This is a genomic window from Robiginitalea sp. SC105 (assembly GCF_014243345.1).
Lineage (GTDB): Bacteria > Bacteroidota > Bacteroidia > Flavobacteriales > Flavobacteriaceae > Robiginitalea.
Window position 1 is genome coordinate 458,667 of the sequence record NZ_JACLZF010000001.1, and the last position, 56,669, is coordinate 515,335.

At 57.2% G+C, this 56,669-nt stretch carries 56 protein-coding genes (1 of these 56 only partly in view); 21 read left to right on the top strand and 35 right to left on the bottom strand.

Going from position 1 to position 56,669, the window contains the following annotated elements:
- The 9 genes from H7F20_RS02005 to pdxA form a co-directional block, all read right to left on the bottom strand.
- A protein-coding gene (locus H7F20_RS02005; protein ID WP_185784474.1) for a GntP family permease crosses the window boundary here: on the bottom strand, positions 1–384 show its beginning. The gene continues 975 nt to the left of window position 1, outside the view; 384 of the gene's 1,359 nt are visible here — the first part of the coding sequence; its start codon is at positions 382–384; the stop codon falls past the left edge of the window.
- Between the two features lie 86 nt (positions 385–470).
- Positions 471–926, bottom strand: coding sequence for a 3-oxoacyl-ACP synthase (locus H7F20_RS02010; RefSeq protein ID WP_185784475.1), 456 nt, complete (start codon positions 924–926; stop codon positions 471–473).
- A gap of 4 nt (positions 927–930) precedes the next feature.
- Positions 931–2,049 carry an FAD-binding oxidoreductase gene (locus tag H7F20_RS02015; protein ID WP_185784476.1) on the bottom strand — a complete coding sequence of 373 codons (1,119 nt, stop codon included), beginning with the start codon at positions 2,047–2,049 and terminating at the stop codon, positions 931–933.
- Between the two features lie 43 nt (positions 2,050–2,092).
- On the bottom strand, positions 2,093–3,448 hold the full coding sequence (gene accC, locus H7F20_RS02020; RefSeq protein ID WP_185784477.1) for an acetyl-CoA carboxylase biotin carboxylase subunit: 1,356 nt from the start codon (positions 3,446–3,448) through the stop codon (positions 2,093–2,095).
- Between the two features lie 42 nt (positions 3,449–3,490).
- Positions 3,491–3,985 carry an acetyl-CoA carboxylase biotin carboxyl carrier protein gene (accB, locus tag H7F20_RS02025; protein ID WP_185784478.1) on the bottom strand — a complete coding sequence of 165 codons (495 nt, stop codon included), beginning with the start codon at positions 3,983–3,985 and terminating at the stop codon, positions 3,491–3,493.
- A 26-nt stretch (positions 3,986–4,011) separates the two neighbouring features.
- Positions 4,012–5,007, bottom strand: coding sequence for a beta-ketoacyl-ACP synthase III (locus H7F20_RS02030; RefSeq protein WP_185784479.1), 996 nt, complete (start codon positions 5,005–5,007; stop codon positions 4,012–4,014).
- A gap of 165 nt (positions 5,008–5,172) precedes the next feature.
- Positions 5,173–5,370, bottom strand: a complete 198-nt coding sequence (rpmF, locus tag H7F20_RS02035; protein ID WP_015753456.1) for a 50S ribosomal protein L32 — start codon at positions 5,368–5,370, stop codon at positions 5,173–5,175.
- A gap of 4 nt (positions 5,371–5,374) precedes the next feature.
- Positions 5,375–5,908 carry a DUF177 domain-containing protein gene (locus tag H7F20_RS02040; protein WP_185785793.1) on the bottom strand — a complete coding sequence of 178 codons (534 nt, stop codon included), beginning with the start codon at positions 5,906–5,908 and terminating at the stop codon, positions 5,375–5,377.
- Between the two features lie 74 nt (positions 5,909–5,982).
- Complete coding sequence (gene pdxA, locus H7F20_RS02045; protein WP_185785794.1) at positions 5,983–7,053, bottom strand: 4-hydroxythreonine-4-phosphate dehydrogenase PdxA; 1,071 nt, start codon at positions 7,051–7,053, stop codon at positions 5,983–5,985.
- A 58-nt stretch (positions 7,054–7,111) separates the two neighbouring features.
- On the opposite strand from pdxA, the gene H7F20_RS02050 reads away from it, so the two are divergent.
- On the top strand, positions 7,112–7,711 hold the full coding sequence (locus H7F20_RS02050; RefSeq protein ID WP_185784480.1) for a riboflavin synthase: 600 nt from the start codon (positions 7,112–7,114) through the stop codon (positions 7,709–7,711).
- A gap of 38 nt (positions 7,712–7,749) precedes the next feature.
- Here the strand turns inward: H7F20_RS02050 and H7F20_RS02055 are convergent, their stop codons facing one another.
- Positions 7,750–8,838, bottom strand: coding sequence for an acyltransferase family protein (locus H7F20_RS02055; RefSeq protein WP_185784481.1), 1,089 nt, complete (start codon positions 8,836–8,838; stop codon positions 7,750–7,752).
- A 3-nt stretch (positions 8,839–8,841) separates the two neighbouring features.
- A complete protein-coding gene (locus H7F20_RS02060) occupies positions 8,842–10,674 on the bottom strand; it encodes a sodium:solute symporter family protein (protein WP_185784482.1) in 1,833 nt (610 codons plus the stop codon).
- Positions 10,675–10,741: 67 nt separating this feature from the next.
- On the opposite strand from H7F20_RS02060, the gene H7F20_RS02065 reads away from it, so the two are divergent.
- The gene (locus H7F20_RS02065) at positions 10,742–11,500 is read left to right on the top strand and encodes a sulfite exporter TauE/SafE family protein (RefSeq protein ID WP_185784483.1); all 759 of its coding nucleotides are present in this window, start codon (positions 10,742–10,744) and stop codon (positions 11,498–11,500) included.
- Between the two features lie 104 nt (positions 11,501–11,604).
- Here the strand turns inward: H7F20_RS02065 and H7F20_RS02070 are convergent, their stop codons facing one another.
- The 5 genes from H7F20_RS02070 to H7F20_RS02090 all read right to left on the bottom strand — a co-directional run bounded on the left by H7F20_RS02070 (position 11,605) and on the right by H7F20_RS02090 (position 15,731).
- Positions 11,605–12,450 (bottom strand): endonuclease/exonuclease/phosphatase family protein, encoded by an 846-nt coding sequence (locus H7F20_RS02070; protein ID WP_255443949.1) that lies wholly within the window; start codon positions 12,448–12,450, stop codon positions 11,605–11,607.
- A 73-nt stretch (positions 12,451–12,523) separates the two neighbouring features.
- Positions 12,524–13,318: a dienelactone hydrolase family protein gene (locus tag H7F20_RS02075; RefSeq protein ID WP_255443950.1), complete on the bottom strand. Its 795-nt coding sequence runs from the start codon at positions 13,316–13,318 to the stop codon at positions 12,524–12,526.
- An 82-nt stretch (positions 13,319–13,400) separates the two neighbouring features.
- On the bottom strand, positions 13,401–13,814 hold the full coding sequence (locus H7F20_RS02080) for a DUF6691 family protein (protein ID WP_185784484.1): 414 nt from the start codon (positions 13,812–13,814) through the stop codon (positions 13,401–13,403).
- Positions 13,815–13,816: 2 nt separating this feature from the next.
- The gene (locus tag H7F20_RS02085; protein ID WP_185784485.1) at positions 13,817–14,374 is read right to left on the bottom strand and encodes a YeeE/YedE family protein; all 558 of its coding nucleotides are present in this window, start codon (positions 14,372–14,374) and stop codon (positions 13,817–13,819) included.
- A gap of 109 nt (positions 14,375–14,483) precedes the next feature.
- On the bottom strand, positions 14,484–15,731 hold the full coding sequence (locus H7F20_RS02090) for an FAD/NAD(P)-binding oxidoreductase (protein ID WP_185784486.1): 1,248 nt from the start codon (positions 15,729–15,731) through the stop codon (positions 14,484–14,486).
- A 177-nt stretch (positions 15,732–15,908) separates the two neighbouring features.
- On the opposite strand from H7F20_RS02090, the gene H7F20_RS02095 reads away from it, so the two are divergent.
- Genes H7F20_RS02095 through H7F20_RS02105 form a run of 3 tightly spaced genes read left to right on the top strand, consistent with a single transcriptional unit; the run spans position 15,909 to position 18,496 of the window.
- Positions 15,909–17,129, top strand: coding sequence for a sulfite oxidase (locus H7F20_RS02095; protein WP_185784487.1), 1,221 nt, complete (start codon positions 15,909–15,911; stop codon positions 17,127–17,129).
- Positions 17,129–17,590 carry a cytochrome C gene (locus H7F20_RS02100; protein WP_185784488.1) on the top strand — a complete coding sequence of 154 codons (462 nt, stop codon included), beginning with the start codon at positions 17,129–17,131 and terminating at the stop codon, positions 17,588–17,590. Before H7F20_RS02095 ends, H7F20_RS02100 begins: the two co-directional genes overlap by 1 nt.
- 3 nt (positions 17,591–17,593) lie before the next feature.
- A complete protein-coding gene (locus H7F20_RS02105) occupies positions 17,594–18,496 on the top strand; it encodes a sterol desaturase family protein (protein WP_185784489.1) in 903 nt (300 codons plus the stop codon).
- Between the two features lie 4 nt (positions 18,497–18,500).
- Here the strand turns inward: H7F20_RS02105 and H7F20_RS02110 are convergent, their stop codons facing one another.
- From H7F20_RS02110 to H7F20_RS02130, 5 genes are all read right to left on the bottom strand, one after another.
- A complete protein-coding gene (locus tag H7F20_RS02110; RefSeq protein ID WP_255443951.1) occupies positions 18,501–19,025 on the bottom strand; it encodes a rhodanese-like domain-containing protein in 525 nt (174 codons plus the stop codon).
- A 142-nt stretch (positions 19,026–19,167) separates the two neighbouring features.
- A complete protein-coding gene (locus tag H7F20_RS02115) occupies positions 19,168–20,586 on the bottom strand; it encodes a rhodanese-like domain-containing protein (RefSeq protein ID WP_185784490.1) in 1,419 nt (472 codons plus the stop codon).
- Positions 20,587–20,653: 67 nt separating this feature from the next.
- Positions 20,654–22,384: a SulP family inorganic anion transporter gene (locus H7F20_RS02120; RefSeq protein WP_255444026.1), complete on the bottom strand. Its 1,731-nt coding sequence runs from the start codon at positions 22,382–22,384 to the stop codon at positions 20,654–20,656.
- The gene (locus tag H7F20_RS02125; RefSeq protein WP_185784491.1) at positions 22,381–23,013 is read right to left on the bottom strand and encodes a Crp/Fnr family transcriptional regulator; all 633 of its coding nucleotides are present in this window, start codon (positions 23,011–23,013) and stop codon (positions 22,381–22,383) included. Before H7F20_RS02125 ends, H7F20_RS02120 begins: the two co-directional genes overlap by 4 nt.
- A 5-nt stretch (positions 23,014–23,018) precedes the next feature.
- Positions 23,019–23,408, bottom strand: a complete 390-nt coding sequence (locus H7F20_RS02130) for a DUF983 domain-containing protein (protein WP_185784492.1) — start codon at positions 23,406–23,408, stop codon at positions 23,019–23,021.
- 193 nt (positions 23,409–23,601) lie between these two features.
- On the opposite strand from H7F20_RS02130, the gene H7F20_RS02135 reads away from it, so the two are divergent.
- The 3 genes from H7F20_RS02135 (at position 23,602) to H7F20_RS02145 (ending at position 27,094) form a co-directional block, all read left to right on the top strand.
- Entirely contained in the window at positions 23,602–25,248 is a 1,647-nt protein-coding gene (locus H7F20_RS02135) for a hypothetical protein (RefSeq protein ID WP_185784493.1), read from the top strand.
- A 121-nt stretch (positions 25,249–25,369) separates the two neighbouring features.
- Positions 25,370–25,546, top strand: a complete 177-nt coding sequence (locus H7F20_RS02140) for a hypothetical protein (RefSeq protein WP_185784494.1) — start codon at positions 25,370–25,372, stop codon at positions 25,544–25,546.
- A gap of 81 nt (positions 25,547–25,627) precedes the next feature.
- Positions 25,628–27,094 (top strand): transporter substrate-binding domain-containing protein, encoded by a 1,467-nt coding sequence (locus H7F20_RS02145; protein WP_185784495.1) that lies wholly within the window; start codon positions 25,628–25,630, stop codon positions 27,092–27,094.
- Between the two features lie 59 nt (positions 27,095–27,153).
- Here H7F20_RS02145 and H7F20_RS02150 read toward each other — a convergent pair whose 3' ends face one another.
- On the bottom strand, positions 27,154–27,933 hold the full coding sequence (locus H7F20_RS02150) for a membrane metalloprotease (RefSeq protein WP_185784496.1): 780 nt from the start codon (positions 27,931–27,933) through the stop codon (positions 27,154–27,156).
- Positions 27,934–28,139: 206 nt separating this feature from the next.
- Between H7F20_RS02150 and H7F20_RS02155 the strand changes: the two genes are divergently transcribed.
- The gene (locus H7F20_RS02155) at positions 28,140–30,287 is read left to right on the top strand and encodes a S9 family peptidase (RefSeq protein ID WP_185784497.1); all 2,148 of its coding nucleotides are present in this window, start codon (positions 28,140–28,142) and stop codon (positions 30,285–30,287) included.
- A 30-nt stretch (positions 30,288–30,317) separates the two neighbouring features.
- Here H7F20_RS02155 and H7F20_RS02160 read toward each other — a convergent pair whose 3' ends face one another.
- Positions 30,318–31,946 (bottom strand): carboxypeptidase-like regulatory domain-containing protein, encoded by a 1,629-nt coding sequence (locus H7F20_RS02160; RefSeq protein WP_185784498.1) that lies wholly within the window; start codon positions 31,944–31,946, stop codon positions 30,318–30,320.
- A gap of 154 nt (positions 31,947–32,100) precedes the next feature.
- On the opposite strand from H7F20_RS02160, the gene H7F20_RS02165 reads away from it, so the two are divergent.
- The 12 genes from H7F20_RS02165 (at position 32,101) to H7F20_RS02220 (ending at position 44,968) form a co-directional block, all read left to right on the top strand.
- A complete protein-coding gene (locus H7F20_RS02165) occupies positions 32,101–32,643 on the top strand; it encodes a TlpA disulfide reductase family protein (RefSeq protein WP_185784499.1) in 543 nt (180 codons plus the stop codon).
- A complete protein-coding gene (locus H7F20_RS02170; RefSeq protein WP_185784500.1) occupies positions 32,621–33,106 on the top strand; it encodes a protein-disulfide reductase DsbD domain-containing protein in 486 nt (161 codons plus the stop codon). Before H7F20_RS02165 ends, H7F20_RS02170 begins: the two co-directional genes overlap by 23 nt.
- Before the next feature lie 124 nt (positions 33,107–33,230).
- A complete protein-coding gene (locus H7F20_RS02175; protein WP_185784501.1) occupies positions 33,231–35,042 on the top strand; it encodes an acyl-CoA dehydrogenase in 1,812 nt (603 codons plus the stop codon).
- Between the two features lie 32 nt (positions 35,043–35,074).
- The gene (locus H7F20_RS02180) at positions 35,075–35,860 is read left to right on the top strand and encodes an SDR family NAD(P)-dependent oxidoreductase (RefSeq protein WP_185784502.1); all 786 of its coding nucleotides are present in this window, start codon (positions 35,075–35,077) and stop codon (positions 35,858–35,860) included.
- 26 nt (positions 35,861–35,886) lie between these two features.
- Positions 35,887–36,891 (top strand): NADP-dependent oxidoreductase, encoded by a 1,005-nt coding sequence (locus tag H7F20_RS02185; RefSeq protein ID WP_185784503.1) that lies wholly within the window; start codon positions 35,887–35,889, stop codon positions 36,889–36,891.
- A 73-nt stretch (positions 36,892–36,964) separates the two neighbouring features.
- Complete coding sequence (fabG, locus tag H7F20_RS02190) at positions 36,965–37,702, top strand: 3-oxoacyl-ACP reductase FabG (protein ID WP_185784504.1); 738 nt, start codon at positions 36,965–36,967, stop codon at positions 37,700–37,702.
- 27 nt (positions 37,703–37,729) lie between these two features.
- The gene (locus H7F20_RS02195) at positions 37,730–38,194 is read left to right on the top strand and encodes a MaoC family dehydratase (protein WP_185784505.1); all 465 of its coding nucleotides are present in this window, start codon (positions 37,730–37,732) and stop codon (positions 38,192–38,194) included.
- Positions 38,195–38,262: 68 nt separating this feature from the next.
- Complete coding sequence (locus H7F20_RS02200; protein ID WP_185784506.1) at positions 38,263–40,080, top strand: long-chain fatty acid--CoA ligase; 1,818 nt, start codon at positions 38,263–38,265, stop codon at positions 40,078–40,080.
- Positions 40,081–40,218: 138 nt separating this feature from the next.
- Positions 40,219–40,650, top strand: coding sequence for a hypothetical protein (locus tag H7F20_RS02205; RefSeq protein WP_185784507.1), 432 nt, complete (start codon positions 40,219–40,221; stop codon positions 40,648–40,650).
- Between the two features lie 3 nt (positions 40,651–40,653).
- Positions 40,654–42,363: an amidohydrolase family protein gene (locus tag H7F20_RS02210; protein ID WP_255443953.1), complete on the top strand. Its 1,710-nt coding sequence runs from the start codon at positions 40,654–40,656 to the stop codon at positions 42,361–42,363.
- 41 nt (positions 42,364–42,404) lie between these two features.
- Positions 42,405–44,033, top strand: a complete 1,629-nt coding sequence (locus H7F20_RS02215; protein WP_185784508.1) for a hypothetical protein — start codon at positions 42,405–42,407, stop codon at positions 44,031–44,033.
- Positions 44,034–44,161: 128 nt separating this feature from the next.
- A complete protein-coding gene (locus H7F20_RS02220) occupies positions 44,162–44,968 on the top strand; it encodes a DUF6090 family protein (protein WP_185784509.1) in 807 nt (268 codons plus the stop codon).
- A 48-nt stretch (positions 44,969–45,016) separates the two neighbouring features.
- On the opposite strand, the gene H7F20_RS02225 is transcribed toward H7F20_RS02220, so the two are convergent.
- The 12 genes from H7F20_RS02225 to H7F20_RS02280 all read right to left on the bottom strand — a co-directional run bounded on the left by H7F20_RS02225 (position 45,017) and on the right by H7F20_RS02280 (position 56,660).
- Positions 45,017–46,804, bottom strand: a complete 1,788-nt coding sequence (locus H7F20_RS02225) for an adenylate/guanylate cyclase domain-containing protein (RefSeq protein ID WP_185785800.1) — start codon at positions 46,802–46,804, stop codon at positions 45,017–45,019.
- A 19-nt stretch (positions 46,805–46,823) separates the two neighbouring features.
- The gene (locus H7F20_RS02230; RefSeq protein ID WP_185784510.1) at positions 46,824–47,717 is read right to left on the bottom strand and encodes an RICIN domain-containing protein; all 894 of its coding nucleotides are present in this window, start codon (positions 47,715–47,717) and stop codon (positions 46,824–46,826) included.
- Between the two features lie 181 nt (positions 47,718–47,898).
- The gene (locus H7F20_RS02235; RefSeq protein WP_185784511.1) at positions 47,899–48,450 is read right to left on the bottom strand and encodes a gluconate 2-dehydrogenase subunit 3 family protein; all 552 of its coding nucleotides are present in this window, start codon (positions 48,448–48,450) and stop codon (positions 47,899–47,901) included.
- A 3-nt stretch (positions 48,451–48,453) separates the two neighbouring features.
- Positions 48,454–49,542: a Gfo/Idh/MocA family protein gene (locus tag H7F20_RS02240; protein ID WP_185784512.1), complete on the bottom strand. Its 1,089-nt coding sequence runs from the start codon at positions 49,540–49,542 to the stop codon at positions 48,454–48,456.
- 2 nt (positions 49,543–49,544) lie between these two features.
- Positions 49,545–51,236, bottom strand: coding sequence for a GMC oxidoreductase (locus H7F20_RS02245; RefSeq protein WP_185784513.1), 1,692 nt, complete (start codon positions 51,234–51,236; stop codon positions 49,545–49,547).
- A gap of 91 nt (positions 51,237–51,327) precedes the next feature.
- Complete coding sequence (locus H7F20_RS02250) at positions 51,328–52,236, bottom strand: SDR family NAD(P)-dependent oxidoreductase (protein WP_185784514.1); 909 nt, start codon at positions 52,234–52,236, stop codon at positions 51,328–51,330.
- A 140-nt stretch (positions 52,237–52,376) separates the two neighbouring features.
- A complete protein-coding gene (locus tag H7F20_RS02255; protein ID WP_185784515.1) occupies positions 52,377–53,837 on the bottom strand; it encodes an NAD(P)/FAD-dependent oxidoreductase in 1,461 nt (486 codons plus the stop codon).
- A 47-nt stretch (positions 53,838–53,884) separates the two neighbouring features.
- On the bottom strand, positions 53,885–54,286 hold the full coding sequence (locus H7F20_RS02260; protein WP_185784516.1) for a VOC family protein: 402 nt from the start codon (positions 54,284–54,286) through the stop codon (positions 53,885–53,887).
- A gap of 128 nt (positions 54,287–54,414) precedes the next feature.
- The gene (locus H7F20_RS02265; RefSeq protein ID WP_185784517.1) at positions 54,415–54,576 is read right to left on the bottom strand and encodes a hypothetical protein; all 162 of its coding nucleotides are present in this window, start codon (positions 54,574–54,576) and stop codon (positions 54,415–54,417) included.
- A gap of 163 nt (positions 54,577–54,739) precedes the next feature.
- On the bottom strand, positions 54,740–55,276 hold the full coding sequence (locus H7F20_RS02270; protein ID WP_185784518.1) for a GNAT family N-acetyltransferase: 537 nt from the start codon (positions 55,274–55,276) through the stop codon (positions 54,740–54,742).
- A 17-nt stretch (positions 55,277–55,293) separates the two neighbouring features.
- Positions 55,294–55,776 (bottom strand): hypothetical protein, encoded by a 483-nt coding sequence (locus tag H7F20_RS02275; RefSeq protein WP_185784519.1) that lies wholly within the window; start codon positions 55,774–55,776, stop codon positions 55,294–55,296.
- 143 nt (positions 55,777–55,919) lie between these two features.
- Complete coding sequence (locus H7F20_RS02280; RefSeq protein ID WP_185784520.1) at positions 55,920–56,660, bottom strand: hypothetical protein; 741 nt, start codon at positions 56,658–56,660, stop codon at positions 55,920–55,922.
- Between the last annotated feature and the right edge of the window lie 9 nt (positions 56,661–56,669).

The following is a 56,669-nucleotide window of genomic DNA, read 5'->3' on the forward strand; positions in this document are numbered from 1 at the left end:
CAGACTTTTGGCGAGGGGGTCCAGCAGCATAAAGCCACTGTCGCAAAACACGGGGATGGATACCACGTACCCCAACAAGCCCATGGCCAGGGGGATCCGCCGGCGGCCAATCCAGCCAAGCACCTTTTCTGCGAGGGTCTGGGCGCCGCCGCTGTGTTCCAGGAAGGCCCCGATCATAATCCCCAACACGATGATCAGGCCGATTTTACCCAGGGTATTCCCAAACCCGTCATTGACCGCAGTGATCAGTTCATCCCCGGTCATGCCGGCAGCCAGTCCATAGACCAGGGAAACCAGTAGGAGGGCGAGGAAAGGGTGCCATTTGAGGCGGGCCGTCATCAGGATAATGGCCAGCACGGCCAGGAGGAGGTACGCTAATTCCATATCGCGGGGGACCGGGCGGTTTGTTGGCCGGTCGGTTATTCCCCCTTAATATCCGTTAAAATCGCGAACTATGGAAATCCGGGGCCTCAGTGATGGGCTTCGATCCGGAATGTCCCCGAGGGCAGGGTCACCGAATCCCCGGGTTGTTTGCCCATAAATTGCATCCCGGCAGGGCTGGCAGGGGAGATACAGAAATAGCGCGTCCCGTCCACCTCGGTGGCGCCTGCCCCGATCCCGATATAATACCATTGGCCTGCACAGCGGACCAGGCTGCCAGGCCCCAGGGGGCCGGTGGCGATGGCCGGCCTGGGCAGCCGCTGCGCATCGCTCTCGAGCCGCTCCGCTTCCCGGAGGGCCTGTGCCAGGCGTTCCTGTTCGAGTTGGATCATGGCCCGCCCGGTTTCGTGCTTGTCGCCGGAGGAGTTCTTGTCCTCAGCATCCAGGGATTCCCTGAGGTCCGCAAGCTGCCGCCTCAGGCGGGCAGTGCGCTCCTGCACATAGTGCTGGCAGAACTGGTAAAGCTGTTGTTTGATTCCCGTCATGTCTTCAGGTATTGACCAACCGGGCCAGGCTTTCGCCTACATGGCTCCCGATGGCTACCCCCATCCCCCCGAGGCGGACCCCGCAGGCAACGTTGGTCGATAATTTCTTCACGATGGGTTTCTTCTGGGAACCCACCCCCATGATCCCGCTCCACCGGTGCGCTATGGCCACGGACTTCCCGGGGAGGATGACCTGCCCGAGCAGATCTTCCAGCGCCTGCTGGATCCCGGGCGTCTGCCCGAGGTCCGTGGTGGTCTCGCCGGCCTTGTCCAGGTGGCGCCCGCCGCCGAGCAAAATGCGCTCCCCCACATTCCGGAAATAAAAGTACCCTTCCTGCAGGTGAAAGCTCCCCCGGAGTTTCAGCCCCGGCACGGGCTGGGTAACCAGCACCTGCCCCCGGGCCGGGGATATCTCCAGGCCGGTAAGCGGCCCTGCAAAACCGTTGGTGGCCAGCAGCAGGTGCCGGACGGCAAATTCAAAATCCCGGGTGCCGATGACCACGCGGTCGCCCTGGTCTTCAAAACCGGTGACTTCCACCCCGTTCAGGATGGTGATCCCCGCCTCAGTGGTTTTGGCGATCAGCGCCTGCATCATCCGGCCCGTGTCGAGCTGTCCTTCCAGCCGGTTGCAGATCAGGTCGGGCAATATCCCTTGCATTCCGAAGCCTTCCCGGCGGATCTCGAAGGCCGGACGGCCAAATACGGGACTGAGCAGGTCATTGATGCGGTCCATGGAATCCAGGGCGGCTTCAAACCTGCCCGCTTCCCTATCCAGGAATACTTCGTATCCGCCGTAGGGCCGGTAATCGATTGCCTGGTCCCCGAGCCGTTCCCGCAGCCTTTGGATGCCCAGGTAGCGGTCCGAAACCAGGGCGGCGATTTCCGCGTCGCTGTGGCTGGCCTGGTCGTCAAGGATCTCGGTGAGGCTCCCGAAGCAGGCAAAGCCCGCATTCCGGGTGCTCGCGCCGCTGGGGAGGACCCCCCGCTCCAGGACCAGGATCCGCGCCCCCGGGTGGAGGGCCCGGAGCTCCAGGGCACAGGTCAGGCCGGTGATGCCGCTGCCCACCACACAATAATCCACATCGGATAGCCAGGATTCGATTTCCCAGTAGCTGAGGCTCATAGCAGGGGCGTTAATACGTTGCCGGGCTTGCGCCCGGGAAGGGTCAGTCTTCCTTGGGCTCCGGTTTCATCTCGAAGTCCTCCATGAATTTGGTGGTGTAGTTCCCAGCCAGGTAGTCCGGGTGGTCCATGAGCTGCCGGTGGAACGGGATGGTTGTCTTTATCCCTTCGATCACAAATTCGTCCAGGGCACGCTTCATTTTGTTGATCGCTTCTTCACGGGTCTGGGCCGTGGTAATCAGCTTGGCGATCATGGAATCGTAGTTCGGCGGGATGGTGTAGCCGCTGTATACGTGGGTATCCAATCGGATACCGTGACCGCCGGGGGTATGCAGCGTGGTGATGCGTCCCGGGGAAGGCCGGAAGCCGTTGTAGGGGTCCTCCGCATTGATCCGGCATTCGATGGAATGCAGGTTGGGGGTGTAGTTTTTCCCGGAAATTGGCACCCCGCCCGCCACGAGGATCTGCTCCCGGATCAGGTCGTAATCGATCACCTGTTCGGTGATGGGGTGTTCCACCTGGATCCGCGTATTCATCTCCATAAAATAGAAATTCCGGTGCTTGTCCACGAGGAATTCAACCGTCCCCGCACCTTCGTATTTGATGAATTCCGCGGCCTTTACGGCTGCTTTACCCATGGCATCGCGCAGCTTGTCGGTCATAAAGGGCGATGGGGTTTCTTCCGTAAGTTTCTGGTGGCGGCGCTGGATGGAACAATCCCGTTCCGAGAGGTGGCATGCTTTTCCATACTGGTCACCGATTACCTGGATTTCAATATGGCGGGGCTCCTCAATGAGTTTCTCCATATACATCCCTCCGTTGCCGAAGGCTGCTTCTGCCTCCTTGACAGCGCTTTCGAATTGCTTCTCCAGCTCTTCTTCCTTCCAGATAGCCCGCATACCCTTGCCGCCGCCGCCCGCAGTGGCCTTGATCATGACCGGATAGCCCATTTTCTTGGCAACCTTCCGGGCGTGTTCCGCGTCTTTCAGCAGGCCGTCCGAACCGGGGATGGTGGGCACCCCGGCCTCCTTCATGGTTTGTTTGGCGGATGCCTTGTCTCCCATCCGGTCGATCTGGTCGCCCGTGGCCCCGATAAACTTGATCTGGTGCTCGGCGCAGATCCTGGAAAACTTGGAGTTTTCCGATAGAAACCCGTAGCCCGGGTGGATAGCGTCCGCATTGGTAATCTCGGCAGCTGCAATAATGTTCGGGATCTTCAGGTAGGATTGGCTGCTCGGGGCGGGGCCGATACAAACCGCCTCGTCCGCGAAACGGACATGGAGGCTTTCCTCATCGGCTTTGGAATAAACGGCCACGGTTTTTATGCCCATCTCCTTGCAGGTACGGATAATACGCAGGGCGATTTCTCCGCGGTTGGCGATCAGAATCTTTTTAAACATAGTGCGCTTGTTGACTGTTAGTTAATACAGGTCGCCGCCGGTCTATGACGGGTCGATCAGGAACAAGGGCTGGTCGAATTCCACCGGGGAGGAGTCGTCTACCAAAACCTTGACGACTTTCCCGGACACTTCCGATTCAATATCGTTGAAGAGTTTCATGGCCTCGATCACGCAGAGAACGTCCCCTTTGGATATCGTGGCACCCACCTCCACAAACGGGGGTTTGTCCGGGGAAGGCTTCCGGTAAAAGGTACCGATAATGGGCGATTTAATGGTGATGTACTTGGAGTCTTCGCTCTTTTTCTCTGCTTCTGCATCGCCGGCAGGAGCCGCGGGGGCCGCTGGCGCAGGGGCCGGGGCTGCCTGGGGCATGGCGGGTGCCGCCATTGGGATCTGCTGGACATAGGTAGTTTCCCCTTCTTTGCCGGCAGCCCCGGTCCGGATCGTGATCTTGATGTCGTCCGTTTCCAGTTTGACTTCGCTGGCTCCGGATTTTGCCACGAATTTGATCAGGCTCTGAATTTCTTTGATATCCATGGTGTTCGGTTTAGTGGTGTTCGGTTTTATGAATCGTAAGCCCAGGTCAGGTAAATTGCCCCCCAGGTGAATCCTCCTCCAAATGCAGCAAAAATCAGGTCATCCCCCTTCTTCAATTGCTTTTCGTAGTCGCTGAGCAACAGCGGCAGTGTCGCCGAGGTGGTGTTCCCGTACCGCTCGATGTTCATCATGACCTTGGAATCCTCAAGGCCCATGCGGTTTGCGGTCGCATCGATGATGCGCTTGTTGGCCTGGTGGGGAACCAGCCAGTCCACATCCTCATGCGTCAGTTTGTTCCGCTCCATGACCAGGGCCGAGACTTCTGCCATGTTGGAAACGGCAAATTTGAATACGGATTTGCCGTCCTGGCGGACGAAATGCTTTTTGTCCCTGACGGTTTCAATCGTCGGGGGCATCAGGGACCCCCCTGCCTCGATCTTGAGGAATTGGCGGCCGGTGCCGTCGCTGCGGAGGTATTCGTCCTGCAGCCCGTAACCTTCCTCCGAGGGTTCGAACAACACGGCTCCCGCGCCGTCCCCGAAAATGATGCAAGTGGTCCGGTCTTCGTAATCGATGATGGAAGACATCTTGTCCGCCCCGATGAGCAATACTTTTTTATACCGGCCCGATTCAATATAGCGGGCTGCCGTGGACATCCCGTAGAGGAAATTCGAGCAGGCCGCCTGCAGGTCGTAGCCAAAGGCGTTGACTGCCCCGATCTCGGAGGCCACATATACGGCCGTGGAGGCCACCGGCATATCCGGGGTGGCAGTACCTACGATGACCAGTTCGATTTCGGCAGGGTCCAGGTTGCGTTTGCGGAGCAGGTCCTCTGCTGCCTTGATGGCGAGGAAGGAAGTCCCCTTGTCGGGGTCCTTGAGAATCCGCCGTTCTTTGATACCGGTCCGGGAGGTAATCCACTCGTCGTTGGTGTCTACCAGGGTTTCCAGAATGGCGTTGGTCAATCTGTATTCCGGCACATATGCACCCACAGCGGTGATCGCTGCTGTAATACTGCTCATTTATTGCTGTTTTTACAAGAGGAACCCTCGAAAACGGTTCAAAATTGGTGAAAATTAAGGATAATTTGGAACTTTTGCCGTATAAACTCCCTTTTTCAGGCCCTTTTCGGACATAAAAAAACTCCCACCTCAAAAAGTGGGAGTCCGAATATGATCAAACCCGATTTAAACGGCGCCTTCTTCGGTCTTGTCAACCAGGACCTGGCCGCGATAGTACAGTTTGCCTTCGTGCCAGTGGGCCCTGTGGTACAGGTGTACTTCACCGGTTGTCGGATCCTTGGCCAGCGTCGGGTTGGTTGCCTTGTAGTGCGTACGCCGCTTATCCCTTCTGGTCTTTGAGATCTTTCTCTTAGGATGTGCCATGCTGTTATTTTTTGTCCGTTAATAAATTTCGTAATGCATCCCACCTGGGATCCGTATCATCCTTTTTGTTCTTTTGTTCTTTTGGTTGCAACTCCTCGAGCTTCCGAAGGACCTCCGAATCGAGCGTCCCGTCTTCCACCCCCGGATGGATCCGTTTGGATGGCACGGACAGGACCAGCATTTCGTAAACATACTGGGCGATGTTAAACTGGTGTTCGCCATGGGGCAAGACCAGGATCTCATCGTCTTCGTCGTTGTAGGCATCCCCGAATTTTATCACCAGTGTCAGCATGCCTTCCACGGTCTGGTCGTAGGGCTCGTTGGTGATGTCGCAGGCGACATTCACAAACCCGGTTGCCCGCATCGTGAGCTCCATCATGTTGCTCATCTTCTCCAGGACTGCGCCGACCTCTATATCCGCGGAATAGAATTCGTCGTAGTCAAAAGAATCAAAGAACGTATTATCAATTTGATACTCAAAATGATGTTTCCCCTGTTTCAGACCCGAAAAAGGAATGTCGAATTCCTTGTTCTTCATCGTTCTCTCCATTCAATTAGGGCGTGCAAAGATATCCTTTTTTTGCTAAAACCCAATTATTCAATAAACTATTTCTACCGCTCCCTGCCCTTGCCCTGGCGTTTTAATTTGTGTTTTTGAAGCGGGTTGCTGGTGAGCTGCTCATACTCGCGCCGGTTCCTGAAAATCCGGATCCCGGTAAAAACGGCTTCCGCAAAGGAAGCGGGGTCCGCCTTCCCCTTCCCGGCAATATCATAGGCCGTGCCGTGGTCCGGGGAGGTCCTGACGCGGGACAGCCCGGCCGTGAAGTTTACGCCTTTCCCAAAGGCCAGTGTCTTGAAAGGGATGAGCCCCTGGTCGTGGTATCCTGCCAGGATGCCGTCGAACTCCCGGTAATTGTCCGAAGCAAAGAAGGTGTCTGCGGCGTATGGCCCGAATACCAGGTGGTTTTGGTCCCTGAGCTTTTTCAGGGCGGGTTTGAGGACCTCATCATCCTCCCTGCCGATAACCCCCTCGTCCCCGCTGTGGGGGTTGATCCCCAGGACGGCGATCCGGGGCATGCGGACCGCAAAATCCCGGATAAGGGAATCCTCCATGGCCTGGACTTTGGAGAAGATCAGTTTCTGGGTGATCAGGGCAGGGGCTTGGGCCACGGGTACGTGGTCCGTCATCAGGCCCACCTTCAGACCGTCGGTCACCATGAACATCAGGCTTTCCCCCCCGAGCTCCCCGGCGAGGTAATCCGTATGCCCCGGGAATTTAAACGCATCGCTCTGGACGGTTTTCTTGTTGATCGGAGCCGTGACCAGCAGGTCGATGTCTCCATTTTTGAGCGCTCCCACGGCGGCCTTCAGGGAGCGGATGGCGTACTCCCCCCCTTCCTTGCTGGGGTTGCCAAAAGCCACTTCCGGGTTGTCCTTCCAGACATTGACCACGTTGATCTTCCCGCTGATCGCCTCCCCGGCCTCCTGTATTCCCTGGAAACTCAGGTCCAGGCCAAAATGCGCCTTCTGGTGGGAAACCGTTTTGGCGGAAGCAAAAAATACCGGGGTACAGAAGTCGAGCATCCGGTCATCCTCGAATGTTTTCAGGGCCACCTCGCAACCGATCCCGCCCAGATCGCCGATTGATATGCCCACCTTGATATTTTGCCCGTCTTCCTCCATGAATAATGTACCTTTGTGCTGCTCAGAGCTGAGCAAAATTACTCAATTTAGCTGTACCATGTTTACCGGAATCATCGAAACCCTGGCCACTGTTTCCCACATACGGAAAGACCGCTCCAACCTGGATATCACCCTGGAATCACCCCTGGCCCGGGAATTAAAGATAGACCAGAGCCTCGCCCACAACGGGGTCTGCCTCACGGTGGTGGCCGTCGGGGAGGATAACTATACGGTGACCGCCGTGCAGGAAACCCTCAACCGAAGCAACCTGGGGAGCCTCCGGGAGGGCGACCGGGTCAACCTGGAGCGCGCCATGGTCCTGGGAGCCCGCCTGGACGGGCATATCGTACAGGGGCATGTGGACCAGGTGGGACATTGCACCCATATCGACCAGAAGGACGGCAGTTGGCTGTTTGGTTTCGAGTACGAGCCGGGGCCTGGTCGGATCACCATTGAAAAGGGTTCCATTACCGTCGACGGGGTCAGCCTCACCGTGGTAGACTCCGCCCCGGGGCATTTCAGCGTGGCCATCATCCCCTATACCTACGAGCACACCCGTTTCCGGGAATACCGGCCGGGAAGCCCCGTGAACCTGGAATTCGACATGATCGGCAAATACGTCGCCCGCCTGGTGGCGCCCCACCAGCCGGCAGACTGACGTTGCTTTCCTCCTGGCTTACACCCCTTTGAACCGTACTACACCTTGAAGAAGATCTTTTTCCGGTAGAGCCACCAACCCAGCAGCAGGTAGAAGCCCATGACGGTCAGGCCGTAGAGCAGGGACGACAGGGCCAGCGGGAGGAAGTCGTGCACATAGATATTCTGGAAAAGCCAGCCGTGTATGCCCTGGTCCCCGTCCACCTTGATCTGGTAAAACAGGCTGGACACAAAACTCGAGAGGAAATACACGGTGATGGCGTTGGCCCCCGCATACCGGAAGATACTGCCAAATTGCATTTTCTTCACGTCGGTCAGGTAATAGATCAGCGCCAGCAGCAGGTTGGCCCAGCCCGCGGTTACCAGCACGAAGCTGCTGGTCCAGAGCGCCTTGTTGATCGGGAATACCAGGCCCCAGATGGAGCCGGCCGCCAGCAGCGCCGCCCCGGCAAGGAGCATCCACTGTACCTTGTTGGCCCGGTCTGAAACCAGCACCCTTCCGGTAAATATCCCGAGCAGGGCGGAGGCGATGGCAGGCAGGGTACTCAATAGCCCCTCCGGGTCGTAATCCGGCTTATAGGTATGGCTCCCGAAGAGATGTACATCGATGTAATTGGCCCAGTTGTTGGGCACCCGCTCCAGGGAAGGCGGCTCCCCGCCCAGCGGGACAAAGGCCATCCAGACCCAGTAGCCCAGGAGGATGGCCACGGTGATGAAGACCAGGGTTTTTGGTTTGGTATGCAGGAATAAGAGGGACGCGGCCAGGAAGACCACCCCGATGCGCTGCAGGACTCCCGGGAACCGGATTTCGCTGAAGGGTTCAAAGAAGGGGGGCGAAACAATGAAGGCCCCCAGGAAAATCCCAAGCAGGATCAGTTTAAGGGTCCGTACCAGGATTTTTCGATAGGTGGCGGCGTCCGGCTGCTTATTGCGGTAGGCAAAGACAATGGAGGTCCCGACGATGAAGAGGAAAAAGGGGAATACCAGGTCGGTGGGCGTATACCCGTGCCATTCGGCATGGCGGAAAGGCGGGTAGACCGCCTGCCAGGTGCCGGGGGTGTTTACCAGGATCATCAGGGCAATGGTCAGCCCCCTGAAAATGTCTACAGATACGATGCGTTGTTTCATAAGCTATAGGATATCACCTTTGAGTTGTTGCCAGACCTTTGCCAGAAGCAGGCCGGCCACCACCACGGCAGCCGACAGGCCTGTCGCCAGTCCATAATTGCCATAAATCCAGTTGCCGGTTGCGAACATGCACCCGTACACCAGCACACACCCCAGCAGCATAGCCAGGATGCCCGCGGGGACGGTCCACTTCTTGCCGCCGTCCACGATGTTTTTGTCTTCTGCCCGCGCCTGGTTCAGGATCTTCCGCCATCCGGGACCCCCCGGCTGTGTCTTTTTGTAAAAGCTATAGAGGACCTCCTTTTTTTCCGGGGGTGTCAGCAGGGTGACCACCAGCCAGATGATTGTTACCACCAGGACGATGACGATAAACCGGGACCAGGAGGGCAGGGCGCCGGGCACGAATACCCCGGCCATGTCCGTATACCCGAACAGGGACTCCGACATATCCGAAAATGTCAGGTAGAGGCTGACAAAGGCCGCCGCAAACATGACGGAAATCTCGCTCCAGGCGTTGATCCGCCACCAGAACCACCTCAGGATATAAACCAGCCCGGTGCCCGCCCCGAACATGAGCAGGATCTCAAAAAGCTGGATGGCGTTGTTCAGCAGCAGGGCCAGGATGGCGCTGGCCACCATCAGGATGACCGTGGAGAGCCGGCCTATATTCACCAGTTCCCGTTCAGACGCATTTTTGCGGACGGTCTGTTTGTAAAAATCGTTGACCAGGTAGGAAGACCCCCAGTTGAGCTGTGTGGAAATCGTACTCATATACGCTGCCCCCAGGGAGGCCAGGACAAGGCCCAACAGGCCGCTGGGCAGCTTGGTAAGCATGGCAGAATACGCCAGGTCATTGCCGAGTTTGCTCTCTTCGATGTGGGGGAATGCCTCGTGGATGGAAGCCACGTCCGGGAAGACCACCAGGGAAGCCAGGGCAACCAGGATCCAGGGCCAGGGCCTTAGCGCATAGTGCATGATGTTAAAAAAGAAGGTGGATGCCACTGCGTGGTTTTCGTTTTTGGCTGCCAGCATCCGCTGGGCAATGTAGCCGCCCCCTCCAGGCTCGGCACCCGGATACCAGGAGCTCCACCACTGCACGGCCAGCGGGATGACCAGGATGGATATCAGGGCTTCGGTATCCGAAAAATCGGGCAGGATGGAGAGTTTCCCCTGGACGTTTTCGTGGTTGATCAGTTGGGTGATACCCCCCACTTCCGGCAGGTTCACCAAGTAGATGGAGGCCCAGATGGCACCGATCATGGCGGCAAAAAACAAGACAAAATCCGTATAGACCACCCCGCGGAAACCGCCAATGGCACTGAAGGTAACCGTGATGACCCCCCCGATGAGCAGCGTCTGTACGGAGGAAAGCCCCAGCATGATCCCGCCGATCTTGATGGCAGCCAGGTGGACGGCAGCCAGGGTGATGATGTTAAAAAACAGGCCCAGGTAGATGGACCGGAAACCCCTGAGGAAATGGGCGGGTTTCCCGCCATACCTCAGGTCGTAGAATTCCATATCGGTCAGCACCTCGGATTTGCGCCAGAGTTTTGCATATACAAATACGGTCAGCAGCCCCGTAAGCAGGAAGGCCCACCAGACCCAGTTGCCGGACACGCCGTTGTTCCGCACGATATCGGTGACCAGGTTGGGCGTATCGGTGGAAAAGGTGGTGGCGACCATCGAAAAGCCCAGCAGCCACCAGGGCATGCTCCTCCCGGAAAGGAAGTACTCCGTGGTGTTTTTCCCGGAGCGTTTGGAGACAATGATCCCGATGGTAAGGACAATGGTGAAGAACCCTATGATCAGGGCGTAGTCAAGGGTGCTGAGTTGCATAGTTTGGTCTAGGTTAGGGCTAAATATATTATTTTTTGGGATACCTTTAACCGACTTTCTTCAGCCCATGCCCCAGGACCTCCTCTTTTCAGAGCTTACCGCGACCGCCTGGATTCTGGCATTGCTGGCGACCTTCGTACAGGGTTTTTCAAAGGCGGGGATCAAGGGGACGGCCGTGCTTTCGGTCACCCTGCTCGCCCTCGCGCTGGGCGCCCGTCAATCTACCGGACTGCTGGTCCCCATCCTGATCGTGGGCGATATTTTTGCCGTCATCTACTACCACCGCCATGCCCGCTGGGAGTACATCGGCAAATTCCTTCCATGGATGATCGCCGGCATCCTGATCGGTGTCTGGACCGGGAAGGACCTGCCGGAAAACCTTTTCAAATGGGCCATGGCCGCTATCATCGTGGGGAGTGTGGCCGTGATGGCCTGGTGGGACCTGAGAAAATCGGAACGCGTACCCACGCACTGGGCGTTCGGGGGCTTTGTGGGTGTCCTGGCGGGTTTTACCACCATGGTGGGCAACCTGGCCGGCGCCTTCTCGAACATCTACTTCCTGGCCATGCGGCTGCCCAAGAACGCCTTTATCGGCACGGCGGCCTGGCTGTTCCTGATCATCAATGTTTTCAAATTGCCCTTCCACATCTTCGTCTGGAAGACCATCGACGCAGAGGTGTTGAAAATCAGCCTGGGGCTGCTCCCCGGCCTTGCCCTGGGATTGCTGTGCGGCATCTGGCTGGTGCGCCGCATCCGGGAGGGGTTCTTCCGGCGGCTCATCCTGATCCTGACAGCCCTCGGCGCCGTGCTCATCCTGCTGCGTTGAGGGTCGGGACGATGCGCGGGAAAAACGCCAGGCCGGGCACCCCCGGAAAGCCTCCGACCTGGACCCCTTTGTAAAGCGTCCCCTGGTGCAGCTGGTTCTCCCTGTTATTCCCCGGCAAAAGCCAGTCGCGCCAGCACCGGGAAATGGTCGGAGGGGAAGCCGGTGCCCGTAAATTCTGAAAGGACGGCGTTTCCGAGTACCCGGAAGTCCCCGGGGCCGGTAAAAATATAGTCGATCCGCCGGGTGGGTTCCCGGGTGCAGTCAAACCCGTTGAAGGTTCCCGCCGGCCCGTAGGTTAGCGCTCCCGCCAGGGTGTGGGTATCCGCCATGGAAGAAGCGAGCAGCCGGATGGGGGCCGATTCCGGTTCAAGGTTCAGGTCGCCGCAAAGCACCTGGGGAAGCCCTGCCGTATTCAAAGCCGCCATTTGCCGGAGGATGAGGTTCACGCTCTCCCGGCGTGCCACTTCGCCCACATGGTCAAAGTGGGTGTTGAACACGTAAAACTCCCGGCCCGTCTGCCGCTCCCGGAACAACCCGTAGGTGCAGACCCGATTCAGGGCCGCATCCCAGCCCTTCGACGGGACATCCGGGGTTAACGAGAGCCAGAAAGTCCCTTCCTTCAGGAGTTCCAGGCGGTCCTGCCGGTAAAATATCGCTGCGTGTTCCCCGGCCTCATCCACCTGGTCCCGTCCCCTGCCAAAGAAGGCGTAGTCCCCGAGGCCTGCGTCCATGTCCCGAAGCTGGTGGATCAGCCCCTCCTGGGTACCCACCACATCGGGGGCGTGCCAGGCGATCTGCGAGATGAGGAAGTCCTTGCGGTTCTCCCAGTTGTTCGGGGCGTCCCCCGGGTTGTCATACCGGATATTGTAGGACATTACGGAGAGTTGCTGGCTTGCAGCAGTGCCCCCTGCAAGGAGCATCAGGGTCATTACAATTCCTGCTTTATTCATTTTCGAAAGGATCATTAATTAGAAGGCGCCTGTGGCAGGCGGGGAACATTTTCCGGTCCCGCGTGAAAAGACTTTATCGGTCCGCCTTGCGGTGTGAAAACAACCAGGGGAGGAGTTCCGGTTCCGCAAAGGCGTAATCCCAGCTGTTGTGGTTGACCCTGTCGTACAGGGTGAACCCGGGCCGGGCCCCGGCGTCGAAAAGGGCCTGCACCATATCCAGGGAATGTTCCGGGGCGATCACCTGGTCTACCGCCCCGTGGAAGATCCAGAGTGGGATCTTCCCGGCGTAACCACCGACAGTTTCCGGCACACCCGCCCCGCAGATGGGGATGGCTGCCGCAAAAACACCGGGCAGGCGGTGCAATAGTTCAAAGGTGCCCATCCCCCCCATCGAAAGCCCCATCACATAGATACGGTCCGCATCCACATAGGGGGCCTTCCGGTATTGTTCCAGTAGGTCCATCACCAGGCCCAGGGAGCGTGTGGGGCCCTTTTCGTAGTGGAATTCCAACCCGATTGGGTAGGAGGACCGGTCGAGGTCCACCTGGGCCCAGTAATCGCTTGCTGCGCACTGGGGGGCCAGTACGATGGCCGGGAATGCACCGCGGTTGACCGGGGAGGTGAACAGGCCGCTCCCATGGGTGAGTTGCTTTTCGTTGTCCGATCCGCGTTCCCCTCCTCCGTGGAGGAACAGGATCAGCGGGTATTTCCGGGTGGCATCAAACCCCTCCGGCAGCAATTTACGGTAGGGAAGGGTGTCGGTCCCCTGGACAAAGGCCTCCCGGGAATAGGGGGAGGGCATCTGCGCCACCCCCTGGAAAGGGGCCGCCGCAAGGAGGATCAGGAAAAGGCATAGGCATCTCATCATGTCAAAGGTGTTGGTGTACCCCTCCAAGATAAGGAAATACCCGCATATCGATCTGAATCGGGGTAGTGCCCGGGCCGGGCCGCTAGTGGGGGAGCTTGTCGCGTAACAACCCGTAGAACCAGGTGCCCAGCAGGGAGCCGGCAATCACCACCAGGATGGGCAGGAAGCCCGCCCCGACAAGCGTGAACATCGGGCCGGGACACGCCCCCGCAAGGGCCCACCCCAGACCGAAGATAAAGCCCCCGATCAGGTAGCGCGGGACGCTTTTCTCCTTGGGTTGGAAAATAATGGACTCCCCGTACACGGATTTGATCCGGAACCTTTTGATGGCCCAGACGATCAGGACGCCCAGCACCACGGCCGTGCCGATAATCCCGTACATATGGAAGGCGTCGAATTTGAACATTTCGTAGATCCGGAACCAGGAGGCGGCTTCGGATTTAAACATGGTGATCCCGAAGAACACCCCGATCAGCAAATAGATGAAACTGCGCATGGTTAAAATATTAAGGGGAAGAGGAAATAAATCATGAGCATCCCGCCGGCAAAGAACCCGATAACGGCCAGCAGGGAGGGCCACTGCAGGTTGCTGAGGCCGGAAATGGCGTGCCCGGAGGTACACCCCCCCGCATACCGGGCCCCGAAGCCAACCATCAGCCCGCCAAGGGCCAGCAGGATCAGTGATTTGGGGTTGGTGAACTGTTCCATGGAATAGAGCTCATCGGGCAGGTAGGCCCCGCCGGCACTTTCAAACCCGAGCGATTGCAATTCCGCAACCGTATCCGGGTTGATCTGCACGGCCGCATCCGCGGTCAGGAAATTCGCCGCTATAAAACCGCCGATCACGGCCCCTAGCATTACCAGGAGGTTCCATTTCTGGGCAGCCCAGTCGAAGCGGAAAAATTCCGAACTGCGGTCGGCTCCGCACATGGTGCATAGTGTCCGCAGGTTGGAGGACATCCCGAAGTTTTTGCCAACCAGCAGCAATACCAGCATGACCAGGGCAATTGCAGCCCCGGAAACGTACCAGGGCCAGGGTTCATAGATCCATTCCATTCGTATGTGTTTTTGGTTTCAATTTTTTTCTTGTTTCAAACGGGGCAAAAGTACGCTGCCGGGACCGGCTATGCGGTAACCCAGGTTACACTCTTGCAGGGCCAGGGATTCAGACTTCCTTGCCTTTCATCATTTTGTTCCAGTAAAGGTAGGGAAGCCCATACTTTTTCAGCATCCAGAGCCTCCATGATTCTTTGGAGGAGTCCGTAATGAACATTTGTTTCAGTTTCGGGTCCGGGGTAAAGTTGTTGTCGTAGTCAAATTCGGCCAGGACCATTTTCCCGTAATCGGTGACCAGCGGACAGGAGGAGTACCCGTTGTAGGTCTTGTAGCCCAGGCCCTGCTGGGCCATCAGCCGATTGATGTTTTCGATCACCACGGGTACCTGTTTGCGGACCGCTGCCCCGGTCTTCGCAGTCGGCAGGCCGGCCACATCGCCCAGGCTGAAAACATTCGGGTACTTCTTGTGTTGCAGGGTATGCGCATCCACATCCACCCATCCGGACTCGTTGACCAGCGGGGAGTTCCGGACACAGTCCGGTGCCACCGACGGGGGTGCCGTATGCAGCATATCGTAATGGATGCCGGTCAGGTTGCCATCCGTCTCCGTTTTGATATCCTTGTGGTTGTATTCCTTCATGTGGTCCGCGAACTCATACCAGGCAATCCGGTTGGCCCCATCGATCCTGACGAGCTTGTAACCAAAACGCAGGTTGATATCTTTGCGGTCCACGACTTCCATCAGGGTCTTTTTGATTTCAGGGACCCCGAAAATGACCGTCCCCGGTGTCGCAAATACCACCTGGGTCTTGTCGCGGACCCCGGCTTTCCGGAAATAACTCTCGGCCAGGTACATGATTTTCTGAGGGGCCCCGCCGCATTTGATGGGCGTGGTGGGCTGGGTGAACAGGGCAGTACCGCCCTTGAAATTCTTCAGGACTTCCCAGGTGTGCTCCGGGTCCGTATAGTTGCTGCAGACCACATCCTTGTCGAGGATTTCTGCCAGGCCCGGCGTCAGGCTCAGGTCGTAGACCAGGCCGGGTGCGACCACCAGGTAATCATAGGTGTATTTGGCGCCGGAATCCGTCTTGACGGAATTGTTGGCCGGGTCAAAAGATGCCGCCGGTTCCTGTATCCAGGTTACCCCTTTGGGCATAACCGATGCCATGGGGCGGGCCGTCTTCTCGTAGGAATAGGTGCCAGCCCCGACCAGCGTCCAGGCTGGTTGGTAATAGTGGGTTTTGGCGGGTTCCACCAGGCCGATTTTCAGTTTTTTATCGGATCGCAGAAGGGTTGCTGCCGTCATGATCCCTGCGGTACCTCCCCCGATGATCAGAATTTCAAAATGCGTGTCCATATCGAACGGTTTTATACTGCAAGTTACCGTTTTATCGGGCAGGGTTATGTAACCCCTGTTACATTCTCTTTCAAATCCATGGCCCCGTATCACAGGGTCCCGGATACTATTGTAACTTTGGTTGCGGTCCCTGTTTCCTTAAAAGTGTAAGTTTAGGGGCTGAACAAATGCACGCACATGGAAAGACGAAAATTCGTGGGCCGTTCGGCCCTGCTTTCTCTGGGCAGTTTGCTGGGTGCAGAAATCGTATTCGGTAACCGGCTGCCGGAAGGGCTTTCGCTGCTGGGGCTCCAGGATCCCGACCCTTTTGCCCTCTTCGACAAGGACCCCGAGATGGTGGTCCTCAACAGCAGGCCCTGGAACATGGAAGCACAGGCGCACCTGCTGGACGACCCCGTCACCCCCAATAAATACATGTTTATCCGGAACAACGGCCTGATCCCCGAAAAGCCCGACCCCACCAAATGGCAGCTCACCATCGACGGGGAGGCGGCCCGACAGGTGAAATCCTACAGCCTGGAAGACCTGAAAAAGAAATTCCGCCCACACACCTACCGGCTTACCCTGGAATGCGGGGGCAACGGACGGAGCGAATTCAACCCGCCGGCGTCGGGGAACCAGTGGACCGTCGGGGCGGTGTCCTGCGCGTCCTGGACCGGGGTCCGGCTCAGGGACCTGCTGGAAGATGCCGGCTACACCACAAACGCGGTGTACATCGGTTACCACGCAGCGGACCGCCACCTCAGCGGGGACCCCGGCAAGGAACCCATTTCCCGTGGGGTCCCCATGGAAAAGGCCCTGCAGGATGAAACCCTGGTCGCCTACCAGATGAACGGGAAAGACATCCCCATGGCCCACGGGTACCCCTTGCGGCTGGTGGCCGGCGGCTGGCCGGCCTCCGCCTCCGGAAAATGGATCACCCGGCTGAGTATCCGCGACCGGGTACACGACGGGGCCAAGATGACCGGCGACTCCTACCGGGTACCCTGCGAACCGGTAGCCCCGGGGACCAAGGTGGCCGATTCGGACATGTGCATCATCGAATCCATGCCGGTAAAATCCCTGATCACCTACCCGAAGACCGGGGCCACCCTGCCCCTGGGCAGCAGCCTGCCGTTCCGGGGCCATGCATGGGCCGGGGAACTCCGGGTGGCCCGGGTGAAGTATTCCATAGACTTTGGCAGTACCTGGGAGGACTGCTCCCTGGAGGCCCCCGCCAACCGGCTTGCCTGGCAGCGGTTCAGCGGGGAGGTGAGGTTCCCGCAAAAAGGGTATTACGAACTCTGGGCCCGTGCCGAAGACAGTGAGGGAAAGGCCCAGCCCATGGTGCTCCCGGGCTGGAACCCCAAAGGGTACCTGAACAATGCCTGCCACCGCATCGCCCTAAAAATCACCTGATGGAAGGGAAGGGAAAAACCGGGAAATGGGGCAGCCTTTGGAAAGGGTTGCTTGGGGTTGGGTTGGTGCTAGCCCTGGCGGCTTTCATCTGGTACCGCAGCGGTTTGCCGGTCCAGGATTCGGGGGACCCGTTGCCGGTACCTGCGGATTCCGTACAGGCGTCCCCTGAGGGAATTTCGGGCGGGATCCACGTGCAGACCGGCTTCAGGGCGGGGGAAGGACTCCCGGTGGTCATCAGCAACTGCACCCCCTGCCATTCGGCCGAACTGGTCACCCAGAACCGGATGACCCGGGAGGGGTGGGAAAGCACCATCCGCTGGATGCAGGAAACCCAGAACCTTTGGGAACTGGGCGATAACGAGGCAGTCATCCTGGATTACCTGGCAACCTATTACGCCCCGGAAGAGAAGGGACGCAGGCAAAACCTGGAAAACATCGAATGGTATGAACTTGAACCCTGAACCATGGAGGCGTACGTAGAGGCTTTCTGGAATGCCCTGACCGGGACCGTGAACTGGACCTGGAAATCCATCCTGTTCCAGGTGCCCTGGTACACGAATTATTTCTGGGGGCTCATTGCCATATCCCTGGTGGTCTGGCTGTTGGAAATCCTGTTCCCCTGGCGGCGGGAACAGGGCATCTTCCGCAAGGATTTCTGGCTGGATGTCGGCTATATGTTCTTCAACTTCTTCCTGTTCGCCATCGCCATCAGCGGGTTCTACCGCCTCCTGCAGGTCCTGTTCACGGATCTGGGAATCCGGCCGGACAGCCTGGCGCTGATCGATATGGGCGGCTGGCCCGGGTGGTTGCAGCTCCTGGTGTTTTTCGTCATCCTGGATTTCGTGCAGTGGTTCACCCACATCCTGCTCCACAAGTACCCCGTATTCTGGCAATACCACAAGGTGCACCACAGCGTCAAGGAAATGGGGTTTGCCGCCCACCTGCGGTACCACTGGATGGAAAACATCCTTTATAAGCCCCTGAAAACCTTCGGGGTGATGCTCATCGGGGGCTTTGAACCCGAACAGGCGTATATCGTTCATTTTGCGGCCATCGCCATCGGCCACCTGAACCACGCAAACATCAAACTCACCTGGGGGCCGCTGAAATACCTGCTCAACAACCCGGTGATGCACCTCTACCACCATGCCTACCGCCTGCCCGAGGGGCGGTACGGGGTGAATTTCGGCATCAGCCTGAGCCTGTGGGATTACCTCTTCGGCACCAATTATATCCCGGAGGAAAGCGGCACCATACAACTTGGCTTTGAGGGTGACGAGGACTTCCCGAAAGACTTTATCCACCAGAACCTCTACGGGTTCGGGCGCAGGCGGGAAAAAGGAGAAAAAGGAAGGATGCAGCCCTAGGTTTTCAGTAGACTTTTTCACCCCGCTTTAACCAGCGGCCCCAGGACTTGTTGAAGGCATGGATACGGTCCGTGGGCCCGTCCCTGTCCACAAGGGGCCCGCCCTGGTTCACCCATTCAAATATGCCCCCGTAAAGGTTGGACACCCGGGTGAAACCGGCCTCCAAAAGCGCTTCGGATACTTTTTCGCTCCGGTAGCCCACCGAACAGTATACCACCACCGGCCGGTCCTTTGGGATGGAGGAGACCCGTTCCAGGCTGAAATCGTCGTACCCTACCCAATAAGCCCCGGGTACGTGGCTTACCGAGAATTCCTCCAGGCTGCGGGCATCCAGGAAAACCGCGGAATCCATTGCCCGGGCCTCCGGCACCGTGGCTTCCGGCACCGAATGAGACAGCAACCCTTCCAGCCGGTCGTCATAGGCGGCACTCCCGACCCGTTGCTGGGATACAGCCGAAGTCAGGATGATCAGGAACGCCAGGAAGACCCCTAAGCGCATGATACGTGTTGAACGGTATTTCTGGTACATATCGATTGGGTTGCCCGCTGCAGCCGGGCCGCTGCCGGGCCCCGGTTAGTACCCGGGGCCCTGCGCCCTCTGCGGGGTCTCCGCCGGAGCCAACCGGGGAGCCGCAGATCGGGAACCGGACTTGCGCCCGGGGCTCCGTTTGTTACAGCAGTGTCGTAGGGCAAATATATTCAGTCTTTGGGAGGGAACTTTCCTTTAAGGCGTCAAATCCGCCCACGACATCCGTAAAATTGTTCCACCCCCGCTGTTTCAGGATGGAGGAAGCAATCATGCTGCGGTATCCCCCAGCGCAATGCAGCACAAAGGGTTTGTCTTTGGGGAATTCTGCCAGGTGGTCATTGATTCCTTTCAAAGGGATATTCACTGCATCCACCAGGTGCTCCGAATCGTATTCGCTCTGTTTGCGCACGTCGATGATCAGGGGGGTATCCCCCTTGTCCACCAGGTCTTCCAGTTCCTTGACCGTTATCCGCCCCGTGGTTTCTACCTCTCGGCCGGCCTGCTTCCAGGCTTCAAACCCGCCTTTGAGGTATCCCAACGTGTTGTCATAGCCCACCCGGGAGAGGCGGGTAACCGCTTCCTCTTCCTTCCCGGGTTCCGCAACCAGGAGGATGGGGTGCTTCACATCCGGGATGAGCTCGCCCACCCAGGGCGCAAAATCCCCACCAAGCCCGATATTGATGCTGTTCGGGATAAACCCTTTTGCAAAAACCGCTGCATCCCGGGTATCCAGGACCAGGGCCCCGGTTTCATTCGCCGCCGCTTCAAAGGCTTCCGGGCCAAGTGCCCGCGTACCCCGCTCCATCACCTGGTCCAGGGACTCGTACCCCCGGATGTTCATCAGTACATTCTGCGGGAAATACCCGGGGGGCGCGGTGAGACCGGTGAGCAACTCCTCGATGAATTCCTCCCGGGTCATATCGGCACGGAGTGCATAGTTGACCTCCTTCTGGTGGCCCAGGGTGTCCGTGGTTTCCTTGCTCATCATTTTCCCGCAGGCCGATCCCGCCCCGTGGTTCGGGTAAACGATCAGGTGGTCCGGGAGCGGCATGATCTTGTTCCGGAGCGAATCATACAGGTGGGAGGCCAGTTTTTCCTCGGTCAGTTCCGACACGACGTGCTGCGCCAGGTCGGGGCGCCCCACGTCCCCTATAAACAGGGTGTCCCCGGTAATGATGCCGTGTTCCCTCCCCTTCTCGTCGATCAGGAGGTAGGTGGTGCTTTCCATGGTATGGCCGGGGGTATGGATGACCTTCACCTTGTAATCCCCGATTTCAAATACCTGTCCGTCTGCTGCCACCAGGGCTTCGTATCCCGGTTTTGCATTCGGGCCAAAAACAATTTCGGCCCCTGTTTTCTTGCGCAGGTCCAGGTGCCCGCTGACAAAGTCGGCATGGAAGTGGGTTTCAAAGACGTATTTGATCCTGGCGTGGTCCTTTTTGGCCCGGTCGATGTAGGGCTGTACCTCCCGCAGCGGGTCAAAGACGGCCGCCTCGCCCCTGCTTTCGATGTAGTAGGCTGCATGCGCCAGGCAGCCGGTATAAATTTGTTCAACTTTCATGGCTAATCCCGATTTTAGGTTTAACACGAAAGATAAAAAACGCGTGCCGGAAGTACAGTTACCTTTGTTACATAAGGCGCCGGGCCGTCTGGGTGGACACCTTGTGCTCCATGTCGGATTTCCCGGTGGCTTCCATACAGTGCTGCAACGCCTCGAAGGTCCGGACAAACTGGTTCTCCCGCCCAATCTCTTCGGCGAGCCCGCTGCTGAAGAGGATGTCGCGGGTTGGCCCGGTGGCCCCGGCGAGCAGGAATCTGATCCCGTCACGCCTGAGGTCGCGGATAAAGGCGCGCAGCATGAATACGGCCGAGCTGTCGATATAGCTGATGGCCTCTGCGTTCAGGATGATGTATTTAAGTTGCGGCCCTTTTAGCCGGATATGCTTTTCGAGTTCCTTCCGGAAATAGTCCTTGTTGCCAAAGAACAGCTGCCCGTCAAAACGGAGGATCAGGAACTCGGGGAACTCTTCGATATCCTCTGAGAACCGGTTGATGTTCTTGAAGTAGTCCGTACCCAGGATACGCCCAAGGATGGCGATATGCGGCATGGAAATCCGGTAGACCAGCAAGAGGAGCGAAAACAGCACCCCGAGCAGGATGCCTTCTTTGATCCCAAGCCCCAGGGTGAGCCCGAAGGTCACCAGCAGGAGGGCAAATTCGTCCTTCCGGTTTTTCCAGAGTTCCCGGGGGTACTTCAGGTCGATCAGCCCGAAAACCGCAACCATGATGATGGCCGCCAGGACGGCATTGGGCAGGAAATGGAAAAGCGGGGTCAGGAACAGCAGGGTCAGCCCCACCACCAGGCTGCTGACCAGCGCGGCCATCCCGGTTTTGGCGCCGGCCTGGTCATTCACCGCCGTACGCGAAAACCCCCCGGTTGTGGGGTAAGACTGGAAAAGGGAACCCAGGATATTCGATATCCCCAGGGCCCGCAGTTCCTGGTTGGGGTCCAGGCGGTTTTCCCCGTGTTTTTCCTCCACCGCCTTGGCCACTGAAATGGCCTCCATAAAGGCTATCAGCGAAAGCGCCAGGGCAATGGGGAACAATTCGCTGACCCGGTCCGCCCGGATTTCGGGAAATTCCAGCAGGGGCAGCCCGCCCGGTACTTCCCCGACAATCCGGACCCCCTGTTGGTCCCATCCGAGCAGGTAAACTGCCAGCGTCCCCAGCACCACCGCGGCTAGTGCCCCCGGGATGCGGGGTGCCAGCCGCTTGAGCCCGAGGATCAGGGCCACCCCGACCAGGCCGAGCCCAAGGGTAAGCCAATGGGTTCCGGGCAGGGCGGCAGCAGCCCCGGCGAGCAGGACCTGTATCTTGTTGCTTCCGGCTATCTCGGTGCCCAGAAGGTGCTTGAGCTGGCTCAGGCCGATGATGATCGCGGCCGCCGAGGTAAAGCCGCTGATGACGGGCCGGGACAGGAAGTTCACCAGGAAGCCCATCCGCAGCAGGCCAAAGGCCAGCTGGAGCACCCCCATGAAGAGGGCCAGGAAGATGGCCATGGCGATGTATTCCTCGATCCCGGAAAGGGCGAGGGCCCCCAATCCGCTGGCCACCAGCAGGGAATCCATGGCCACGGGTCCCACGGATAACTGGCGGGAGGTGCCCGTGAGGGCATAAATTACCTGGGGGACCAGGGAGGCATACAGGCCAAACACGGGGGGCAGCCCCGCGATCATCGCATAGGCCATCCCCTGGGGGATCAGCATGATGCCCACCGTCAGCCCTGCCGACAGGTCGCCGGAAAGGTAGGCCTTCCGATAGGCCGGCAGCCATTCCAGTATGGGGAAAAACCGTTTCAGAGGTCGATAATTTTAATGTGGTTGCGGTGGAGTTCTATCTTTCCCATTTGCTCCAGCTTCTTCAGCAACCTGGAAATCACCACGCGGGAACTATGGAGGTCGTAGGCAATCTCCTGGTGCGTATTCCGGATGATGGGTTCGCCGGCGATGCGCGCTTTTTCCCTGAGGTAGTTGACCAGCCGCTCATCCATGTTCATGAAGGCAATGCTGTCGATGGCCTGGAACAATTTGTTCAGGCGGTTGTTGTAGCTTTCAAACACGAAACTGCGCCACGTGGGGTATTTGGCCACCCATTCCTCCATCTTCCGGACGGGCACCATGATGAGTGTCGCGTCGGTCTCGGCCACGGCCCGGATTTCACTTCGGGCCTGGCCCATGCAGCAACTCATGGTCATGGAACAGGTATCCCCCTGTTCCAGGTAGTACAGCAGGAGCTCATCACCGTCCCGGTCTTCGCGCAGGATCTTGATCACCCCGGAAATGAGCAGGGGCATCCCTTTGATATACTCGCCGATCTCCAGCAGCTTGCTGCCGGCAGGCACTTCCTTAACGACGCCTACAGCGGCGATTTCCTCGAGCAGCGGCTCTTCGAACTGGTTTCCGTAACGCTCCCTGAGTCCTTGTATCATGCTGGTTATTTTACGTCCCGGGCAATTTCCCGGTCGAACTTAAAAAAGAAGTTGGCCCATATAGATTTGGAAACGGCGCCGATCCAGGGCATCAGCAGTACCAGGACCGCCACGATGACCCCGAAAATCCCGCCAACCCCCAATTCGAGGCCGGTGAGGAGGATGATCACGAACACGGCGATGGCAACTGCCACGCCCACGCCGTAGGACACGTACATGGAGCCGTAATAAAAACTCGGTTCTATGCGGTATTTCAACTGGCATTTCGGGCAGGTTTCCCGGACCCGGTTCATACTGGCGAGGTCATAGGGATGGCTTTGGAGGAATGCCCCCTGATGACAACGCGGACATTTGAGGAATACAATGCTGTAGAGCTTACTTCCTTTTCCGAACATGCTTGAATGGTTTGGTCCAAAGGTATCAATTGCCCCCTGGGAGTTATGTGACCGCGGTTACATACCAAAGATACCGAATGCGCTGCAAACGGGGCGTTCGAATACGTGGAATCCGGACAACTTCATTATATTAAGCCTGGGCTAAGAATGGCATTGGGAATTACCCTTTGAAAAACCTGTGCCCCTTATCCGTATGAAGACCCAATTCAGGAAACCCTTCCTCCTCGCACTGGTCGCTTTACTGGCCATTTCCCCTGCTTTCTGGCTCAACCCTGTGCTGGAAGGAGTACTCGACCGGTATGTAAAGCAGGAAATCGTCCTGCACAGTGCCAAATCCAGATTTTCCCTGGATTACGAAGCCCTGGAACTCGATATATTCTCAGAAGAATTACACCTGAGGCAGGTCCGGGCCCGCGTTGCGGGTGATAAATTGAGAGGCACCGGAGAGGGGCTTGGGTCGCTCCGCGTAGGTAGAATTACCCTGGAAGGGATCAGCCTTTCCAATTTCCTCTGGAATAAATCCCTTATGATACGGTCAATCCGCTTGGATACGCTGCAGCTGGACCTCCAGCCGGGCACCAAAGACCCGGCCGGCCCGAATGACACGGGTACAGCAGCAGGGCGGACGGGGATCGATTCCGTCCGCCTGCCAGGGATCGGCCAGGCGCGACTCAGCCTTCTGGAACTGGACCATTTCCGGATGAACCTGATGGGTTCAGCTCCGGGGGACACGGTAGCTTCCTTTTACGGAGATAGACTTCGCGTAAACGGGATTGCCCTATCATCGGACACGATGGAATCCGGGGAGACCCTGGTCCCCGACCTCGACAGGCTCGAACTGCAGCTCAGCCGACAAACCTATACCCTTACGGATGCTTCCTATGAAGTGTATTTTGACCGTTTCCACTACCGCCACCAGGACCAGCAGGTCCGGGTAGACAGCCTGCTATTCCGCCCCCTGTTGGATGCGGATGCCTATGCGCGGAATCAGGTCCACAGCTATGAAACCTACGACATCCGGTTTTCCAGCCTTCAGATCGCTGAATTCGACCTGGACCGGCTCCTGGGGGAAGGGAGCCTGCACATGCGATCCGTCCATGTGGAACGCCTCAAGGCGAGCATTTTCCGGGACAAGACAAAACCCCATGATCTATCCCGGAGGGTACCATTGCCCGATGATGCACTGACCCGCCTGAATTTCCCTATTCGGATCGATTCGGTTTTACTGGCAAATGCCAGCCTGGAATACCGGGAGAAACTGCGGCAAAATGGGCAGGAAATACTGGTGGAATTCCCTGAACTCAACGGACAAATCCTCCATCTCCTTTCGGGGGCCGAAGGCAGGGCAAGCCGGGATACCCTGAAAATTGACCTGCGTGGGAACCTGCTGGGTACGCTACCCGTGGAAGTTGCGCTGCAAATGCCTTACGCCACGGATGATTTTCACATGCGAGGCGCCACGAAAGGCAGTTCCGGCCTGCACGAACTCAACCCCACCATATACCCGGCCATCGGAATGCGCTTTACAAGGGGTAGGCTGGAAGGCATGTACTTCCATGCCTCCGGATCCTCCCGGCGGATGGCCGGGGAACTGACGATGTTGTATGATGACCTGGAGGTAGCCTTTATCAAGGGTGACGGGAACCGGAAAGCAACGCTCTCCTGGCTGGCGAACAACCTGGTCAGGAATTCCAATCCGAACCGGGGGGGGAAAACGGTGATCGGGGCCATCGCTTTTGAACGGGTTCCGAACAAGGGCTTATGGAACTATGTCTGGAAAGGAATCCAGTCCGGCGTGGAAAATTCCCTGAACCCCCTGGGGGACCGGAGGACGCAATGAAGCGAGGCATCTCAACAAATCTTTCCATTCAGGTACTCCGACGGAAAAATCAATTCTTAATTTTTTGTTAAATTCATCTTAATTTCTTAACTTCGGGCTGTAACCCAACCAATTACGCGACATGTCCCACTCAGAGAAATTATACTTCGCCCGCCTTGGCTCGGCACTCCTTTTGATTGCCATTGCCACCGTCACGCTCATGTATTACGAGCAAATCAGCGAGATGATCCTGCGGGAAAGCACCGAGCGCCTGGCGTCTTCCCTCAATGCCCTGGACGCCTCCGTCGCCAACCGGTAAATCTTCCCCAATCCGGGTTAAACGGAACCCCTCACCGGGCGGTTTCCCTGTGTTTTGTATCTTAAGCAGGTGTTCAGACCAATGTTATCCCTGCGTTTCCCCTGCCTGATTATCCTGATGTTGCTGCTTTGCAGTTGCCATCCGGGTTCTGACAGCTCCCGGAATTCCGATCCCGACACTGCCCGTGCTTCGAGGAGCCTGGACGCCATCCGCGCCAGCGGCAAGCTGCGGGCGCTCATCGCTTATAGTGCTACCAGTTATTTCCTCTACCGGGGACAGCCAATGGGATATGAGTACGAATTGGTGCAGCGGCTGGCGGAAAACCTGGGGGTGGAACTCGACCTCCGCATTGCGGCCGACCTGGACGAAATGCTGGAGATCCTGGAACGGGGCGAGGTAGACCTCGTGGCACATGGCCTGGCCATTACCCAGGAACGGAAAAAGAAAGTGGCCTTTGCCGATTACCTGTACCTGACCAAACAGGTGCTGGTACAGCGCAAGCCAGAAAACTGGCGCAGCCTCACCCGCGACCAGACCCTGGAACGCCTGGTGCTGGACCCCGTGGAACTGATCGGGGACACGGTCAGCCTCCGGAAAAATTCCTCCTACCTGGAGCGGGTCAACAACCTCTCCCACGAGATCGGCGGCACCATTGTGGTGGATACCCTCGAGGGCAGCGTGGCCACGGATGAAATCATCCGGATGGTGGTCAACAGGGACATCAAATACACCATTGCCGACCAGAACCTGGCCCGGATCAACGCCTCCCACTACCCCATTCTGGATGTGAGTGTCCCCGTCAGTTTTTCCCAGCGGATTGCCTGGGCAGTATCCAGGAATTCCCCCGACCTGCTCAAAGCCATCAACCACTGGCTGGCCCAGGAAAAAAAGCAGACGGATTACTACGTGATCTTCAACAAATATTTCAAGAACCGGCGGAATTTCAGCCGCCGGGTCAACAGCCCCTTTTACAGCCTTAATGAGGGCCAGATTAGCCCGTTTGACCACCTGATCAAACAGGAGGCCCGCCAAATGGGCTGGGACTGGCGATTGCTCGCTTCCGTGGTGTACCAGGAATCGCGGTTCGACGCGGAGGCCACCTCCTGGACCGGGGCTGCCGGGTTGATGCAGCTGATGCCGGAAACCGCCGAAGAACTCGGCGTGGCCGACCTTACGGATGCGGCCCAGAACCTGGAAGCCGGTACGCGCTACCTGGAAACCTTATACGGACGGTTCCGGACGGTTCCCGATTCGCTCCAGCGCATCAAGTTTGCCCTTGCCTCCTATAATTGCGGTTACCAGCACGTGGAAGATGCCCGAAAGCTGGCCGAGGTTAAGGGGTTGGACAAGGATTGCTGGGACCGGAACGTGGACCGGATGATCCTTGCGCTCAGCGCCCCCGACAACTATTTGCACGAAGTGGTCGATTACGGGTACGTGCGGGGGGAGGAACCCTACCAGTACGTAAAGCAGGTCTTTGACCGGTTCACCCATTACCGTTCCTTCCTGCAGGACGAGGTCCCGGGAACCACGCTTACCGGCATCTGAGCTGGTAACCTGACGCCTCCGGCCCTTACAGGCCTGCAGAGGCAGAGGCCGGCCCCGGACTACTTCCCGCCATTTGCCCTTAAATCCTGGATGCAGGCAGCGTCCAGGGAGGGAATCGTCCCCCCCGAAATCCTGTTGAGAAGGCCTTCCCCCGTCTCTGCGGTCCAGTACATCAGGCAATCCTCCGATGTGCAGTGGCGCCCGTGCTCCGTGTCCTGGTGGGCATCCTGCATGGGCGTCCCCCCGTTGACAAGCCCCAGGAGGTGCCCGAATTCGTGGTTGAGCACCGTCGACTCCAAAACCGCTGTTGAAGGGGCCAGAGGTTGTCCGCTGAACTCCCGCAGGGTTTCCCCGAAGATTACAAAGGAGGTATTCCGATAGGCGATGCCCAGGACGGAGCCGTTTTCCGTATTGCCTTCAAAGGAGCCGTCCAGGAAAATCCCGCAAACCACCAGGTTCCCTTCGGTCGTAAAGAGCGTCCGGACTGTGTCCTCCAGGTCCCGGACATCCTGGGTGGAGTACACCTCCTGGCCCGGGGATCCGATTTCCTGGATCGTAAGGGTGATCCCGTCTGGTTTGTTGAGCCTGTCCAGCAGGAAGGCCTGGAAATTCTGGATGGTTTGGTCCGAAGGCCGGAGGCCCGGGGTGTACAGCAGTTGCAGGGTCAGTCCGCCAAAGGCATCGCCCCTGAGGAGGTCTGCGGCCGACTCGCCCACCTCGCCCCGGTAGCCGGGAAGTTCCCCGGCAGCCTCGGCAAGTGAATTGTCATTCATGGCATCCGTAGAACAGGAGGCGGCAAAAAGTGTCAGGAATGCGAAAACTATGAAAAGATGGCGCATGGGGGGAATTTGCAGGGTTTTCATGCTATTCTAACGGATGCCGCGCCCCCCTTAGTATGCCCGGTTCCGGACACCAGCAAATTTTGACCGGAATTTCCGTACCTTCTGTCCCGCTCCGGCAGTGCCCATGTACCCCTGCACCCCGGGGGGAAGCCCCCGTATTGGGATCCCGGTAAACCAAAAAAATAACTCATACAATCCATCGAATGAAGCGATTCCTGATTCCCGCGCTGTTCCTGTTTCTGGCAGCCTGCGCCACCGACCAGGGTGGCCCCCAACCCCCCGTAGCCGAAAAATCCCCGGAAAAACTGGAAATCCATGGGGATGTCCGAACCGATGATTATTTCTGGATGCGCCTGAGCAACGCACAGAAAAACGCCGACAGCCCGGATGAACAGACCCGCCGGGTCCTGGATTACCTCGAGGCCGAAAACAACTACCTGCAAGCCGTGATGGAACCTACCGGGGCACTGCAGGACAGCCTGTACGAAGAAATTGTGGGAAGGATGCCCCGGGAGGACGTCTCGGTGCCGGTCTCCCTCAATGGCTATAGCTATTATACCCGCTATGAAGAAGGAAACCAGTACCCGCTGTACTGCCGGAAACCCCTGGAAGAAGATGCCGAAGAGGAAATCATGCTGGACGGGCCCGAGATGGCCAGAGGCAAGGCGTATTTCAGTATTGGGGAAAGGGAGGTCAGCGAGGACAACCAGTGGCTGGCCTTTACCATGGACACGGTCTCCCGGAGGCAGTATACCGTGTACTTCAAAAACCTCAGCAGCGGGGAATTGCTGCCGGAGCGTATTGACAATGCCCAGGGAATTACCTGGGCCAATGACAACCAAACGGTTTTCTATAGCAAAAAAGACCCGGAAACCCTCCGGATCTACCAGATTTACAAGCACGTCCTGGGCAGCGATCCCGCCACGGACGAACTCGTGTATGAGGAAACGGACACCACCTTCAACTGTTATGTGCAGAAGAGCCGGTCGCGCGATTATCTGATGCTCGTTTCCGCCCATTCGGAATGGACGGAATACCGGTACCTGGACGCGGACACCCCCGGGGGGGAATGGACCCTGTTCCAGCCCCGGGAAAAAGGCCTGATCCATTACGTGGACCACATCGATGACTATTTTGTGATCCGCACCAACCTGGACGCCAAGAACTACCGGCTGATGAAATGCCCGGAAAACGCAACCTCAAAATCGGATTGGGTGGATTTTATCCCCTACAACCCGGAGGTGCTCTTCGAGGACATGGACCACTTCGAGAATTTTTCCGTCCTGGGCGAGCGCAAGGACGGCCTGGTGCAATTGCATGTCATTGACCGGCGGGATATGTCGGAGTACTATATTGGGTTCGACGATGCCGCCTACAATGCCTACACCACCGGGAACCCCGAATACCGCACCAATGCGCTGCGGTACGAGTACTCCTCTTTTGCCAGGCCGTCCACCGTCTATGCCTACAACATGGATAGCCGGGAGCGCACCCTGCTGAAACAGGATGAGGTGCTGGGAGGGGATTTTGATCCCGACAACTACCAGGTGGAACGGATCATGGCCACGGCGCGCGACGGTGCCAGCGTACCCGTCTCCATCGTCTACCACCGGGATACAGAGCGCAGCCCGGAAACACCCCTGTTGCTGTACGGGTACGGGTCCTATGGTTCCAACGTAGACCCCTCCTTCAGCTATTCGCGCCTGAGTTTGCTCGACCGCGGGTTTATCTTTGCCATTGCCCATATCCGCGGCAGCCAGACCCTGGGGCGGGCGTGGTACGAAGACGGAAAGCTGCTGAATAAAAAGAACACCTTCTACGACTTTATTGACGCCGGTAAATACCTGGTGGACGCGGGCTATACCTCCCCGGGACACCTCTATGCCATGGGGGGCAGCGCCGGGGGGCTGCTCATGGGGGCCGTGGTGAACATGGAACCCGGGCTGTGGAACGGGGTGATCGCGGCCGTCCCTTTTGTGGACGTGATCTCCACCATGCTGGATGAATCCATCCCGCTCACCACCTTTGAATTCGACGAGTGGGGGAACCCCACGGACCCGGAATACTATACGTATATGCTCTCCTATTCCCCCTACGACAACGTGGAAAAGAAGGGCTATCCGAACATGCTGGTCACCACCGGGTACTGGGACAGCCAGGTGCAGTACTGGGAGCCCGCCAAATGGGTGGCCAAGCTGCGCGACTACAAGACAGACGACCATATCCTGTTGCTGGACACCAACATGGACGTGGGACACGGCGGGGCCTCGGGGCGGTTTGAGCGCTATCGGCGCACTGCACTGGAGTACGCCTTCCTGCTGCAACTGGAGCGGGGCGGTTTCGGGGAATAGCCTTTTCCGGTCCCTGACTGCTGTCCCCGGTTATTTGGGGACCTGTGTTTTGGGGATTGCCATGGTCTGCAGGGGCGTGTTAAGCCAGTAGTCCGAAACCGGCCGGTTACTGGCCTGCACCGCACTCATAAAGAGGGGGCGGTCCGGGTTTGCGAAAGCAGCATTAGCCGGGCTTCTCCGCCCCACATGCAATTGCTGTGTGAAGAATTCCCGGAACTGGACATAAGGCCGCCGCTCCTGGTAACCCAGGAGGTTCCCGCGAAAATCCACCAGTTTCCCGAGCTCAAATTCCATGAGGTCCCGGGGTTCTCCGATTTTAGGGTTGTCCAGGATGTCAGCGGCCCGCATGGTCCGCAGGAGTTCGTCCAGGGCAAGCTCTTGCAGGGCCGGGATCAGGTACACAGATTCCTTTTTGCGGATAATCTCCTTGAATTTCAAAGGCTTGCCTTTATACCGGAAATTAAACGCCCGCGGCCGCTGTATGCTGGCCAGGTCCGGGGGGACGTTGAAGGTAACCACAATACACCGGCAATCCAGGTCCACTACGGTCTCAACCAGTTTAAATTCAGGGGGCAGCGCTACCTCAAAGGTGTTTCGGAAGGAGATGTAGTTCAGGAACATCTGGCCTTCCTGCTCCCTGTATTCGAGCGACAGGTTGAATACGAGGTCCCGGAAGTCCTGGGGTTTCCAGCTTCGGGCACCACCTTCCGGGTCCCTGAGGTTGGTATGAATGGTGTATTCCAACTTGTGGATGGCAAAATTTCCCCGGGAGATGTATATGTTTCCCGAGGCGAGGTAGCCGGGGTCCCTACGCACAAAATTTATCCGGTAGAGGAGCTTGTCCCCAAGATATACCGGATCTTCCAGATGGAAGGAATGGTGGGACAGGAAGTCATCCTCAAGCACATTGACAAAATCAAAGGAATTGATTCGGTAATTCCGGATGGGGTCGTGCACCCGGAGTATCCGGAATTCATTACCGCCATATCCGGCCAGGTAGGCGCGGCGAATGACCTTACGCCTGGTGATATAGTCATAGGCCTGCAGGGCCAGTGTGTCCCGCCGGAAATCCCTGTTTTCCTCCAGGGCGTAAACCAGTTCCCTGGTAGTGGCGCTGTCTGTCTGGCCAAAACCCAGATCGAAGACTTCAAGTATCGCCTCGTTCAGGTTGAGATACCCCACGGAATCCCGTTGGTAGTCGCGGTAGTAGCCGATAAGGGAATACGGTTCTTGCGGGTAATTACGGGGGATTGCCCGAATGGCCCTGCGCACGATCGCCCTGGCAGACAGGCGTTTCCGGTCTGCAGAGACCACGGCCTCCGTCAGCGCGAATACCCGCGACCGCATACGTATCGGAAGGATATGTCCCTCCGTATAGCGGTATACATCCAGCCTCAGGGATTCATAGCCCATGGAGGAGATTTCCAGTACCGCATTCGCTGGGAGCAGGCGGTAGGGGATCCTGAAATCTCCATCCGCATTGGAAATCACCCCCTTATTGAGGCCTGCGATTCGCACTGTGGCAAACACGACGGGTTCTCCTGTTTCCCTATCTGTAAGCCTTCCCCGGAAATACCCGGTCTCCTGTGCGAACAACCCACTGGCTGTCAGCATCAGGAAAATGGTGAATATATACAGGATACCTGCTCTTCGGGACATGGGACTAATCCGTAAAAGTTTGCCTACCAAAAAGATAGTGATTTTTTACCCCCCGGAATCCGGATTGTACCCTCCCGGGTCGTAAAATAATCGTGCACCCGGTAAAAAAACCACCCGAATTTCGTATCTTTTTAAGCCTTAACCAATTAACATCATGAAAAAGTGGATTTTTGCGCTGGGCCTGTTACTGGCCTCAGGGCCCCTGTCCGCCCAGGACCCCGTCGGGGACTACGGGGAGGTCCCGGCCTTTGTTCTCAACGACCTGAACGGGCAGGCTGTGGACATTGAGGGCTATGACGGAAGTTATGTGGTGATCCACATAGCTGCCACCTGGTGCCCGTTCTGCAACGCCGAGGCGCCATACCTGCAACAACTCAGTCAGGAGTATGCGGAAAAGAACGTAAAGGTCCTGCTTATCGACGTCAAGGAGCCCCCGGAGCTGGTCCGTGAAAAGCTTCAGGACAAATTCGGGTTTACCTTCCCGGTCCTGCTGGACCGGGACGGAACGGTCGCGGCCAGCTTCGCCCCTGAGGACGTGCTCCCGGACCTTGCCAGGGATGAGGTAATGCTTGCTTCCAACCTCCTGGTAGATCCGGAAGGCAGGATCCGGTTTATGTCTTTGCTGGACAGCCGGAACTTCGATGCAAAACTGATTGCCCTAAAGGCAAGGCTCGATGAACTCCTCGCTTCAAATTAGCAGGGTACTGCTGTTTTTGCTTGTTTCCACCTCATTGCTCCGGGCACAAACCCGGCAATGGGTCCGGGTAATAGATGCTTCCCGGGAAATAAATCGCGCCAAAGCGGAAATCCTGCTGGAGTTCGAAGTGGAAGCCGGTTACCATATACAGTCGCACAGGCCCGAAGACCCATTGCTCATTCCTACGGAACTTATCTTCCAATGGCCTGAGGGCATAGCAAACAGTCCCCCTGTTTTCCCGCCTGCAGAACCTTTCCCCCTGCTAGGAACGGAAACGGTCCTGCAGGTGTATTCCGGTTTGTTGCCGGTCCGGGTCCCCCTGCAAATCGAGGCTGGCGTCATTGCCGGAGAATATGCAGTATCCGGCATTCTGACCTACCAGGCCTGTGATGACTGGAAATGCTACTTTCCCAGGGAGCTGCCGTTTACCATGGGAATCCGGTTAAAAGCGGATATCCCGTAGTAACCAAAGATTGAGTATCTTACTGACGGCAGTACTTCCCCGGCTCCCTGTTGCGCCACCCTTTTGTGGTCCTTTTATATAATGATTGTTGCCGAATGGGCAGCATTAAACCAAACCTTCTGGCATGACTTCCGGTTATCTCGACATGCGAACGCTTAAATACCTGTTATACGAAGTGCACGGCCTGGAGGAAGTGCTTCGCCAACCGGGTTATGACCAATTCGACCGGGCCAGCATGGAGCTGTTTCTGGATGCGGTCAGGGATTTTTCGGACAAGGAGCTCTATCCGTATTTCAGGGAAACGGACGCCGAACCGGCCCATTACGCGGACGGGGAGATCCGCGTCCACCCGCAGGTGGGGACCTATGTCCGTAAAGGGGCCGAATTGGGCTTGCTGTCGGCCCATCTGGATGAAGCGGAAGGGGGCATGCAACTGCCCGGGATGGTGGTGACGGCTTCCAATTATATCCAGGATGCCGCCAACAATCACCTGATGGGATACATCGGCCTCATACAGGGTTGTACAGAACTCCTGGCAACCTATGCGAGCAGCCCGTTGAAAGCAACCTACATCCCCCCGATGATCGCCGGAAACTGGGGGGGTACCATGTGCCTGACAGAACCGCAGGCCGGGAGTTCCCTTTCGGATATCACGACTGCCGCGGAACCCTCCGGGGATTATTACGCCATCTCCGGGCAGAAAATCTTTATCTCAGGCGGCGATTACCAGGGAGTCGAAAATATCGTGCACCTGGTACTGGCAAGGATCAAGGGGGCGCCGGCCGGCACCAAAGGCATCTCCCTCTTTGTGGTCCCCAAGAAGCGGCCCGGGCCTGACGGAAAGCTGCAGGCCAACGATGTTACCACGGTGGGGGATTTTCAGAAAATGGGCCAGAAAGGCTTTTCCACTGCCCACCTGTCCTTCGGGGATGAAGGGGATTGCCGGGGCTGGCTGGTGGGGGACCCCAACAAAGGGCTGGCTTACATGTTCCAGATGATGAATGGCGCCCGTATCGGCGTGGGTCGCGGTGCGGCGGCAATCACCATGGCTGCCTACCAGGCTTCCCTCGCCTATGCCGGGGAACGGCCTCAGGGCAGGCGCCTAACCAGGGACGGCAAAAAAGATCTCTCCCAGGAGCAGACTCTGATCATTAACCATCCGGATGTCAAACGCATGCTGCTGCTTCAAAAATCGGTGGCCGAAGGGTCGCTGAGCCTCGTATTGCTGGCCGCCAGGTACCAGGACCTCGCCAGGTCGCACCCGGATGAAGCCCTGAGGCAGAATTACCAAACACTGTTGGACGTATTGACGCCCATCGCCAAGACCTACCCCTCCGAGATGGGTGTGGTTGCCGTCAGCAATGGCTTACAGGTGCTTGGCGGCTATGGGTTTTGCTCGGATTTTGTCCTGCAGCAATACTACCGGGACATCCGCATCTACCCGATTTATGAGGGAACCACCGGAATCCAGGCCCAGGACCTGCTGGGCCGGAAACTGGCCCAGGACCAGGGCAGGGCCATGGACGTATTGTCCGGGGAAATTTCCAGGAGTATCGCACTGGCGTCGGAGGTTCCCTCCCTGAAAACCTTCGCCGCCCAGCTGAAAGCTACCCTGGAGGATGCGCAAGGCGTGGTAAAACACCTGCTGGCCATTGCCCGGAAAGGCGATTTTGAGCGATTTCTCGCAGATGCCTCAATTTTCATGGAGTACATGGGCAATATGGCAGTTGGCTGGATGTGGCTGGACATGGCCCGGGAAGCACGCCTGGCACTGGACCGCGAAGCCCCCGGCTATCCGGGAGGCTTCCTGGAGGGCAAAATACACACCATGGAATATTATTTCACCTATGAATTACCGCGCACTTCAGGCCTGCGCGAGGTATTGATGAACAACCTGGACATCACCCTGAAACCCCCGGGAACCTTATTCGCCTGAAGCCCGATGAAAAAACCGCAAACCGCATTACCATGAACAAAGAAAACCCCGATGCAAACCCATTCGGCCTGAACGGAAAAGTGGCCATAGTCACCGGCTCCAGCAAGGGCATCGGCAGGTCCATTGCTCTGGGGCTGGCCCGGCAGGGGGCCCGGGTAGTAGTCAGCAGCCGGGACCAGGCGGCCGTGGATACCGTGGCCGAAGATTTCCACGGGCAGGGGCTGGAAGCCCTGGCGGTGGCCTGCCATGTGGCAGATGCGGGGCAGCGGGAAAATCTCGTGCGGAAAACCCTGGACGCCTTCGGCCGGATCGACATCCTGGTGAACAACGCCGGCATCAACCCGGCTTTCGGGCCCCTTGAAGGGTCGGAGGAGGCGGTATTCGACAAAGTCATGGCCGTGAATACCAAAGCGCCCTGGCTGCTTTGCAACCTGGTGCTGCCCCACCTGAAAAAGCAGGGAAAAGGCAGCATCATCAACGTTTCCTCCGTGGGAGGGATCCGGCCGGGCACCGGCCTGGGGCTGTACTGTATGTCCAAGGCGGCCCTGATCATGCTGACCAAAAGCCAGGCGCGTGAATGGGGCCCGTACGGGATCCGGGCCAATGTACTTTGCCCGGGACTGGTGCGCACCAAGATCAGCGAAGGCCTCTGGTCCGATGAAAAAACGGTTAAAGGCTACAACCGCTCCGTCCCCCTGGGCCGGATTGCGGAACCCGATGAAATGGCAGGGGCCGCCGTATTGCTCGCTTCCGATGCCGGGTCGTACATGACCGGGGGCGTCTATACCGCCGACGGAGGTTTCCTGGTTTCCGGATAACAAAAACTAATGAGAAAAGACACACCATGAACAAACAACTGATTTTCGCCAGGCGGCCCGAAGGGCGCGCCGGAGCAGATACCTGGAAACTGGAACAGCACCCCGTACCCCCCCTGGAGGAAGGCCAGATCCTGGTGCAACAGCACTATGTCTCCCTGGATCCTGCCATGAGGGGATGGATGAACGCGGGGAAATCCTATATCGAACCCATGGAGCCCGGCACCGTGATGCGGGCACTCACCGTGGGCCGGGTGATCGATGCCCGGAACCACCCGGAATTCGCCACCGGGGATTATGTGGCCGGTACCGGGGGCGTACAGTTGTACACCATTACCGACGGCAAGGGTTACCGCAAAGTCGACCCGGATCTGGCCCCCCTGACCGCCTACCTGGGTGCACTCGGCATGACCGGGATGACCGCCTATTTCGGGCTGCTGGATGTGGGGAAAGCCCGGGAGGGGGATACCGTCCTGATATCCGGAGCGGCCGGGGCCGTCGGAAGCGTCGCAGGCCAGATTGCCAAAATCAAAGGCTGCCGGGCAATCGGCATTGCCGGGGGCGCCGACAAATGCGACTACATCACCAGGGAACTGGGTTTTGACGCAGCCATCGACTATAAGAACGAGTCTGTGGCGGGACGCCTGAAGGAATTATGCCCCAAGGGGCTGGATGTCTATTTTGACAATGTGGGCGGGGAAATCCTGGATACGGCATTGCTGTTCCTGAGGCGCCATGCCCGGGTGGTCATCTGCGGCGCCATCTCCCAGTACAACAACCGGGAAAATGTCCGGGGGCCCAAAAATTACCTCTCCCTGCTGGTCAACCGGGCCAGCATGCAGGGGATGGTGGTCTTCGACTGGGAGGATCGCTACCCGGAGGCGGCCCGGGCCCTGGGGGGCTGGATGGCCGAGGGAAAACTCAAAAGCCGGGAAACCGTGTACGAAGGCATCCAGAATTTCCCGGAAACCTTTGACCGCTTGTTTACGGGGGATAAAATCGGGAAACTGGTTTTAAAGGTGCTGGAAGCATGATGGCCGGGAAAGGGGCCGGGTACTACAACCCCGCCTGCAAGGCAGGAAAACGCAACCGCTTATTCGTATACCCATGAGGCTTAAAAACAAGATTGCATTAGTGACAGGCGGCGCCCGGGGGATCGGGCAGGCCGTTTCGGAGCTTTTTGCCGGGGAGGGGGCCACCGTGGTGATCCTGGATGTATTGCCGGCCGGGAAGCAGGTTGCACGGGCCATTACCGAAGGGGGCGGGCAGGCCGAATTCCTGGAAGTATCGGTAACGGATAAAACTGCCCTGACCAAACTCATGGCAGGGGTGCACGAAAAATACGGCCGCATCGACATCCTGATCAACAACGCCGGCATTACCCGGGACCGGACTGCCGAAAAAATGAGCGAAGCCGAATGGGACGCCGTAGTGGAGGTGAACCTGAAAGGCGTTTTTCTGTGCACCCAGGCCGTGATCCCCTACATGAAAGCCCAGGGCTACGGCCGGATAGTCAGTGCCGCATCCAATGTGGGGTTGCGGGGAAATTACGGGCAGACCAATTACGCGGCAACCAAGGCCGGTGTCATCGCCATGAGCAAAACCTGGGCGCTGGAACTCGGAAAGTACGGCATCACGGCCAATGCGGTGGCACCCGGGTTTACGCGGACCGACATGACCGAACAAATCCCCGGGGAGCACCTGGAGGCGATCCTCCAAAGCATCCCGCTCCGGCAGGTGGCAGAACCCCTTGATATCGCGTACGGCTACCTGTACCTGGCCTCGGATGAAGCCCGCTTTGTGACAGGCACCTGCCTCACCATTGACGGGGGAGCTTCCCGATAATGCTGTATCCCGATAATCCTAAACGCCATGGCCCTTTTGGATCTTGACAATCTCGATGACCTCCGAAAACTGGAAGGGCACCCCTTCCCGCCAAGCCCCTGGATGACCCTCACCCAGGAACAGATCGATGATTTTGCCCGGGCCACGGGGGATTTCCAGTGGATCCATGTGGACCCGGACCGCGCGGCCCGGGAATCCCCGTATAAAAAACCGATTGCCCATGGCTTCCTGTCCTTGTCCCTCATCTCCAGGTTGCTGGGGGAATGCATCCGGGTGCGCCAGGCCCGGATGGGCGTCAATTACGGCCTGAACAAGGTGCGCTTTCCCAGCCCGGTCCCGGTTGGCAGCCGCCTCCGGCTGACTGGCGGGATACAAGAGGTCGAAGACTACGGGGCCGGGGGGGTCCGGATTACCTGGGCATGCACACTTGAAATGGAGGGGTCCGAGAAACCCGCCTGCGTGGCCGAATTCATCAGCCTGATGCTGGTATAGGGAAATTCCCGGGGTGCCGGACCGATATATTTCGTATATTCCATTGGTTCCCCGCCAACCAAACGACCATGACCCGACTTTTTGACCTCCTCCAGCACCAGTTGGAACAACACCCGCAGACGGCCTGCGTCAGCGTCCGGGAAGAATCCGGCAACTGGAAATCGTACAGTACACAGGAAATTGCCGACATGGCCGAAACCGCCGCGGCCGGGCTGCTGAAAATGGGGCTGTCCCCGGGCGACAAGGTGGCGCTGGTATCCTATAAAAACCGCCCGGAATGGCTGATAATGGATTTTGCCATCCAGATGGCCGGCATGGTCAGCATCCCCCTGTATCCTACGATAAGCATAAGAGAATACACGTACATACTGAATGAGGCCGAGGTGCGGGCCGCCTTTTGCGGGGGCCTGGACCTATACGACAAATTAGACAGTGCCCGTAAAGAGGTCCCGACCCTCACCCATATCTATACCTTCGACCGACAGGAAGGGCGACCCTACTGGGAAGACATCTTTGACGCGTCCCGAAAGGAGGAGGTGGCGGAGATCAAAAAGGGCATCGGCCCGGAAGACCTGGTGACCATCATCTATACCTCGGGGACTACCGGGAACCCGAAGGGGGTCATGCTCACCCATGGCAATATCATGCACGGGAGGACTTCAACCGGCGACCTGATGGATACCCAACCCGGGGAACGCGTGCTGAGTTTCCTGCCCATGTGCCATATCTATGAAAGGGCCGTGACGTTCATGTACATTTACAAAGGGGCGTCCATTTACCATTGTGGCACGGACAACCTCCCCGGGCCGGCTGGTGACCTCGCTTCGGTCCAACCGGTCGGGTTTACTTCGGTCCCCCGGCTGCTCGAAAAAATATACGAAGCCATCTTCAACAAGGGGCTGGCCCTGAAAGGGGTCAAAAAGAAGCTGTTTTTCTGGGCGCTCGGCCTGGCAGACAACTACGACCCCCAGGCAAAACGGACATTTGCGGACCACCTGAAATGGGGGCTTGCGGACCGGCTGGTTTTTAGTAAGTGGCGGGCCGCCCTCGGGGGGAACATCCGCGTTGTCTATACGGGGTCTGCCCCCTGCCCGGTCAAGATCCTGCGGGCCTTCTGTGCGGCCGGGATCCAATTACGGGAAGGCTACGGCCTTACGGAAACCTCCCCGGTCCTGACCTTTAACAGGCTGGAAACGGACGGCGTCCTGCTGGGGACCGTCGGCCCCACGGTATCCGGGGTGGAGCTTTATATCGATGAAACCGCAGGGGATTATGGCCCGGGCGAAGGGGAAATCCTGGCACGGGGCCCCAATATCATGCAGGGCTACTACAAAAAACAGGAAATAAACGACCAGGTTTTCGTGGAACTGGACGGCAAGCGGTGGTTCCGGACCGGGGACATCGGGAAAATGGTCCCTGGACCAGGCGGCCTGGAATATCTCAAAATCACCGACCGCAAAAAGGAGTTGCTGAAAACCTCCGGTGGCAAGTATGTGGCACCTGCGCCGATTGAAAACCGCTTCCGGGAAGATTTCCTGGTGGAGCAGATCATGGTGGTGGGCGATAAACAAAAGTTCGTATCCGCCCTGATCGTCCCCGCAGAAGAAGCCCTTAAGAACTGGTGCCGGAAGAAAAATATCCCCTGGACCTCCCTGCAGGAGATGATCTGCGAGGAGCGGGTAATCGCGCGGTACCAGAAACTCATCGACCGGTACAACCCGGAGTTTTCCCATATTGAACAGATCAAAAAATTCCGGTTGGTCCCGAACCAGTGGCTCCCCCTGTACGAAGATGGTTCTGAGGCCGAACTCACCCCTACCCTCAAGCTCAAGCGGCGGTCCATCCGGAAAAAATACGCCCGGGAAATCGCGGAGATCTACGCGTGACCTGCCGGATCTTCCCCAGGGCGGGCATCGCAAAATAAAATCTTCATCCGCCGAACTCCAGGAAGTGGCAAGTTCCGCCCTTTTGGCTATCTTTAAACGGCTCCCCCGCTATTGTTTAACTCATTTATCGATTCAGGTATGGGATTACGTCAACTATTCGAAAGCTACGACAAGAAAGTGCTTCGCAGCCATTTCAAGCACCTCTACGCGGTGGCCCGGGCGGACGGGGATGTGGAAAGCGAGGAAGTGGAACTGCTGATCCGCCTGGCCGAAAAATTCCACATGCCGGGATCGGAGGTTACCGCCATCATCAAAAACCCGGAATCCGTCACCGACAAGACCCCGAAATCCCGCAGGGAACGCATCGAGCACCTGTACGACCTGGTCACCGTGATGCTGGTGGACGACCGCATCGACGAGCGGGAGCTGGTGCTCTGCAAGAGTTTTGCCTCCAAACTGGGGGTGCTGGACAATGACGTGGACCCCATGGTGCGGGACCTGATCGAAAAGGCCATGCGGGGGGAGGCTTCGGAAAAAGCCGTGGAGGAAACCCTGATAAAATACCGGTAAGCCATGCGGATGACCCTGCCAACCCATCCCCACCTGAGACTTTTTTATTTCCTGCTGGCCTGCGCCCTGCTCTGGGGGTGTGCCTCCCCGGTCACCTATGACGTATTGATCCGGAACGGGCAGATAGCAGACGGGTCGGGTTCGCCGGCCTACATAGGTTCGGTGGGCATCAACGCGGATACGATCGCGGCCATCGGCGACCTGGGTGATGCGCGCGGCCTGACTGAAATCGACGCCACCGGGCTGGTGGTGGCCCCGGGGTTTATCAACATGCTCAGCTGGGCGCCCATTTCCCTGTTGGAAAACGGCAAATCCCAGAGCGATATCCGCCAGGGGGTGACCCTGGAAGTCTTTGGGGAGGGCATGTCCATGGGGCCGCTCAACCCGAAGATGAAGGAGCAGATGCAACAGGACCAGGGGGACATCACCTTCCCCGTGGAGTGGACCACCCTGCGGGAATTCCTCGACTACCTGGAGCACAAAGGCATTTCCCCGAACGTGGCCTCCTTTGTGGGTGCCACCACCCTGAGGGTCCACCAGGTGGGCTATGAGGACCGCCCCCCTACGGAACAGGAACTGGACTCGATGCAACTGCTGGTTCAGCAGGCCATGGAAGACGGCGCCCTGGGCGTGGGCTCCTCCCTGATCTACGCCCCGGCCTTCTATTCCAGTACTGAGGAACTCATTGCGCTTTGCAAGGTGGCGGCCCGGTACAACGGCATGTATATCTCCCACATGCGCAGCGAGGGGGAAAAGCTCCTGGAAAGCCTGGACGAGCTGCTGGAGATAGCCAACCAGGCCGGCATCCGGGCGGAGGTATACCACCTGAAGCAGGGGGGACAGTCCAACTGGGGCAAGCTGGATGCGGTAATCGCAAAGATCGATTCAGCCCGCGCAGCAGGTCTGGAGATCACCGCCGACATGTACAACTATACGGCCGGGGCCACCGGCCTGGATGCCTCCATGCCCCCCTGGGTACAGGAGGGGGGGTATGAACAGTGGGCCAAACGCCTGCAGGACCCGCAGATCCGGGCCCGTGTGGCCCGGGAAATGAAAACCCGGGCCGCTGACTGGGAAAACCTGTACGAGGCCGCAGGATCTGCCGAAAACCTCCTGTTGGTAGGTTTTAAGAACGACTCCCTGAAATACCTGACCGGCAAGACCCTGGCAGAGGTGGCCCGCATGCGGGGGCAATCCCCGGAGGAAACGGCCATGGACCTGGTGGTACAGGACGGCAGCCGGGTGGGCACTGTTTATTTCCTGATGTCCGAAGACAATGTGAAACGGCAGATTGCCCTCCCCTGGATGAGCTTTGGCTCCGATGCGGGGTCCCAGGCCCCGGAAGGCGTTTTCCTGAAATCGAGCACCCACCCGAGGGCCTACGGTAATTTTGCGCGCCTGCTGGGGAAATACGTACGGGACGAACAAGTGATCCCCCTGGAGGAGGCCATCCACAAGCTCACCACCCTGCCGGCCACCAACCTGCGGATCGACAAACGCGGGGCCCTGAAAACCGGCTACTACGCAGACTTGGCCCTTTTTGACCCGGATGAAATCCGCGATAATGCCACCTTTGAAGACCCGCAGCAATTTGCCACGGGCATGGTGCATGTATTCGTGAACGGCGCCCAGGTGCTGGACCGGGGCGAACATACCGGGGCCCTTCCGGGCAGGGCGGTCTACGGCCCCGGATTAAAGGAAGGAAACAAATAAAATTAACACAGGCCTGCCTAAGGCAGGCGTAATGACCAACTATGCGCTACGGAAAAACACTTAAAATAAGCGGTTTGGTGCTGATCGTCCTGGTAGTTTTAGTGGCTATCGCCAACCCGGTTGCCGAACGGGCCCTGGACAACTACCTGCAGGAAAAACTTGAAATCCACGACGACTCCTCCAAATATGTGTTTGACTACCAGGACCTCCACCTGAACCTCTTCAAAACGCGACTCCAACTTACCGGGCTCCAGGTGGTCCCAAGGGAAGCCGCAGACAGCCAGGGCAACAGGGGCGGGCTGCGGATTGGAAGCGTTACCGTGAGCGGGGTGGGACTTACCCGACTGCTCATGGACGATTGGTTGAGCGTGGCTTCCATAGAAATCGACACCCTGACGTTCAGCATCTATAAAAAACCGCCCCGGGAAAGGACCGGCCAGGACAGTTCCCGGGCTGCCCTGGATTCCATCCGGTTGCCGGGTCTAAGGGAAATCTCCCTGGACCATATCGGGGTGAACCACTTTGCCCTGCTGCTCCTGGAACCGGAAACCGGAGATACCCTGGCGCGGTTAAGCGGTAACCAGGCATCGCTCAATGGCCTGGACATGTCCCGGAAAGAAGGGGTGAATTCCGGCCGGTTTGTCCCCGACCTGACGAATCTCGTCATGGAGATGCACGACCAGGAATATTCCCTGGTGAACGGCTTATACAACCTCCGGTACGACCATTTCACCTATCGGTATGGGGATGGTTCCGTACAGGTGGACAACTTCTCGATTACGCCGGAAGCCACCCCCGAGGAATTCGACCGCAGGCACCCCTATTCCTACCAGATCTTCAACACCCGGATCGGGCAGGTCCGGGTAAAGGGTTTCAAGCCGGACCAACTGATCCGGGACGGGTTCATCAACGTGGCCTCCGTAGCGGTAGACAGCTTCCAGGGAGAAGTGTACCGCGACAGGTTCAAACCCTATAAGGCGGGACGGTACATCCCCATGCCCGTGGAAGCCTTCTCGGGCATGCAGCTGCCCATGCGCATCGATTCGGTCACAGTGCACAACGGGGCGATGCAAAATAAGATCCGCCTGCCGGAAAGCGGTAAACTCCTGAATGCGGGGATGGACAACCTGCATGCAACCGTTTACAATATTTATACCGGCCCGGAGGCCCGTAACAGCACGGACTCCCTGAAAATCACAGCCTCCCTGGACGTCATGGGGAAAGTGCCCATGCGGATCGAGGTGCAAATACCCTATGCCACGGACGGGTTTTTCCTCCAGGGGTATACCCCCGGGAGTTCCGCCCTGAATTCCTTCAACCCGGCCGTCTACCCCGCCATAGGCATGGAATTCCGGGGAGGGAAGTTGAACCAGATGGACTTCCAGGCTTACGGAACGTCCCGGCAACTGAAAGGAAGCCTGACCATGCGGTATGAGGATCTGGAAGTTGCCTTCCTGAAACGGGATAATTCCAAAAGCAAAACGATTTCCTGGATTTCCAATTTGGTCCTCAAGCGTTCCAACCCCAACCGGGCAGGAAGGCTGATCATCGGGGAAATAGACATGGAACGCGACCAGCAGGAAGGCCTGGCCAATTATATCCTTACGGCGATCCAAAACGGCGTGACCAATTCCCTGAATCCGGTGGGGAAACACCGGGTGGTGCGCTGATCTTTTCTCCCGGACAGCACATGTCCCAGCCGGCGGCAGCCCCGGGCCAGCTGGTTTTCTGTTCAGGCTGTCGGGAACACCAATCAATTTATTCCGTATCTTAAAGGGAGTAACAGCCCATTTGCCCTATGCTCCATTTTTTCAGGGATAACAGAAAAAAGCTGGCCGCTGAAAACAGGTTCAGCAGGTACCTCTTCTATGTAATTGGCGAGATCTTTATTGTGATTATCGGGATCCTGCTTGCCCTGCAGGTAGATAACTGGAACACCCAACGGGCGGAAAGGGAGGAGGGGCGCGTATTCATGGAGCGGCTTAAAAACGAGTTCCTGGACAACCGGGCGCAAATGGTGCAGAAGATCGAAATGAGGAGCCGGGCATTGGCATCTGCCCGGGAGCTGATGCGTTTTATCGACGGGGAAACCGGGGAAATGCCGGCTTCGCGGGTAGACAGCCTCCTGGCCATTGCCCTGCCGGTTTACACCTTTGATCCTTCCCTGGGCGTCCTGAATCAATTGACGTCCACCGACAAGCTGACCCTGATCCGGAACGAGTCGCTCAACGACAAACTTTCCATCTGGAATGCCATGATAGAGGATTTCAAGGAGGATGAAGACATGTATAACAGTTTTAACCACAACCAGTTCCGGCCCTTCCTCTACAAAAACTACAACGGGAGGAACATTATCAATACCCGGATCCAAAACCGGGTAATCAACCCCATATTACTTGCATCCCCTAAAATAGTCAACGAAGAAATAGGCTTCTCCCCGCATGCGGTAAGCCCGGAAGTACTCAGGGGTTCCATGGAGTTCGAAAGTTACCTGGCCTTTATCATCAGCTGGTTATCCCTGATCAATACGCAGTCCCAGGGTATCCTCGACCATATAGACAGCGTAATCGCCATCATCGACCAGGAAGTCAGTATCGGGGCCTAGGCAATATCGGGAAGCTTCTCCGCCCAGGCCACGCGGGCTGCGAGTCCCTCAGTTGACAAAATACATCTTGAGCTTCCCGCGGTTTTTTACCTCGATGATCCCGCGGTATTCGCATTCGAAATCTTCCCTGACGAGCTTGTAGGTGTCCTCGGATATATTGATGCGTCCGGGTTCGGAATTGGATTCCATGCGGGAAGCTATATTCACCGCATCCCCCCAGATATCGTAGGCAAATTTCTTGGTCCCCACCACCCCGGCCACAACGGGCCCGGTATTGATCCCGATGCGGATGTCAAACCGCGGCTGGCCCTCGGGCAGGGAATCCGCGGCCTCCCTCACAAATTCGGCAATCTCCCGGGCCGCCTCCACGGTCTTGCGGGCATGGTCTTCCAGCGCAAAAGGCAGGCCCCCGGCACACATATAGGCATCCCCTATGGTCTTGATCTTTTCCAGTCCGTGCTTTTCGATGATCCCGTCGAAATGCGAAAAGTAATAATCCACCTTTTCCACCAGGGCTTCCGGGGACATCTTCTCGGCAAAACTGGTAAACCCCTTGAAATCGGTGAACAGGATGCTGACCGACTCGAATTTTTTAGCCTGTACTTTGCCTTTTTCCTTCAGCTCTTCCGCCGTTTCCTCGGGAAGGATGTTCAGGAGCAGGGAATCGGAGCGCTGCTTTTCCTTTTCGATGATCCGGTTGGTCTCCCGGATAAACCTGTTGCGGCGGAACAACACCACGGCGAGGACCAGGATGAGGAACAGGGCAACCCCCGTGGCGATCACCACGATGCGCTGGGTCCGCTTTTCCTGGTTGAGCAGGTCTACCTCGGCCTGTTTCTGGGACACCTCGAAATTCGTCCGCAGGTCTGCCATCTGCTGCATGGACTCCAGGTTATTCACGCTGTCCCGATAGGCGACATAGGCCTTATAGTGCCGAAGGGAGGCATCCGTGTTTCCCAGCTGCTCGTATAGTTCCGAAAGTTTCTGGTTGGCCAGGCTGATTTGTTCCTTCAGCCCGAGTTCCTTGGCCAGCTCCAGGCTGCGCCGGGCGTATGAGAGCGCTCTTTCAGGATCGCCCTGTTCCAGGTAGATGTCCGCAAGGTAGGGCAGGTAATCCGAAATGGCGTAGTAATCTTCCTGTTCCTCAAGGATGCCTATGGCCCTGTTCAGGTTTTCCGCCGCCAAAGAATCCTTCCCCTGACCGGCACGGATGATCCCCATGTTGCCGATCACATAAGCCAGTCCGGACGTATACCCCAGGTTTTCGAAAAGCGCCCCGGCCTGTTCAAAGGAATTGCCGGCCTCTTCCAGGCTATCCTGTTTCAGGTACTCGTCCCCAAGGTTGAAGAGTGCTATTGCAAGGTTCTCGGTGTCCCCAACCTCCCGGAGTATATTAACGGCCCGGGAATAATAGGTGGTCGAATTCTGGTGGGCTCCGGAAACCGAATAGACGTCACCAATCGCCAGAAATGCTGTCCCTTCCTTTCGGATCTCCCCACTCCGGGAGGCGTATTCCAGGCTATTGAAAAATGCTTCGAGCGATTTGTCCAGGTTTCCCTGCAGGCGATGGACAACCCCCTCGTTGTAAGCAGCCTGATACAAATAGACCGGGTCGTCCGTCCGGTCAACAATCAGGCGGGCATAATACAGCGAACTGTCCGGGTTGGTATGGTTAAAGGAAATATTGGATAACCAATACAGAATGGTATCCTGCTCCGCTTCGGGGTATTCTCGCAACAGGAGCAGCAGACTATCGGCCTTCCGCTGGTCCTGGCAAAACCCCATGGTGCCCGGGAACAACAATATGCAGAAAACAAGCCTCCGTAGTAGAATCATCACGCCGGCCGGAATTGTTTCAGTTTGACGGGTTCACACGAAGTTTCGGGTCCACGCTATATCTTTTGGCAGTTCCTCCATTCGGGGTAATGGTAAACACGATTGTGTAGGATTCGTTATCCGCATTGCCCGGCAATACAGGGGCGGTAGGCAAAACATACGCCGTCACCTTACCGCTGCTACCCTTCACGTCCGTGCTGGAAAAGATATTGTCGTCACTGTTGCTTTCATAATCGATGTCGTCTACTGAAACGCCATAATTACCTTGTGTTCCGGGGAGTGGGCTGGCGTCCCAGGTAACCTGGCTGCCGTTGTACACATCGGTCTTGAAGGAAGTTTGGTGCGGGCCTTCCTTTCCGCCCCCGTTGTCATCGGAAAAGGAGACCCAGGCATCTGCCGCCTGTTCCGACAAGGGTCCCTCGGGTTGCTGCAGGATGTTGGCGCAATCCAGCTGCATGCTTATTTTCACGGCCTTGGCCGGGACCGTCCACAGGAAATTATTCGTTGTGGGGTTGTTCCCCTGGCAGGCGTGCGTCCCGGGTTGCCCGCCGCCACCAAGGATGTTCAGGTACTGCTGGCTATGCTTTACTTTGATCAGGTAATACCCGGGGTTCGCAGCGGATTCCTCGAATTGCCAGCGGAAATTATCGGTCGTGGGGTTGTTCCCCTGGCAGGCCAGGTCCCCGTTATTCATGCCCAGGTTGAGGATGTTCAGCCACTGCTTGCCGGGGGTCTGCACCTGGATTTTGAAGTAGCCCGGTGCATCCGGGTCGGGGCTTACCTGCCATAAAAATTGATTGGAATTCGGGTTGGGGCTTTGCCCTGCAAGGGACCCGTTCGCGTTGCTCCCGTCCAGGATGTTGAGGTACTGGGTGCTGCTTTTAACCTGGAATTTCATATTTCCGCTGGCCATAGTGTTTGGTTGGTTTAGTAATGGATTAGCATTTAGTGATCTTAGTAAGATACAATTTTAATCCGCTCAACTGCTATTAATATTAACACTTTGACCCTGTCGGATTTGACAGGATAGGATTTGTATTTCTATGAGCGTGCAGCCAATTAGGTGATAAATGCCCGGCTTCCGGTTATTTGGCTCAGGCCCAGGCTTTGTCCCCGGGTTTATAAGGGATGCACCCCTCGTAGCGCCCCGGGGTAGGGTTATAGCGAAGCGCGAGCGTGGCGCCGGCTTCAGAGGTAAAGTATCCCCAGAGGGTCAGCTGGAGCAGCATGTTGTAAAAGTGCGGCTCCCCGGCCATATCTGTATCACGCGCTTCGGAATCCAGCCGGGTGAGTACCGAAGTCCGGTCCTTTGGTTCCAGATCCGTAAAAGGGGTCCCGAATTCTGCCTGCACACGGGCCTCCAATTCCCTCAGCCCTGTTTCAAAGCGCGTCTCCTCCTCCAGGCTGTAGCATTCGGTCACCATGTCTTTGATAAACTGCCCTACCCCGGCTTCCGCTGCGCCGGGGGAGCTTTCCGTTTTCGGCAAGATGATGTCGCTCATGGCGCCCAGCAGCGGGATATCCGCATCGGTCAGGGCGGCCTGCTTCCTGTCCGGGCGGGAACAGGACCCCAGGAATACGCTGCTGCCCACCAGGGTAGTCCCGAGCAGTGCAGTGGTTAGCTGAAGGGCTTCGCGTCGTTCCATGGTTCAGGGTTTCCAGAGTTTATAGGGTTTGTCGGCCTTGGGGGAAAAGGGCAGGAATACCTTTTTCCCGCTGCCTGCGGACTGATAGGCGGCATAGATAATCTCCAGCACGGCACGGCCATCCTCCCCGGTAACCAGGGGCGTTTGGTCGTGCAGCACACAGTCCACAAAGTGTTCGAACTCCTGGGGGAAGCCGTAATTCCAGATTTCCTCGTACATGGTATAGCTCCATCCCACGGTATTGCCGGCCTTTTCCACCGCATAGCCTACCCCTTTGGAACTGTAGGTCTGTATGGAATTCCCCTGCAGCACATCCGCATAGGCCACCCCTTCCGAACCGTGGATTTCCGCCCGGTCATCCATCCCCCCCAGTTTGGTCCAGCTCTCCTCGGCTACGGCCAGTACCCCGTTTTCGAATTCCAGGATGATAATGGCATTGTCGTCGCCCCGGGTCTTATCCGTGTGGACGCTGGTCGCCATCTGGGCATATACGGATTTTACCGGGTTGTTCCCGTTGAGCCACCGGAAGAACTGGAAGGCGTGGCAACCCATATCCATGGTGACCCCGCCCCCGGAACGATCCACATCCCAGAAGTGGTCGGCATGGGGGCCGTCGTGTTTTTCGGATTGTTTGAGCAGTACCGGCCTGCCCAGGGCCCCTTCGTCCAGCAGCGCCTTGAGCCGCACATATTTCGGGGTAAAACAGAGCTCTTCGGCATACATGAGTTTCACCCCGTGTTTGCGGCAGGTGTCGATCATCCGGTCTGCCTCTTCCAGGTTCATCGCCAGGGGTTTTTCCACCACCACGTGTTTCCCGGCCTCCGCAGCCTTGCAGGTGAGTTCGCAATGCAGGTGGTTGGGGGCGCCTACCACCACCATGTCCACCGCCTCCAGGGCCAGCAGGTCCTCCACGCGCGTGAAGTGGTTCGGGATGTTGTGCGCTTTGGCAAACTCCCGGGCATTCCCCGGGGTTGGGGACATCACGGCCACCAACCGGGCACTGGCTACTTTTTTGATGGCTTCTGCGTGGATGCTGGAAATAAACCGGGATCCGATCAGGCCCACGCCAACTTGTTTGTCCGATGTATTCATATTCAGAGGTTTCCGTTTTTGACTTGTTCGGCCGCGTAATCCGCCGCCCTCGCGGTAAGCGCCATGTACAGGATGGAAGGGCTTTGGTTGCCCGTGCTGGTCATGCAGGCTCCGTCCGTGACAAATACATTCTGGCAGGCGTGCAACTGGTTGTACGGGTTCAGCAGGGAGGTCTCCGGGTCGTGGCCCATCCGGACACCCCCCATCTCGTGGATGTCCAGGCCCGGCGCCTGTTTGTTGTCTTCGGTGACAATTTCCGTGCACCCGGCCTTTTCGAGCATCGCCCGGCTCTCCCGGAGGAAATCGGCCACCATCTTTTCGTCGTTTTCGTCGTACCCCACATCGGTTACCAACTGCGGGATTCCGAAGGGGTCGGTTTCCGTCGGGCTCAGGTAGACCCTGTTGTTTTCCTTGGGCAGCGTCTCCCCCTGCATGTACATATAAATATACCAGTTCCCCGCCTGAGTGAGCTTCTCTTTGAAAGCGGCGCCCATGCGCGGCACATCGTCCGGCGCTACCTCCCTCCGCACCCGGTAGCCCCCCGAGAAGATGGTGTAGCCCCCAAGGAAGTCCGTGTCCTGCTCCCCGAGGTTCCGGTAGTTGGCGATGATGCATTCGGCAGGGTTTTTCCCATAGACGTAGCGGTCTTCAAAGCCATCGATCCTACCGTTGGCCCACCCCCGGTAAATGTGGAACCCGATATATTTGCCCATCAGGCCATTGTCGTTCCCAAGGCCGTTGGGGAAGCGGGCCGACCGGGAATTGAGCAGGATGAGGTTGGTATTCAGGGCCGACGCATTCACGAAAATAACCCGGGCCGTAAACGTCATTTCCTCCCGGGTACGGGCGTCGATCACCCGGACCCCGGAAGCGCGGCCGGTGCTTTCGTCATAGAGGATGGAATGCACCACCGAATGCGGCCTGAGGGTGAGGTTGCCGGTTTTTTCCCCCCAGGGCAGTGTGGAGGTCACCGAGCTGAAATACCCCCCGAAAGGGCAGCCCCGCATACAGAGGTTGCGGCACTGGCACTTGCCCCTGCCCTGCTCCAGGTGGATCGGTTCGGGTTCGCTCAGCTGGGCCCAGCGGCCCTGCACCAGGTGGCGGCCAAATTGGGTTTTCAGGACCTCCTGCAGGTGAGATTCCACGCAATTCAGTTCAAAAGGGGGCAGGAATTCCCCGTCGGGCATGGATTCCAGCCCGTCCCGGTTGCCACAAACTCCGATAAATTTTTCGACATGCGAATACCAGGGGGCAATTTCCCGGTATTCGATGGGCCAGGGGATGCCGTATCCGAAACGCCCCGGCGCCTTGAATTCATAGTCGCTCCATCGCTGGCAGGCCCGCCCCCAGGTGAGGGATTTCCCCCCTACCTGGTAACCGCGGATCCAGTCAAAGGGGCGCTGCTGTACATAGGGATGGTCCGCATCGCGGATAAAGAAATGGGCGGTGTCCTCCCCGAACCCCGCTGCCTTGGATATCAGCGGGTTTTCTTCCCGGAACTCCCGGGTCATCCGGCCCCGGTGGCGGAATTCCCACGGGTGCTTGTCCCAGGTCGGGTAATCCTTCAGGTGTTCTACATTGCGCCCGCGTTCCAGGACAAGGGTCCTGAGGCCTTTCTCGCATAGCTCCTTGGCCGCCCAGCCCCCGGATATCCCCGACCCGATAACGATCGCATCAAAACTGTTTTCCGGCATACCTAATATTAGTGAAAATTTGGGGAATGCCGCAGTTCCAGGGCTAGCTAATCGAGCTTAAAAGGCGCAGGAAAAGACACAGGAAGTGGCTTCATGCCTGTCCCGCCTCCATTTGGGCAGTTCTGCCGGACAACCGGGGTTCTGCAAGGGGTTGGTGCCCCGGATGGGCCTTGCGGGCAAAAAGGGATTTGAGCTTCCTCATTTTCCGCATGGGGTGGTTCCGGATGATGTACCGGCCCAGTGCCGGGGAAATCCGGTTGACCCCCATCAGGTACACCTCGATTTTCCCCACTACGATCTGCCGTTTCCCCTTTTCCAGGCCCCGGATGATGCCCCGTGCACACTGGCAGGCCGACATCCCCAGCCGGTGGGAGGTTTCCACCCGGCCATAAGCTTTGCCGTCCCCGCAGAGCCCCTTGGCGGTGATCTCCGTATTGATAAAGCCGGGGACCACATAGCTCACCCGGAGGCGGCATCCGATGTTTTCGGCCTCCAGGGACTCGAAGAAGCCATGAAGTGCGTGTTTGGAGGCGGCATAGGCGGACCTGCCTGGGATCCCCATGACCCCGGCGAAGCTGGATACCACGGAAAAGCCCCCGTGGCCCTGTTTCAGGTAGAGGGGCATGATGGCCTTGGTCAGGGCAACCGTGCCGAAATAATTGGTTTCCATGATGCGCCGGTCAATGTCCATGTTGTTCTCGGTGACCAACCCTTTCTGGGCGATCCCGGCGTTATGGATCACCAGGTCCAGGCGGTCCAGCTTCCCGACCTCCGCGACGGCCTTGTTGATGGAGGAGCCCTTCGTAATATCCAGGGGGACCGTCAGGAAGTTCAGGGGATGGGCGGCAGCTTCTTTTAACTCCTCCAGTTTTTCGGCCCGCCGGGCCGAGGCGATAACTGTTGCGCCCAGTTCGTTGAGCTGCAGGGCCAGGGAGGCCCCGATCCCGGAAGAGGCGCCGGTGATCCAAACTACCTTGTCTTTAAAATCCTGTTTTTTCATCGGTATGGTCTTTTATGAAACAATTGCTTCGTTGGTTGAGGTAAACCTAGCGCGAATCCATAAAAGGGGTGTCCGGGATTATGTCGGATGGATAAATCCGGACAGGATCCATGGAGAGGATAGTGTTCTGAATGTTGATTCTATGACGCGTACCTGAGGTGGCGGTCCCTGACCCTGCCGAAGCGCGTCAGCAACATGTCCATCAGGTAGTTCTGGTAAACCCGCCAGGGGCGCCGGGAGCCATTTTTAGGAAGGATGTGTCTCGCGCGTTTCATGTATCCGGATTCCAGTGGCAGGAATTCCTCTTCGCGGATGTCTGACGGGACCTCGGGTACGACCACCCGGTAGCCTTTGCGATCCATATAGTTCAGGATCCGGCAGACCAGGTTGGCGGTAAGGTCGGTCTTCAATGTCCAGGAGTTGTTGGTATAGCCGAAGGCGAGCGCAAAATTTGGCACCCCGCTCATCATCATCCCTTTGTAGACCATGACCTGATGTGTGTCGACGGGCCTGCCTCCAACGGTAACGCGGGCGCCCCCCAGTAGTTTCATTTTGAGCCCCGTGGCCGTCACGATGATGTCTGCCTGAAGATTGGTGCCGTCCGCCATTTGAATGCCCTCTTTCCCAAAATGGGAAATTTCGCCGGTGACCACATCGGCCTGCCCCCTTTTGATGGCCTTGAAGAGGTCCCCGTCCGGGATCACACAGAGCCGCTGGTCCCATGGATTATAGCTGGGACTGAAGTGCATTTCCACCGGATAGCCTTCCGGAAGCTCCTTTGAGGCCCCTTTCAGGAGCAGGCGTTTCATTCGTTCCGGGAAGGTCCTTGAAAACCCGTAAAGCCCCATGGTGAGCATCAGGTTCCGCCAGCGGGTCAGGCGGTAGGCCGTGCGCAGGGGAAGCCATTTGCGGAAGCTTTCGTAGAGGCCGTTGCGGTTGGGCAACTTCATGATATAGGTGGGAGACCGCTGTACCATGGTTACATGAGCCGCCTTTTCGGCCAGGGTGGGCACCAGGGTTACCGCGGTGGCCCCACTGCCGATTACCAACATTCTTTTTCCGGAATAATCCAGTTCACGGGGCCAGAACTGGGGGTGGATGATTGGCCCCCCAAAGGATTCCTCCCCTTTGAAAGGGGGGCGGTACGCTTCCTCATAGCTGTAATAACCGGTGCACATATACAGGAACCTGGTATACAGGACGGACGCCTCACCCCCATGAATTACCTCCAGCCTCCAGCACTGGTCTTCCCAGGACCAGTCAGCAGCAAGCACCTTGTATCCGAATTTTATCTTGCGGTCGATTCCGTTCTCCCGGGCCGTTTCGTTCAGGTATTCCCGGATATGGGCCCCATCCGAAAGGGATTGCGGGTTCTCCCACGGTTTGAATCGATAGCCGAAAGTAAACATATCCGAGTCCGAGCGAATCCCCGGATAGCGGAACAGGTCCCAGGTGCCCCCGATACGTTCGCGGGACTCGAGGATCACATAACGCTTTTCCGGGCATTTTTCCTGCAGCCAGTATGCCGTGCCAATGCCGGAGATCCCCGCCCCCACGATGATGATGTCGTAATCCAATTCCGGTCTTTCCTCTGCCTGCATACGGTACAAGATAAGAAAGGTGTACCCCGCCTGCAACAGTACAAGGATTACTTATACAGCTCCTCCACCAACTGGATATTATTCCCGCAGGTGTCGTTGAACACGGCGAACTTTACCTCTCCCATTTCCGTGGGCTTTATACTGAATTTCACGCCAAGGCCGGTGAGTCGTTCGTACTCCGCATCCACGCTGTCCACATCGAATTGGGTGTAGGGGATCCCGGACTCCATCAGGGCATCCTGATAGACTTTGGACGGTTCAAAGTGGAGGGGGGCAGGTTCCAACAACAGTTCGGGGCCTTCCGGGGCTTCTTTGGACACCAGCGTCAACCACCTGTTCCCACCCTCCATCGGGATGTCCTTCTTTTTGACGAACCCCAGGATTTCCGTATAAAATTTTGCCGCTTTTTCCTGGTCGCGGACCGGGATGCTGATAAGGGTTACTTTCATGGTCAATGCCAATTAACGCCATCGACCCGGCCAGGCAGGCACAGGGTCGGGGTGGTTTTGTTGACAGTAAGATACCAAAAAATGCCCGGCGATCCCCGCCGGGCGCACAGGTCTAATGGAAGCAGGAGTCAGTCCCTAAGGTACTTGTAGCTGCAGCCTTCAATGCAAACCGGGCCGCTTGTAGGGGTTACGATGAAATAATCCCTGTAATACACCAGCTGATAGGTAATGGCCCCGTCCTCATTGAGGGCTACCGGCTCCATGCCATCGCAGTCGTAGCGCAGGACCAAATCATCGTTTTCAATCGTAAAGCTGCCGCCGGCACACCAGGCAGGAGCAACACCAGGCCCAGGTAATTCTTCATTCCAGTCGTTTTTTCAGAGATGCGCAAATTGGTAAAGGTTGCAGCTACCATTCGGGGAACTGCCAAAGCTTCCCGTGGTCTGACAGTTGTCAGGATTGGATGTATTCAGCCCGGGTTATTCTGAAAATATGCACTGGGTTGCCTTTATACACTGTTGTTTTATCCAGTGTCAACCCATTTTTTAAGGCGACCTTTTGAGAGGGTATATTCGTCAGGCTGATGATGGATATCAGGGATTCGGAAAGTCTGTTTTCAAAGGCAAACTCCATGCATTTTTTAGCGGCCTCCGTGGCCAGGCCCCGATTCCAGTTTTCCGGCAGGAGTGAGTATCCGATCTCCAATTCCGTTGTCCCGTCGACCTGCTGAATGAGCAACCCGCAATGCCCTACAAGTTCGCCCGACTTCCTGTCGATAAGCGCATTCATGCCCCCCAGGTTGTTTTCATACCGGCCAAATTGTTTGGCATACCATTTCTCGCAAGCCAGGTTCGGCGGTTCATTCTCGGAAACCCAGTGTTTCGAGGCTTCCGGATTTTTGAAAAACTCCAGCCATAGCGGGAAGTCGGTTTCCCGGATCTTCCGGAACCTCAGCCGGTCCGTTTCGAGATTTTCAAGCAGGTAGTTCATGTTTATTGGCTTGTCTCCTAGTCATAGGAAAGGGGCTGCCGGCTGATCCGTTTCCATTGAACCCCCTCCAGAACATAGGTGTCCAAAGCGTCTGCCCCTACGGCCTCGCCCCCATCGTTGTTTTTGTTCTGCTCCGTAAAGGAAAATACCAGGATGGCCAGTTCCCCGGAAAGGAATACGGGCCGGGAACAGGTGATGCGATAGTACGTGTCCCTGATGGCCCCCGGGCTGTTGGCATGGGCCTCCTTTAACAAATCGGTGACTCCCCCGCAGGCCGATGCATCCCAGGGGCGGGATAGCACACTGTCGATCTGCCCGATTTGAGATTCCGAAAATTCGGTTGCCTGTGCGATATCCGGAATCAGGAAAGCACCCCTGTCGTTTTTGATGTCGATTACCAGCGTGTCCTGGTAGCTTTCTGCCAGTTGCTCAAAGGCAACCTTGTAAATAGCATATTCCTTACAGGGAGGGGTTTGCGCATGGCCGACAGTTCCCAGCATTAGAAGCAGGAATTGCATACATTTCCCCAAGCATGTTGGATAATGCGACATGGGTTTGCTATTGGTAAGGAATTTTACGGACCTGCTTAGGCATGGAAGCGGCATTGTAACAAAATGAATTCATTCTAAGGTTTTTACCCATGTTATTTCTTTTCATCAGGTTGCGTCAATTCCAGAATGCGGTCAATGGTCTCGCTAACCACCTTCAATTCACTTTTAAATATAATGTCTTTAACAACTTCTCTCTTAAACGCAATGGCATTTTGGAATTCCAGGCTGCTTAAGAAGGCGTCATCTGTCTTAGAATTGAAAATGTTGGTATTGTTGGAAAATGAAAGGTAAGAAATATGTTTCCCGAAGTAGGGGAAGTATTCATCAAAACTATAATCCCTGGAGATCATTTCTTCTTCTTTGTAATCCTTGACCAATTCATCCCAATTTTGAAGAAGTTCCCGTAATTCCAGATTGGTCAGGATCTCAAAGGAAGAAGTGTTGGTCAGGGAATTCACCGTAGACTGATGCGGGTTGAAGGTATAGTTGTGAAAGGTCTGTGAAATATAAAAAGAGAGGGAATCCTTGTTGGCGGATGCTATATCCCCCGGGGGAATATCCAGTATTTTCGTGGCGTTGTTGTAAACCGTAAAGTGGTAAGCAACCACGGTATCCAGCTGGGCCCTGTTCAACAGGAATTCCTTATGGATGTGATCCAAATAATCCGATTCTTTCTTCCTTTCAATTCGTTCGGTATTCCAGTTATTTACCTGCAGTGCCAGCAGGATCCCAATCATGACCAGAATGACCTCTCCGATGGCGTATTTCAAATACTTTCCGGTATTCCCTTCCGAGAGTAACTTCTGGCGAATTTTCCTGAAGCGTTTTAGCATGCCTTATCA

Bases quoted from the DNA above. Each gene is read 5' to 3' on its own strand.
- H7F20_RS02280 (WP_185784520.1), bottom strand. From the start codon at position 56,660: ATGCTAAAACGCTTCAGGAAAATTCGCCAGAAGTTACTCTCGGAAGGG.
- H7F20_RS02180 (WP_185784502.1), top strand. From the start codon at position 35,075: ATGAACAAAGAAAACCCCGATGCAAACCCATTCGGCCTGAACGGAAAA.
- H7F20_RS02225 (WP_185785800.1), bottom strand. From the start codon at position 46,804: ATGATTCTACTACGGAGGCTTGTTTTCTGCATATTGTTGTTCCCGGGC.
- H7F20_RS02010 (WP_185784475.1), bottom strand. From the start codon at position 926: ATGACGGGAATCAAACAACAGCTTTACCAGTTCTGCCAGCACTATGTG.
- H7F20_RS02110 (WP_255443951.1), bottom strand. From the start codon at position 19,025: ATGTACCAGAAATACCGTTCAACACGTATCATGCGCTTAGGGGTCTTC.
- H7F20_RS02145 (WP_185784495.1), top strand. From the start codon at position 25,628: ATGTTATCCCTGCGTTTCCCCTGCCTGATTATCCTGATGTTGCTGCTT.
- H7F20_RS02085 (WP_185784485.1), bottom strand. From the start codon at position 14,374: ATGGAATGGATCTATGAACCCTGGCCCTGGTACGTTTCCGGGGCTGCA.
- H7F20_RS02205 (WP_185784507.1), top strand. From the start codon at position 40,219: ATGGGATTACGTCAACTATTCGAAAGCTACGACAAGAAAGTGCTTCGC.
- H7F20_RS02175 (WP_185784501.1), top strand. From the start codon at position 33,231: ATGACTTCCGGTTATCTCGACATGCGAACGCTTAAATACCTGTTATAC.
- H7F20_RS02250 (WP_185784514.1), bottom strand. From the start codon at position 52,236: ATGAAAAAACAGGATTTTAAAGACAAGGTAGTTTGGATCACCGGCGCC.
- H7F20_RS02030 (WP_185784479.1), bottom strand. From the start codon at position 5,007: ATGAGCAGTATTACAGCAGCGATCACCGCTGTGGGTGCATATGTGCCG.
- H7F20_RS02125 (WP_185784491.1), bottom strand. From the start codon at position 23,013: ATGATACAAGGACTCAGGGAGCGTTACGGAAACCAGTTCGAAGAGCCG.
- H7F20_RS02140 (WP_185784494.1), top strand. From the start codon at position 25,370: ATGTCCCACTCAGAGAAATTATACTTCGCCCGCCTTGGCTCGGCACTC.
- H7F20_RS02270 (WP_185784518.1), bottom strand. From the start codon at position 55,276: ATGAACTACCTGCTTGAAAATCTCGAAACGGACCGGCTGAGGTTCCGG.
- fabG (WP_185784504.1), top strand. From the start codon at position 36,965: ATGAGGCTTAAAAACAAGATTGCATTAGTGACAGGCGGCGCCCGGGGG.
- H7F20_RS02215 (WP_185784508.1), top strand. From the start codon at position 42,405: ATGCGCTACGGAAAAACACTTAAAATAAGCGGTTTGGTGCTGATCGTC.
- H7F20_RS02060 (WP_185784482.1), bottom strand. From the start codon at position 10,674: ATGCAACTCAGCACCCTTGACTACGCCCTGATCATAGGGTTCTTCACC.
- H7F20_RS02130 (WP_185784492.1), bottom strand. From the start codon at position 23,408: ATGTTCGGAAAAGGAAGTAAGCTCTACAGCATTGTATTCCTCAAATGT.
- H7F20_RS02135 (WP_185784493.1), top strand. From the start codon at position 23,602: ATGAAGACCCAATTCAGGAAACCCTTCCTCCTCGCACTGGTCGCTTTA.
- H7F20_RS02185 (WP_185784503.1), top strand. From the start codon at position 35,887: ATGAACAAACAACTGATTTTCGCCAGGCGGCCCGAAGGGCGCGCCGGA.
- H7F20_RS02210 (WP_255443953.1), top strand. From the start codon at position 40,654: ATGCGGATGACCCTGCCAACCCATCCCCACCTGAGACTTTTTTATTTC.
- H7F20_RS02165 (WP_185784499.1), top strand. From the start codon at position 32,101: ATGAAAAAGTGGATTTTTGCGCTGGGCCTGTTACTGGCCTCAGGGCCC.
- H7F20_RS02065 (WP_185784483.1), top strand. From the start codon at position 10,742: ATGCCCCAGGACCTCCTCTTTTCAGAGCTTACCGCGACCGCCTGGATT.
- H7F20_RS02170 (WP_185784500.1), top strand. From the start codon at position 32,621: ATGAACTCCTCGCTTCAAATTAGCAGGGTACTGCTGTTTTTGCTTGTT.
- H7F20_RS02200 (WP_185784506.1), top strand. From the start codon at position 38,263: ATGACCCGACTTTTTGACCTCCTCCAGCACCAGTTGGAACAACACCCG.
- H7F20_RS02090 (WP_185784486.1), bottom strand. From the start codon at position 15,731: ATGGACACGCATTTTGAAATTCTGATCATCGGGGGAGGTACCGCAGGG.
- H7F20_RS02220 (WP_185784509.1), top strand. From the start codon at position 44,162: ATGCTCCATTTTTTCAGGGATAACAGAAAAAAGCTGGCCGCTGAAAAC.
- H7F20_RS02040 (WP_185785793.1), bottom strand. From the start codon at position 5,908: ATGAAGAACAAGGAATTCGACATTCCTTTTTCGGGTCTGAAACAGGGG.
- H7F20_RS02070 (WP_255443949.1), bottom strand. From the start codon at position 12,450: ATGAATAAAGCAGGAATTGTAATGACCCTGATGCTCCTTGCAGGGGGC.
- H7F20_RS02095 (WP_185784487.1), top strand. From the start codon at position 15,909: ATGGAAAGACGAAAATTCGTGGGCCGTTCGGCCCTGCTTTCTCTGGGC.
- H7F20_RS02245 (WP_185784513.1), bottom strand. From the start codon at position 51,236: ATGCCGGAAAACAGTTTTGATGCGATCGTTATCGGGTCGGGGATATCC.
- H7F20_RS02150 (WP_185784496.1), bottom strand. From the start codon at position 27,933: ATGCGCCATCTTTTCATAGTTTTCGCATTCCTGACACTTTTTGCCGCC.
- H7F20_RS02015 (WP_185784476.1), bottom strand. From the start codon at position 2,049: ATGAGCCTCAGCTACTGGGAAATCGAATCCTGGCTATCCGATGTGGAT.
- H7F20_RS02260 (WP_185784516.1), bottom strand. From the start codon at position 54,286: ATGAAAGTAACCCTTATCAGCATCCCGGTCCGCGACCAGGAAAAAGCG.
- H7F20_RS02230 (WP_185784510.1), bottom strand. From the start codon at position 47,717: ATGGCCAGCGGAAATATGAAATTCCAGGTTAAAAGCAGCACCCAGTAC.
- H7F20_RS02275 (WP_185784519.1), bottom strand. From the start codon at position 55,776: ATGCTGGGAACTGTCGGCCATGCGCAAACCCCTCCCTGTAAGGAATAT.
- accC (WP_185784477.1), bottom strand. From the start codon at position 3,448: ATGTTTAAAAAGATTCTGATCGCCAACCGCGGAGAAATCGCCCTGCGT.
- H7F20_RS02240 (WP_185784512.1), bottom strand. From the start codon at position 49,542: ATGAATACATCGGACAAACAAGTTGGCGTGGGCCTGATCGGATCCCGG.
- H7F20_RS02080 (WP_185784484.1), bottom strand. From the start codon at position 13,814: ATGCGCAGTTTCATCTATTTGCTGATCGGGGTGTTCTTCGGGATCACC.
- H7F20_RS02055 (WP_185784481.1), bottom strand. From the start codon at position 8,838: ATGAAACAACGCATCGTATCTGTAGACATTTTCAGGGGGCTGACCATT.
- H7F20_RS02235 (WP_185784511.1), bottom strand. From the start codon at position 48,450: ATGGAACGACGCGAAGCCCTTCAGCTAACCACTGCACTGCTCGGGACT.
- rpmF (WP_015753456.1), bottom strand. From the start codon at position 5,370: ATGGCACATCCTAAGAGAAAGATCTCAAAGACCAGAAGGGATAAGCGG.
- H7F20_RS02155 (WP_185784497.1), top strand. From the start codon at position 28,140: ATGAAGCGATTCCTGATTCCCGCGCTGTTCCTGTTTCTGGCAGCCTGC.
- H7F20_RS02115 (WP_185784490.1), bottom strand. From the start codon at position 20,586: ATGAAAGTTGAACAAATTTATACCGGCTGCCTGGCGCATGCAGCCTAC.
- H7F20_RS02100 (WP_185784488.1), top strand. From the start codon at position 17,129: ATGGAAGGGAAGGGAAAAACCGGGAAATGGGGCAGCCTTTGGAAAGGG.
- H7F20_RS02195 (WP_185784505.1), top strand. From the start codon at position 37,730: ATGGCCCTTTTGGATCTTGACAATCTCGATGACCTCCGAAAACTGGAA.
- H7F20_RS02050 (WP_185784480.1), top strand. From the start codon at position 7,112: ATGTTTACCGGAATCATCGAAACCCTGGCCACTGTTTCCCACATACGG.
- H7F20_RS02255 (WP_185784515.1), bottom strand. From the start codon at position 53,837: ATGCAGGCAGAGGAAAGACCGGAATTGGATTACGACATCATCATCGTG.
- pdxA (WP_185785794.1), bottom strand. From the start codon at position 7,053: ATGGAGGAAGACGGGCAAAATATCAAGGTGGGCATATCAATCGGCGAT.
- accB (WP_185784478.1), bottom strand. From the start codon at position 3,985: ATGGATATCAAAGAAATTCAGAGCCTGATCAAATTCGTGGCAAAATCC.
- H7F20_RS02160 (WP_185784498.1), bottom strand. From the start codon at position 31,946: ATGTCCCGAAGAGCAGGTATCCTGTATATATTCACCATTTTCCTGATG.
- H7F20_RS02075 (WP_255443950.1), bottom strand. From the start codon at position 13,318: ATGATGAGATGCCTATGCCTTTTCCTGATCCTCCTTGCGGCGGCCCCT.
- H7F20_RS02105 (WP_185784489.1), top strand. From the start codon at position 17,594: ATGGAGGCGTACGTAGAGGCTTTCTGGAATGCCCTGACCGGGACCGTG.